The following is a 50,364-nucleotide window of genomic DNA, read 5'->3' as shown; positions in this document are numbered from 1 at the left end:
GCTACGCTCACGGAAGCGGCATAACCGAAACGACACCGTGTCCACGATTCGGGGTCAAGGCCCAAGTTTGCTTCCCGGGCACCGAGCTTCATGGCAGCACCGAGGAAGTATCCCCGATGAACTTCGGGACAGTGCCACGAGGATGGCCATGGGCGCGCGACGGGATCCGGCGACGCCGATCGGCTGGCTGAGTTGGAGAAGGAAGTGCGTGAGCTTCGCCGGGCGAACGCGATCCTGCGATCGGCCGCGGTTTTTTCGCAGCGGAGCTCGACCGCCCACAGAGATGATCGTGACGTTCATCGACCAGCACAAGCACGAGTTCGGCGCCGAACCGGTCTGCCGCACGCTCACCGCAGCGGGCACCCAGATCGCGCCGAGCACCTACCCACGCGTTCACGTCCCGCCCGCCCTCGAAGCGGGCACTGCGCGACGAGGAACTGCTGGTCGATATCCGGCGCGTGCACGCGAAAAATTTTGGGGTCTACGGCGCGAAGAAGCTCCACGCCCAACTGCGCCGGGAAGGGGTCGGGGTGGCGCGTTGCACGGTCGATTCACGCCACACCTGTTACAGCGACGACGGCGTCTCGACCCATCAACGTCGCCGGTCAGTACATCTCGTGAGGCTCGTCCCACGCGCCAGGTGACACGCCCGGGTCTCTGAGGCGCCAGTGGTTGCGTCAGCTCGTCTCACCATGCGACCTCGCCTTTTTGCCACTCACGCATACGCCCTACCGTTCCCTCATGACCACCCCGCCCGATTCCGCCCCGCCTCTCCGCTACAGCCACGGCCACCAGCCAGCGGTCCTCGCCTCCCACGGAACGCGGACGGCCGCGACCAGCTGCGCCTACTTCCTCGACCGCCTGCGCCCCGGAATGCGAATTCTGGACCTGGGGTGCGGCCCCGGTTCAATCACCCTGGACCTGGCGGAGCTCGTGGGCCCCACCGGGCAGGTGGTCGGCGTCGACTTCTCCGAGGACGCCGTCGCCGCGGCACGTGAGAACGCGCGGAGGCGGGCGGACACGACCACCACGTTCCTCGCCTCCGACCTTTTCACCGTGGACGTCGAGACCGGTTCCTTCGACGTGGTCCACGCCCACCAGGTGCTCCAGCACGTTCCCGACCCCGTGGCGGCGCTGCGCGCGATGGCTATGCACTGCGCCGAGGACGGAATCATCGCGTGCCGCGACGCCGACTACGGCGCCATGGTCTGGCACCCCGAGAGCGCGGGTCTCGACCGTTGGCGGGAGACGTACTGCGCGAGCGCCCGGGCTCTGGGCGGCGAACCGGATGCCGGGCGGCGGCTGCGGGCCTGGGCGCACGAGGCCGGGCTCGACGTCGAGACCGCCCAGTCCTCCACATGGACCTACGCGACCCCCGAGTCGACGCGCTGGTGGGGCGATTCCCAGGCCGAGCGCGTCCGCACCTCGGGTTTCGCCGACCGAGCGCGGGAAGAGGGCCTCTCCCCCGACGAGGTCGAGCAGATCGCCTTCGCCTGGCACGACTGGGGCCACTCCCCCGACGCCTGGTTCTGCATGCCCCACGGGGAGGTCATCGCCCGCCCCGACTTCGCAGCACGATGCACAAGGGTCTGACCACCCTCAGCGAGCCGCGGACAGCGGGGTTCTCATGGCTCCAGTCGTGGTGGGCACGTTGCGTGAGCGAAACACACTCTCGCGGCGGGGCCTGTCCAGGCGATTCAGGACCTGTCATTCGAGCTGCCGAACGATGGGCACGAGACAGTCGATCTCGCCCTCACGTCGGTAACTCTCAGTCGAGGGCCGGGTGGGGTCGTGCTCCGCCTGCCCAAAGAGGACGTCGAATGCTTCGCCGATCTGTCCGTAGACCTCTGGCACGTCGCCCCGCAGACGGAGCCTCAGGTAGGCACCACCCGGAATGGTTGTCTCGTCCAGGTCTAGAGGGTTGTCGACGTCACGCTCCACACGGACTGAGCACATTCGGTAGACATGCCGTCCGCCGTAGAGGAGTCCCAGCATGCGCCGCCCCTTGAGGGAGTCGAAACCGTGCTCAAATTCGGGTCATCCAGCCCGGATGTTTGAAAGGTTTAAGGGGACATCCCGACTCAGCGCCGGAAGATCTTCAAGGGTAACCACATCGATCCGGCCCAGGGCATGGCGAGTTGGACAGTTGCTCATGTGAGAGGTCTAGCCGAGATTTTGGCAAGTTTCCAAGCACTCCCGGCAGACGAGTGGCGTCAAGGGCAGTTTTTCCGAGCGGAACTGTCGGGGTGTCCCGCGGCCCGTTTCGATGGTGGCGATGCGAAGGGTGGCCACCGGGGTGTGGAGAGCGCCCCGGAGGCAATGTGATCGGCCAGCCGTTCTTCAACGAACCGCCCGGCATGACACCACTCCGCGCCTCACACAGGCCGGACACGGCGCCGTCGGGAGACGCACACCCCCCGCCAAGGGTGGGCGCCTCGATCACGCACTGCCGGCACAGACCGGCGCGGGTGGTCCTACGACTCGCAGCCGCAGGACTGCTCCTGCTCCCCCGCGCAGCAGTTGCCCTTGGCGGGAGCGGGGACGCCCAGGACCGGCGAGCGGTCGAAGAAGCTCTCGGGGCGCAGCCTGTGCGCGACCGGGTGGCCCAGGCGATTGGTGTGCTCGACGCTGGAGACGACCCAGGTGCGGCCCACGGCCGCGTCGGCGTCCCGCACGGCCTCCCTCTCGGTGGCCAGCACGGTGCACTTGCGCGTGAACGCGTTGCCGCGCGGGCTCACGTCCGAGGACAGGGACACGCGCACGGCGTCTTCCTCCTCTTCCAGGCGGCAGGGGCCGCCGTCGAGCGCGACGTCCAGGCGCGCCGAGAACACGTGCTGGCGGAACGGCCCACCCAACCTCGGTGCGATCTCGCGCGGCTCACCGCGTCCCGTGACCACCACGGGCGAGAGGTGGGTGATCTCGCCGGCAGTCGCAGCCGAGCTCCAGCGAGTTGGCCCACTGGCCCACCAGGTACTCCCCGGTGTCGAAGTAGTTCTGCCAGGAGCGCACCTGGGATGGATCACCGTAGGGCACCATCATCTCCGCGATGGCCGCGCGGTCCAGGATGCGGCGCTTCTGCCCCTTGTCCTCGAACGCGATGCTGTGCAGCACCAGCCCCTCGCGCATGTCGAAGCCCACGTCCAGGCTCCACTTCTCCCACTCCATGTGGTTGCGGCCGGTCACCGTGAAGGACGGGCCCTCCGGCTGGATGATCTCGATGGGCTTCTGGGTGGTGCACGGGGCCCGATCAGCTCCGGGTCCGAGTATTCGCCGTGCTCCTCCGGGACGGGCACCAGCTCGGGGTCCAGCACCTGGTCCACCATGTGGCTGGTGACGTCCACGCGGGCTTGTGATCCTCCTTCTGCAGGAACGGGAGGCCGCGCAGCATGCGCCGCCCCTTCTCCTCCGGGTACTCGAACACGCCCGCGGACAGTGGTGCCACCCGGACCTTCTCCACAGGCAGGCCGCGGCGCTCCAGCGCGGCGAGCCAGCGCTTGTCGGTCGAGTGGGTCTGCTCGACCATCTCGAACTCCTCCTCCAGCACCGGTGGCGGGCCGGTCACGTAGCCTGCTGGGATGCGCTCGCTCCGCCCGCTTCCCGCCCGCCCCGACGACCACGACGACGGGCCACCGCCCGAGAGCCGCTACCAGCACCTAGACGACAAGGCCGTGCGCGCGTCCGCGGCCGCCCTGCAGCGCAGGATCTACTCCCGCTTCCCCCAGCGCAGCCTGTGGGAGGTCTGCGGTGAGCTGATCGCCCTGGTGGACGAGGTCACCGAGGGTGGCGGCATCAGCCGGCACCGGATCCGCACCGCCCGCGCCCTGTCCCGGCTGGGCGTCCTGGCGGTGCTGCTCGTCTTCGGCACCGCCATCACCCTGGCGGCGCTGAGCATCTGGGCGGACCCGGATGCCCTCGGCCCGGTGGACTGGCTACCCCTGCTGGAGACGGTGGTCAACGACCTCGTCTTCGCGGGCATCGCCATCTTCTTCCTGCTCGCGGTGCCGCAACGCCTGGAGCGCGCCCGCGTGCTGCGCGTGGTGCACCGGTTGCGCTCGCTCGCCCACGTGATTGACATGCACCAGCTCGTGAAGGTCCCGGAGCGCCTGCCCGCCGCCAGGGTCTACACCGAGGACGCGCGGGAGGACGAACCGGCACTGACGCGCGCACAGATGACCCAGTACCTGGACTACTGCACGGAGATGCTCTCGCTCGTGGGCAAGACCGCCGCACTGTTCGCAGAGGACACCACGGACGCAGACGTGCTGGACGCCGTGGAGGGCATCGAGGCCCTCACGTCGGACATGGCGCGGAAGGTGTGGCAGAAGATCGCGATCATCCAGGAGCAGGGCGGCTGACCACCCACCGCGCGGGGGTGCCCGCCCCGCCGTGAAGACCCGCAGAGCGGGGAGCACCGCACAGGCCACGAGGCCCGCGACCGAGGAGCGGACCCCGAAGCCCGGGACGCACGCCAGCAGCACCATCAGACCGATGGTGGGTGCCCCCTCTCCGATGCCCGCGGCCTCGAGCACGGGACGCCCGAATCGAGGCAGCGGGCCGCGGGTCAGTGCAAGGCCCAGGGAAAGGACGAGCACGAGGGCTCACCGTGGCCACCGCCGTGAGGCCCAGGTGCCGCCAGCAGGCGGCGAGGAACTGCTCGGGGCGCCGGTACAGAAACTCCTCCACGGGCCTGTCCCCTCTCTGCTCGACACATCCAGACCCGTGGACCAGGGCTCGGACGAGTGGTCAGGTTCGGTTGGCCGCCCGAGGGGCGACGTGGTGATTGCCCATCACAAGGTGGCTGCTTGTTGACGGTGCGTCCACATTTCTACCCGGATGTACTTGCGGCAGTAACTATTTCCCAGGTAATGTGTTGAGTATTCCGGCGGCCTCCCGGGCCGTCCCCCGACAAGGAAGTGGTTCCCGTGTCCCTGCTCATCCAGCGCCCCGATCCCCGCAGCCTGCGCCGCCGTCCGGCGGACGACCTGCTCTCCGACGGCACCACCATGGGTGCCGTGGAGCTGCTCGTGAAGGACCTGGACGGGATGATCGCCTACTACTCCACCGGCGTGACCCTGGACGTCCTGCAGCACTCCGGGGACACCGCCGTACTGGGCCACGACGGCCGCGTGGTCCTGCGCCTGCGCCGCGTCACGGACCTGCCATCCTGGCGCCCGAACCAGGCGGGCCTGTTCCACACCGCCGTGCTCTTCGACGACGACGCCGCCCTGGCCCGCGCGCTCGCCTCGACGGCCCGTTTCGCACCGGGCACCTTCACGGGCTCCGCGGACCACCTCTACAGCCAGGCGTTCTACTTCACGGACCCCGAGGGCAACGGCGTGGAGCTCTACGCGGACCGCCCCCGGGAGACCTGGCAGCGCGAGGCGAACGGCCTGCTCAGCCTGGCCTCCAACTATCTGGACCCGAACGAGTTCCTGCGCACGAATCTGTCCCGGGAGGCGCCACAGCCAACCACGGCACCGGCCTCCACGCTGGGTCACGTCCACCTGCAGGTGGGCGACATTCCCACCGGGCGCGAGTTCTACGTGGACACGCTCGGCTTCGAGGTGATGAGCGACGCCGGGTCCGCCCTGTTCATCTCTGCGGGCGGCTACCACCACCACATCGCTCTGAACACGTGGAACAGCGCGGGCGCCGGTCCGCGCGCCGCGTCCCTGGGCCTGGGCCAGGTCAACATCGACCTCCCCACCGGCGAGGACATCGCCGCACTGGAGGAGCGCCTCACGGACCACCGCGTGGCCACCCGCCACGACGGCGCCGTGCTGCGCTTCGAGGACCCCTGGGGCACGCTCATCCAGGTCGCGCAGGCCCCCGCGCCGGGCGTCGCCTGACACTGCCCGCCCCGTCATGTCGGCTTGCTACAGTCGCCAGGGAAAAGGCCCCGACCGGCCACCACACCACCGCAGGAGGTTCTCATGAGCCAGCACGCACCCACCACCGCACGGATCGCCGGGATCGAGCAGGAGATCTTCCGGCTGAACCTGGGCGGGAACACGTTCGGGTGGACGAGCGACGAGCAGCAGTCCTTCGACGTCCTGGACACCTTCGTGGCCGCGGGCGGAAACTTCGTGGACACCGCCGACATGTACTCCGTGTGGGCCGAGGGCCACGAGGGCGGGGAGTCCGAGACGGTTCTGGGGCGCTGGTTCGCGGCGCGCGGCAACCGTGACTCCGTGGTGCTCGCGACCAAGACCGGTGCGCACCCGCAGTTCCGCGGCCTGGCTCACGACACCGTGGTGGCTTCTCTCGAGGCGTCCCTCGATCGGTTGCAGACCGGCTACGTGGACCTCTACTACGCACACTATGACGACGCGGACACGCCCATCGAGCAGCAAGTGGAAACCTTTCACGAGCTCGTGGACTCCGGGCGCGTGCACGCAGTAGGGCTGTCCAACTACTCGCCGCAGCGCATGCGCGAGTTCTTCACGGTGGCCCGCGAGCGCGGCTTGGCGGTGCCCGCGGCCATCCAGCCGCAGTACAACTTGGTGCACCGCCGCGATTTCGAGCGGGACTACGCCGCGATCGCCCAGGAGTACGACGCTGCCGTGTTCCCCTACTTCTCCCTGGCCTCCGGCTTCCTCACGGGCAAGTACCGCACCACCGAGGACCTCGAAGGAGCGGCCCGCGAGCAGATGGCCCGGGAGTACGTCTCCCCCGAGGGTTTCGCGGTTGTGGAGGAACTGGTCGCCGTGGCGGACAGGCACCGCGCCGAGCCGGCCACCGTGGCCCTCGCTTGGCTGCTCGCCAAGGGCGTCACCGCACCCATTGCTTCCGCATCCTCCGCCGCGCAGCTGTCCTCGCTGGTGGCGGCGCCCGCACTGCACCTGGGCGCGGACGACATCGCCGCGCTGGACCGGGTGTCGCAGCCCTTTGCGTGAGGGGACGCTGGGTGCACGCAGCAGACGCCGCGCGGCGGCGTCATGATCGTGTCGCTGACAGCGGAACCGGCGGGGACACCCTTGCCAGGGAAAGTGCCGCGGTGCCACAGTGGAACCACCAACCGAGAGAAAGGATTCTCGACAATGGCTGAACTATCCGGCAAGAAGATTCTCGTTCTGGTGACCAACCAGGGCGTGGAGCAGGACGAGTTGAAGGTGCCCCTGGAGAAGTTGCGGGCTGACGGGGCGGAGGTTACGGTGGCCGCCCCCGAGACCGGCGAGGTGAAGTCCCTCGTGGGCGACTGGGACCGGGGGGAGACTTTCCCCGTGGACCAGACCATCTCCAGCGTCAACGAGTCCGAGTACGACCTGCTGCTGCTGCCCGGCGGGACCCTCAACGCAGACGCCCTGCGCTTGGACCAGGACGCGCAGAAGACCGCCAAGGCCTTCGCGTCCTCCGGCCGCCCAGTGGCCGCCTTGTGCCACGGCCCGTGGCTGCTCGTGGAGACCGGCCTGGTGGACGGAAAGACCCTGACGTCCTACCCGTCGGTGAAGACGGACATCGTCAACGCCGGCGGCAACTGGGTGGACCAGGAGGTCAAGGTGTGCCCCGCTAAGGAGTGGACCCTGATCACCTCCCGCAACCCCGGTGACCTGGACGCGTTCGTGGGCGCCATCGAGGACCAGCTCACGGCCTGATCCCCACGCTCACACCGCACCACGTCGGCGGGCCCCACCACCCTGGTGGGGCCCGCCGTTCTCGTGTGTCAGCCTGCTGGTTCCTGCCGCCCGGCGTCGCCCAGCGGGGTGGCCGGCCGAGGGGCGCGCGACCGGCGCGGCCGCTCAGCAGCCGTGGGCGGTCAGCGGCCCAGCACGTTCCTCAGCGCGCCGAGAATGAGCGTCACCGACTCGGGGCACGCGTTCGGACCCATGAGTCCGATGCGCCACACGGTGTTCGCGTACTCCTTCACCCCGGGGCCGATCTCGATGTTGTAGGTCTCCAGCAGCTCCCTGCGGACGGCTGCGGAGTCCACTGCCTCGGGAACCTTCACGGTGGTCAGCTCCGGCAGACGGTACCCCTCCCGGGCGAACAGCTCCAGGCCCATCTCCTGCAGACCGTCCTGCAGCGCACGGCCAGCGGCATCGTGACGGGCGCGGACGGCGTCGAGTCCCTCCGCCAGGACGCGGCGCAGACCAGCCTCCAGGGAGGCGACCATCGCCACCGGCGCGGTGTGGTGGTACGTGCGGGTGGCCCCGGAGGCCTCCCCCACGTAGCCGCCGAGCATGCCCAGGTCCAGGTACCACGAGCGGGGCTTCTCCACACGGCGCTCCCAGGCGCGGTCCGACACGGTGAACGGAGCCAGACCGGGAGCCACGCCCAGGCACTTCTGGGTGCCGGCGTAGCCGATGTCGATCCCCCACTCGTCCGCCTTCAGCTCGATGCCGCCGATGGAGGTCACGGCATCCACGAGGAGCAGCGCATCCCCCTTGAGCGCGCCGAGAGCGGCGATGTCCGAGCGCACACCCGTGGAGGTCTCCGCGTGCACGGCGGCGATGATCTTGGGTGAGGGGTGCGCGGCGGCCACCTTCTGGGCGTCCACGGGCTCACCGAAGGGAAAGTCCACGCGGGTGACCTCGGCGCCGCAACGGGCAGCGACATCGCACATGCGCTCCCCGAACAGGCCGTTGACCGCGATCACCACGGGATCCCCCGGGTTCACGAAGTTCACGAACGCCGCCTCCATACCAGCGGAACCGGTGGCCGAGAGCGGGAGCGTGCGGCGGTTCTCGGTGCCCCACACCGTCCGGAGACCGTCGCAGGCGCTGTCCATGACGGCGAGGAACTGGGGGTCCAGGTGACCGAGCAGCGGACGGGCCAGCGCCTCGGTGGCCTCCGGGTACGGGTTGGTGGGGCCTGGGCCGAACAGGTGGCGGACGGTGAGGATGTCGCTCATGGAAGGGTCTCCTGACTGCGCCATCCGAACTCGCGTCCTCGCGGGGCGGTGTCCGCGGGAGCACCGGCGGACGGCGGCGCGCGTTGGTGTGCGGGGCCGCCTCCAGCGTAGAGCCAGATCACACCCGGCGCGATCCGCGCGCGCGCAGATGCAGGCGCTGCACGTCTGCCGTCATTCCAGGCTCACCCGCAGACCGGCAAGATATTGCCTTCTGGACTCCGCGGCGACCTCGAACTCGTCCGAGGTGGCCTATCGGCAGGATGCTGCCGCTCTGGGCAGGAAGGTCAGTGCGAGCACCACGGCCGCCACGATCAACCCCGCGATGCACAGCACCGCCCCGTTCCACCCCGCGGCGGTGAAAGGGACGCCCACCGCGTAGCCGAGCACCGACGATCCCCCGTAGTAGAGCAGGGTGTACAGCGAGGACGCCTGGGCGCGCCCCTCCGTGGCGAGGGCGGGAACCCACCCGTTGGCCACGGAGTGCGCCGCGAAGAACCCGGCCGTGAACACGAGCAGCCCCGCCACAATCACGGGCAGCCACGGCACGGCGGTGAGCAGCAGACCCGTGAGCATGACCAGTGCGGAGCCGAGCAGCACGGGGCGGCGTCCGAACCGCCCCGCGAGGCCGCCGGCCCGTGCAGAGGACCACGTGCCGGAGAGGTACGCCAGGAACAGCACGGACACCACACTCTGGGGCACGCCGAACGGCGCCTCGCCCAGGTGGAAGCCGATGTAGTTGTAGACGGCCACGAACCCGCCCATGAGCAGGAAGCCCTGCAGGTAGAGCGTGAGCAGCCGCCGGTCCCGGAGGTTGAGCCACAGGTGGGAGAGCAGTCCCTGCTCACCCGTGAGCCGCACCGGTTGGGGCGTGAACCCGCGCTGCCGTGGCGCGAGCACGATGAACACCACCGCAGCCGCAGCGGCGAGCAGGGCAACGACGGACGTGCCCACCCGCCAACCGAAGAAGTCCGCGAGGGGTGCGGCGACGATCCGCCCGAACAGTCCGCCCAGGCTGGTCCCGGAGATGTAGGTCCCGGCGGCCACTGCGCCGTAGCGGGGGCTGACCTCCTCCGCGAGATAGGCCATGGCCACCGCCGGGATGCCGCCCAGGGCCATGCCCTCCACAAACCGCAGGGCCACCAACGCCTCGAACGTGGGCATGAACCCCATGAGCACGCCCAGGCACGTGGCCGCCACGACGGCGATCACCATGGCCCGCAGCCGCCCCCACCGGTCCGAGACGAGCGACCACGGGATCACTCCCACCGCGAGCCCCAGCGTGGCCGCAGAGACGGCGAGCGCGGACTGGGCGGCGTCCACGTGCAGGTCCTCGGCCATGATGGGAAGCACGCCCTGCACCGAGTACAGCTGCGCGAACGTGGCCACGCCCGCGCACAGCAGCGCCACAAGGATGCGCCGATAGCCCGAGCTCCCCCTGTCGTAGCCCTCCCACGCCCTGCGTGACGATCCCATACCCGGGTGCACCTCCTGCTGCGACTGTCCTGCCCGGGCAGCTGCGTCTTCCCGGGCCCGGCCGTACCATTCGTGCACGACCTCGGCCAGGGTACGCCCGGTGCGCGCCCGGGCCCGGGCCACTCCCACGCGAGGTTTCCGTGCGGCGCCGTGCAGGAGTCACGCGGAAGCGGCGGCACCGCCCCGGACACGACGACGCCCGCGTCCTCCCTGGGGAGGACGCGGGCGAACGGTCATTCTGGCGCGGGGCACACCGCTCCGCGCAGTGTCAGGAGCCGGCGACGGTGGAGGCAAGCCGCTCGAGGGACTCCTCCAGAACCTTCTCGCCGAAGAGCGGGAAGCTGATCTTCTTCGTCACCTTGGGGTTGGCGTGCTCCCACGAGTAGGTGAGGGTCACGGTGGTGGAGTCCGAGCCCTCGGGCTGCAGCTCGTACACCCATTCCCAGCCGTTGTCCTCCACGGTGGTGCCCTCGGGGCAGGGCTTCCACGCGATGAGCTTGTTGGGGTCAAGACCGGTGACGTGGTTCTCCGTCTTGTAGTCCCCACCCATCATCTCGGCGTGCATGTTCATCACGAAGACGTCGCCGACGTTCTGGATGCGCTGGTCCGTGCCGGAGACGACGGTTCCGGAGGCGTCCAGGCTGGGGTGCTTGGCGGGCAGTGTCAAGACCTCGAAGATCTCCTCCGCCGGGGCGTCGATGACACGGCTGACGGTAATGCTCTTCTCGCTCACGAGGTACCTCCTGTGGTGGTGACGTGTCTCTGTTCCGTTTCAGAGTAGCCAGGACCGGGGCTGGGTGTTCAAGTGTTTTTGCGGTGGGCGAAGAACCTCGCGCCGTTCGGGCGGCCTGCTGGCTCGGGCCGCGGTGGCTGCGCGGGCCCCGGCCGCGGCGCCTTCTCCGGCTGACCGGCCAGCTGTGCGAGGCCCAGCAGGTGGTGGGCGAACCCGAGCTCGGCGCGACCCTCGAACCGCGCGGAGGTGATGGCCCGGATCCGGTCCGTGGCCTCGATACGCGCTCCCGTCCGGTGCAGCGCGGCCACGAGTGCCTCATCCTCGCTGCACTCCAGTGGCGGAAAGCCCCCGGCGCGTTCGTAGCACGCCGCACGAACCCCCATGCTGGCGGCATGGATGTGCGGGTGGCCCTCCGCAAGCGTGTGCTCCCGCTGCCACAGGCGGTACACGGCCACCGGGCACTCCGAGGGGTCCGGTTCCACGGTGCCGAGGACCACGTCCACCCCGTGCGCCGCACGCCCCAGCTGGTGCGTCAGCCAGTGCGCGGGCACGGCGGTGTCCGCGTCCGTGGACGCGATCCACTCCGGCCGACTGTTCGCCAGGGCCCACGACGCCGCGGCCGCCCGGGCCCCGCCCGCGCTGCGCCACGTCCCCGTCACCACCTTTAGCCGCGCTACCTCTGCAGCCAGTCCCGACGCCGCCCACGCGGTCCTCGCGCGTTCCACCGTGCGATCGGTGCACGCGTCCGCGGCGAGCACCACCGTCACGTGGAGCGGCGTGGACACGACGGGTGCGGCGGGAGGCGACGGCTGGGCGCCGGCGAGCGGCGCGGCGGCGGCGTTGCCCGGTCCCGCAGGCTCCGGTGTCGCAGAGCTGGGCAGGGGTGTGGATCGCGACGGCGTCCCCGTCATGCCGGTCACGGCGCAGGCCGACGCGATGGCCGCGGCCACCGACGTGATGCACCGCCCCACGCGCTGCTCCTCGTTGCAGGCCGGGACGACCACGGCCACCCGGTGGATCACGGCTCGTCCCGAGGCACGAGGTCGAAGATCTCCAGTTCGAAGTCCCGCTCGCGATGGCTGACCACGCGCCTCAGCTCCGGGCGGCGGCGGGCCTCACGGTGCACGTCCGCACCGTCCAGCGGCCAGTCCGCGATGGGGTGGCGCCAGTGGCACAGCACCAGGTGCCCGTCCGGTCGCAGAGCGGCCACGCAACGCCCGAGCAGCTCGTGCCACTGCGCGGGAGAGCAGAAGTAGCCCATCTCGCTCACGACCACCAGATCCCGGCCGGTCCAGTCCTCACGCCAGTCCGCGGGCAGCACGGCGTGGACGAGCTCGACGTTCTCGAGGTCCTCCTCCGCGAGCCGGGCGCGGGCCGCGCGCAGGGCGACGTCGCTCGCGTCCACCGCGGTCACGGCACCCGCCCGCTGGGCGAGCTCCGCCGTGAGCGCGCCCGTGGAGCAGCCGATGTCGAGCACGCGGTCGTAGTGCTGCCAGGGCAGGCTCGCGAGCAGCACATCTCGCTTGCGCCGCTCGTACCAGGAGGTGTCCACGCCCCAGGGGTCCGCGGTGGCCGTGTGCACGCGGTCGAAGACCGCGCTCTGGTCCGGGGTCGCCACCACGAAGAACTCGGCCGGGCGCTCGAAGTGCGCCAGCACGTGCTCGCCCAGCAGCACTTCGTCCCCGGGACGGTCCGAGAGGGGGCGCACCTGGGTCACGTGGTGGTCGAGGGCGGCGCGCTTGGCGGCACGGTCGACGTCGCCGAGCGGCACCCGCACGAGGCCGCGCGGCAGACGCGTGGGCGAGCCCCAGTGCCACAGCCACACCGGGAACTGGACGCAGCGCACACCTCGCGCTCCGGCGGCGAGCGCCACGGTGCGGCCCAGGGTGTCGTGGTCCGTGTGGCCGTCCTGCTCCCACGTGGAGAGCACCAGGGGCTTCCGGCCCTGCTCCGCCCACGCGACGTGCTCCGCCACCGGGACGCGCAGCTGCTCCTCCGTGAGCGAGCCGTCCGAGAGGTCCAGGAAGTGGGGGGCGGCGTCCGGGCCCACGAGCGTGCGCAGGGCGGCCACCATCTCCTCGCGCCGGACCTCGGCCAGCTCGTGCGAGGCGTACGTGGTGGAGTCCGGGTGCGAGTTCTCCCCGAGCGTGGCCACCACCACGCGGACGTCCGCCCCGGCCCGCGCCAGCCGGTGGACGGTACCGCCCGCTCCGAGGGTCTCGTCGTCCGGGTGGGCGGCGAAGACGACGACGCGGTCCACCCCGGCCAGGTCCAGTTCCGGGGCGCGGTACAGGGCGCCGCAGCGGGCCCACTGCGCCTCCGGAGTGCCGGGATCCCGGTGGTCGAAGCTCACCACGGGGTGTCCTCCTCCCCCAGCTCGAGCAGTGTACGGCCGAGGGCGGCGGTGTCCCTCTCCGCGTGGTCCTGGCGGATGTAGACCTGCAGGGACTCCACACGCCGAATGTGCGCCGGGTCCCCGGTGAGCGGGCCCGGTCCCGTGGCGCGGGAGACCACGCGGATCACCGTCTCGGCGGCGTCGGCCACGGTGCGGCGCACGCGCAGGGCCCAGGCGGCACCGTTGTCCCCGGCGGCGTCGCCTGCGTCCACGGCCGCCGCGGCCTCCTCCAGGACCGCGCGAGCCGCCCCGAGCGTGAGGTCCAGCTGCCCGAGGGCGGTGTGGGCGGCGGCGTCCACGGGGCGGCGGGGGTGGCGCATCTGGCGCCACAGCAGGTCCGCAACCGACTGCGCGCCCCCCAGCCAGATGGCGGCCACGCCCATGCCACCCCACGCGAAACCGGGGCGCGTGAGGTACCACTCGTCCACCCCGAGGGGCTCGGCGGGGACCTGCTCGAAGGTCACGGGAACGGTCACGACCTCCGCAAGGCCGTGCGAGGTCCACTGCGTCACCCGCGCGGGCCGGAAGCCCGGGTGGTCGGTGGCGACGACGTACGCGCGGCGGTGCCCGGTGGGCTCACCGTGCTCGTCGGTCACGTGGGCCGTGACGACGGCGCGGGTAACGGAGTCCGCGAGCGAGCACCATGGTTTCGAGCCGGTGAGGGTCCAGGTGGTGCCCGGCTCGTCGCTCGCACCGGGTGACGACGTCCGCGCCGTTCCCCCACTCCCGTCGCCCCCCAGGACCGGCGCGCTGCTCTGCCCCGGGGCACTGCCGGAACCGGGCGGCGTCGGCGTGGCCAGCAGGGGTTCCCCCGGACCCTCGGCAGCCCACACGGCCCAGGTGTCGTGGTCGCTGACGAGGTCCACGCGGCCGGCCTGCCGCAGGATCGCAACGGCGTCCAGGTGGGGCTCGATGATGCGCGCGCACGCCAGATCGGTGCGCCCGAGACCGCTCAGTGAGCGCCACAGCTCGGCCGTGCGCCCCTCCCCCGGGGCGGGCAGCCGACACCCGAGCTCGCGGGCCCGGTCCAGGGCGTGGTCGACGAAGGCACGCACGGCCTGCGGATCGGGGACCGCGGCGGGCGGAAATGGGAGTTCTGCATGCACGGACACAAACATCAGCCTACGTGCAGTGATGGGCGTCTCCACCGCACCCCGCCGGGGGTGGGACGGGTCCTACGATGAAGACACACGACGGAAAGGCGCACCCATGTTCACGGTCGACCCCCACACCGCCACCCCGGTGTACGAGCAGCTCGTGGAGTGCGTGCTGCGGGACGTCTCCACCGGCGAGCTCGTGGTGGGCGACCGCCTCCCGCCGGTGCGTGCGCTCGCCTCCGAGCTCGGGCTCTCCGCCGGGACTGTGGCCAAGGCGTACCGGGAAATGGAGACCCGAGGGATCATCGAGACGCGCGGGCGACAGGGAACCTTCATCGCGCAGGGCCGCGACGAGCGGAACGACGCCGCGGCGCGCGCCGTCGTCGACTACCTCGCGGTGGTCGCGGACCGCCTGCACTACTCGCCGCAGGAGTGCGTGGCGCTCGTGGAGCGCGCGCTGGACCGCCGCGCCCAGGGCTGACCGCCCCTGTGGCCGCCCGGAGTACCCGGGGCCCGATGCCCCGAGCTGCCCCTGTGCGGGGCTGACTGCGCCAGGGACTGCACCGCGGCAGGTGCCCCGTGCCGCCCGTGGCCGGAACGACGTCGCCCTGCCATCCACCGGTCACGGTGTCCAGCAGGGCGAGGCGCGGTCTGCAGTCGTGCGGGTGGCTCAGTCCTCCCGGTCCCGCCCGCCGTGGCGCACCACGAGCGAGAGCAGCAGCGCCGCGAGGCAGAACACGGCCAGGAGCATGAGGCCTACGAAGTAGGAGTTGTTCTCCGGGTCGTAGGTGGCGCCCATGACCAGCGGCGGGAAGTAGCCGCCCAGACCACCGGCCGCGGCGATCACGCCGCCCACGGTGCCCACGTTCGCCGCCGGCGTCGCCCGGCCCACCCACGCGAACACGCCGCCGGTGCCGAGGCCCAGGAACAGTGCCATGAGCAGGAACAGCGGACCGTACACGTGCTCGCCGCTGGGCTGGAACGCCACGAGCACCGCGCACACGATGGTCCCGGCCAGGGACAGCAGCGTGATGACCTTGGGCCCGAGCTTGTCCGCGAGGGTGCCGCCCACGGGGCGGGCGATCACGGCCGCGACCGCGAAGCCCGCGGTGCGGGTGCCGGCGGCGGTGGGGTCGTACGAGTAGACGTTGGCGAGGTACGTGGGCAGGTAGTTGGAGAACGCCACGAACGCGCCGAAGACCACGGCGTAGAGGAAGCACAGCTGCCACGTGACCTTGAGCTTGAACGCCGCCTTCAGCTTCGGCACCACCGGCTCCACGGGGACGCCCGCGCGCGCCGGGGAGTCACGCAGCATGAGCCAGCACAGCACCGCGCTGACGGCCACGATCGCGGCGATGATCACGTGCGTCGTGAAGTACCCGGTGGCCGCCACGAGCCGCGGGGTGAAGAACGCGGAGACCGCGGTGCCCACCATGCCGGCACCGAACACGCCCGTGGCGAAGCCCTTGCGGTGGGACTCGTACCACGCGGAGCAGAACGGGATGCCGATCGCGAAGACCGTGCCCGCGATGCCCAGGAAGAACGCGACCACCACCAGCAGCGGGAAGTTGTGCATTCCCCCCACCACGCCGGTGAGCAGCACGAGCGGCGCGGTGACCCCCAGGATCACCGTGAACATCAGCCGCCCGCCGAACTTGTCCGTGAGCGCCCCCACGGGCACGCGGGCGATCGAGCCCACGAAGATGGGCATGGCCACCAGGATAGCCGTCTGCCCCGGGCTCAGGTGCATCTCCGTGGCGTAGCGCTTGGACAGCGGCCCGATCACGGTCCACGCCCAGAACCCCACGGTGGAGGCCAGGGTGGCCAGCACGAGGTTCCTGAGCTGGCCCTGCTTCAGGTTCGGTGTCGCCGCGGCGACGGGGGCGGTGGACATGGTTCTCCTCGGTGGGTGCGGCGGGACAGGGCGGGTGTGGTGCTACTTGGCGCGCGTGGAACCGGAGTGCTCGCGCGGAGGGCGCGTGCGACGTCGTGAGCCCGCGCGGTCCTGGGTGCCGATGGGCTCCCAGCCGCGGCGGATGTCCACCGAGCCCGCGCGGGGCGAGTCCCCCCGGGAGCGGTAGACGATGTACGGGCGGAAGAGGTAGTGCAGGGGCGCGGTGAACGCGTGCACCAGGCGGGTGAAGGGCCACACGGCGAACAGCGCCATGCCCCACAGCACGTGCACGTGGAAGCTCGTGGACGCGGCGGCCATGGCGCCCACGTCCGGCTGCAGGATCCACAGCGAGCGGAACCACGGGGAGACCGTCTCGCGGTAGTCCACGGTGGAGGGGTCGAACACGGAGAGCACCGTGGTGGCGAGCCCTGCCAGCAGGGCGCCCACGAGCATCACGTACATGAACTTGTCGTTGTTGGTGGTGGCCATGAACACGGGACCGGTCAGACGGCGGCGCACGATCAGCAGCACCAGGCCCACCAGGGTGCCCACACCGGCCACCGAGCCGATGGACAGCGCCAGGAAGTGGTACGCGTGCTCGGACATGCCCACGGCCTCGGTCCAGGACTTGGGGATCACCAGGCCCATGATGTGTCCCGCCAGCACGGCCAGGATGCCGAAGTGGAACAGCGGGGACGCGATGCGCAGCAGACGGGACTCGTAGAGCTGCGAGGAGCGGGTGGTCCACCCGAACTGGTCGTACTTGTAGCGCCAGATCAGCCCGCCCACCAGGGTCAGCATGACCACGTACGGCAGGACTCCCCAGAGCAGGATGTCGATCACGTTCACGGGTTTCCTCCGGTCATGGGCAGCAGGCGGGGGTCGTAGGCGTCCAGGCCCACTTCCTCGGTGGGCGGGCCGTAGCCGGCCATCCGGGCCACGGCAGACTCGTCCTCGGGCGAGGGCCCGGGCAGGGTGGAGCAGATCAGCTCCACCGCGCAGGCCTGGGGCAGCTCGTCCCGGACCAGCGCCAGGCGCAGCAGCTCCAGGGACGGGCGGTAGCGCTGCAGCAGCTCGAAGCCGTCCTCCGCGGAGACGCGCGCGGCGAACTCGAGCACCACGGGCAGGTGGTCCGGCAGCTCCTCATCGCCGAACTCGCAGCCGTGGGAGCGGTAGACCTGCTTGAACGCGGACAGCGCCTCGCCGCGGCGTCGGGTGTCCCCGTCCGTCCAGTAGGTCAGGTGCAGGCTGTGGCGGCGGGAGAGGTCGAACTCCTGGACGTACTCGCCCTGGATCTCCCGCAGGTCCGGCCCGCGCAGCCATGCGGTCAGCGGCGCGATCCGCTGCGGGTCCACGCCCACCTCTTCGAGCGCACTCTCCAGCAGCGGCAGCTGCGCCACGAGCTCCGGGCTCGGGTAGCTCAGCAGTAACCCGGCGCACTGGCGCACCACCGCGGAGCGCTGCGGCGTGCGGTCACGGTAGCCGGGGACCTCCACGGTGCCCTTGCCAGGCTTGCCCAGCAGGTTCGCGAGCAGGCCCATCACCGCGCCCCGTCCGCGCCGGCAGTCCCCTGGTCCGGACGGGAGCCGGGGTTCGACGACGTCGCCGCGAGGCTCGCCGCATCCTCCCCGGCCTCCGAACCCTGCCCGATCCGGGCGGGGAACAGGCCGGAGGGTGTGCCGTTGCCGTCCCAGTTCAGCAGGTTCACACGCCCGGCCAGCTGGTCGTTGCCCGTGGGGTCCTCCCCACGCTGGCGGGCCTTGAGCGCCGCGAAGTTCTCCACCGCCACGGGGGCGGGGCGCCCGGAGGCCTCCCCGAACACGCCGGTCTGGCCCATCCCGGGGCCGCCGTCCACGTCCAGGGAGCAGCCGATCTCCTCCAGGTTGTGGGCGTCCTCCACGTGGGCGGCGGGGATCACGTAGCGCTCGTCGTACTTGGCGATCGCCATGAGCCGGTACATCTGCTTGATCTGCGCACCGGTCATGCCCACCGCCTCCGCGATGCTCTCGTCCGGCTCGTCCCCGAGCGTGATGTCCCGCATGTACGCCCGCATGGCCGCGAGCTTGCGCAGCACGTCCGTGATCAGCTCGGTGTCCCCCGCGGTGAACAGCTCCGCGAGGTACTCCACCGGGATCCGCAGGGACTCGATCGCCCCGAAGAGGTTCTCCGGGTCCTCGCCGTCGTGGCCCTGTTCCTTGAGGAGGTCCACGATGGGCGAGAGCGGCGGCACGTACCAGACCATGGGCATGGTGCGGTACTCCGGATGCAGCGGCAGCGCCACCCGCAGGGTCTTGGCGAGCGCGTACACCGGCGACTTGCGGGCGGCGTCCAGCCAGTCCTCGGGGATCCCGTCACGCCGGGCGGCCTCGATGACCTCGGGGTCGTTCGGGTCCAGCATGAGGTCCAGCTGCGCCTCGTACAGGTCCTGCTCGTTCGGGGTCGCGGCCGCCTGGGTGACCTTGTCGGCGTCGTACAGGAAGATGCCGATGTAGCGCATGCGGCCCACGCACGTCTCCGCGCACACGGTGGGGATGCCCACCTCGATGCGGGGGTAGCAGAACGTGCACTTCTCGGCCTTGCCGGACTTGTGGTTGTAGTAGATCTTCTTGTACGGGCAGCCGGTGATGCACTGGCGCCAGCCGCGGCAGCGGTCCTGGTCCACCAGCACGATCCCGTCCTCGGTGCGCTTGTAGATGGCACCGGAGGGGCACGAGGCCATGCAGGAGGGGTTGAGGCAGTGCTCGCACAGCCGCGGCAGGTAGAACATGAACGTCTGCTCGAACTCGAACTTGATGCGGTCGTTCGCGTCCTTGCGCAGCTTCTCCACCACGGGGTCCAGGTGACCCATCTCGGTGGCGCCGCCGAGGTCGTCGTCCCAGTTCGCGGACCACTCGATCTTGGTGTCCTTGCCCGTGATCAGGGACTTGGGGCGCGCCACGGGGAAGTCGTCGCTCGCCGGAGCGTTGACCAGGTTCTCGTAGTCGTACGTCCACGGCTCGTAGTAGTCCTTCAGCTCCGGCTGCACCGGGGACGCGAAGAGCTGGGCCAGCTTCTTGAGCCGCCCGCCGGACTTAAGCTTGAGATTGCCCCGCTTGTTGAGCTCCCAGCCGCCCTTCCATCGGTCCTGGTCCTCGTAGCGGCGCGGGTAGCCCTGCCCGGGGCGGGTCTCCACGTTGTTGAACCACACGTACTCGGTGCCCGCCCGGTTGGTCCACGCCTGCTTGCACGTGACGGAGCACGTGTGGCAGCCGATGCACTTGTCCAGGGTCATCACCATGGCAACTTGCGACATCACACGCATCAGTACTGAACCTCCTGGGAACGTTTGCGGACCACGGAGACGATGTCCCGCTGGTTTCCGGTGGGCCCCATGTAGTTGAAGGCCCAGGACAGGTGGGCGTAGCCACCGATCATGTGGGTGGGTTTCACGAGGATGCGCGTCACGGAGTTGTGGATGCCGCCGCGCTTGCCCGTGGTCTCGGACTTGGGGACGTCGATCGTGCGCTCCTGCGCGTGGTGGACGTAGACGACGCCGGGCGGCATGCGGTGGGAGACCACGGCGCGTCCCACGAACACACCGTTGGTGTTCACGCACTCCACCCACTCGTTGTCCGAGACCTCGATGGCCTGGGCGTCCTGCGGCGCCATCCACACCGTGGTGCCGCCGCGCGAGAGCGAGAGCATGAACAGGTTGTCCTGGTACTCGGAGTGGATGGACCACTTGTTGTGCGGGGTCAGGTACCGCACGGCGATGGACAGCTCCCCCTTGTCGCCGAGCTGCGGCTCGCCGAAGAGCCGGTGCATGTCCAGCGGCGGGCGGTAGACGGGGAGCATCTCTCCCATGTCCTTGAGCCAGTCGTGGTCCAGGAAGAAGTGCATCCGCCCGGTCAGGGTGTGGAACGGCTTGAGGCGCTCGATGTTCACGGTGAACGGCGCGTACCGGCGCCCACCGGTCTCGGAGCCGGACCACTCCGGGGAGGTGATCACGGGCACCGGTGCCTGCTGGGTCTCCTTGAAGGTGATGAGCTTCTCCTCGGAGCCGCGGGCGAGGTCCGCCAGCGGCTTGCCCACCCGCTTCTCGAGGGTCTCGAAGCCCTGCGTGGCCAGCGCGCCGTTGGTGGTGCCGGACAGGCTCAGGATGGCCTCGGCCATGCGGGCGTCCGAGTCCAGGGCGGGCCTGCCCTCCGCCGCACCGGAGTCGAAGACGCCGTGCTGGCGGCCCAGCCGGTCCACCGTGGCGGAGACGTCGAACGTCACGTTCTTGGTGGTCAGCCCGAGCTTGTCCGCGAGCGGGCCGAGGGCCACAAACTTGTCCCCGATCGCCGTGTAGTCCCGCTCCACGATCTTCATGGGCGGCAGGTTCTTGCCCGGCACCGCGGGGATGTCCGTGCCCTTCCAGTCAGGGACGTGACCGCCCGGCTGGGCGATCTCCCCGGGGGTGTCGTGCTGCAGCGCGGTGGCCACCACGTCCTTGCGGGTGTCCAGGTGGCCCACCGAGAGCCGGCTGACCTCGTCCGAGAGCAGCTGGAACAGCTTCCAGTCCGTCTTGGCCTCCCACGGCGGGGTGATCGCCGGGGTGAAGGCGTGCACGTACGGGTGCATGTCCGTGGAGGAGAGGTCGTACTTCTCGTACCACGTGGCCGCGGGGAAGACGACGTCGCTGAGCAGCGTGGAGGACGTCATGCGGAAGTCCGCGGAAACCAAGAGGTCGAGCTTCCCCTCGGGAGCTTCGTCGCGCCAGCGCACGTCGTGCGGCTTGGACTCCGCGTGGTCCTGCCCCTGAACGCTGTTGCTGGTCCCGAGCAGGTGCTTGAGGAAGTACTCCTCGCCCTTCGCGGAGGAGCCGAACAGGTTGGAGCGCCACAGCACGAGCGTGCGCGGCCAGTTCTCCGGGGCGTCCGGGTCCTCGACCGCGAAGTTCAGCTCCCCGCTCTTGAGCTTCTGCGCGATCCACTCGGGTTCCGACGCCGCCTCGCCGCGTTCCACACCCGCGATCGCCGCGTCCGCGACGTCCAGCGAGTTCTCGTGGAACTGCGGGTAGAACGGCATCCACCCCAGGCGGGTGGACTGTGCCACGACGTCCGCCGTGTGCATGTTCTTCAGGTGGCCCTCGGCCAGCGGGGACTGCAGCGAGTCCGACGAGTAGCCGTCCGAGCGCCACTGGTCCGTGTGCATGTACCAGAACGCGGTGCCGATCATGAACCGCGGCGGGCGCACCCAGTCGTTCGCGGAGGCCATGGCGGCCCAGCCCGTGATGGGCCGCGCCTTCTCCTGGCCCACGTAGTGCGCCCAGCCACCGCCGTTGCGGCCCTGGCAGCCGCACAGCATGAGCATCGCGAGGATCGCCCGGTAGGTGGTGTCACCGTGGTACCACTGGCAGATGCCCGCGCCCAGGATGATCATGGACCGGCCGTGGGACTTCTCCGCGTTGGCAGCGAACTCCCGTGCCGTGCGGATCACGGCCTCCGCAGGGACGGAGGTGACCTCCTCCTGCCACGCGGGGGTGTAGGGGGTGGCGGCGTCGTCGAGGCCCGCGGACCACTCACCGGGCAGGCCGTCGCGGCCCACGCCGTACTGCGCGAGCATGATGTCGAAGACCGTGGTGACCGTGCGCCCGGCCACCGTGGTGGTGGGAACGCCGCGGTGGATCACGGAGCCCACACCCGTGGGGTCCGTGAACGCGGGCAGCTCCACGGTGCTGACCCCGCCCTCGTAGCCCGCGGAGTCCGCCACGGACAGCGCCGGCAGGGTGTCCCCCAGGTCCAGGTTCCAGCGGCCCTCGTCCTGCTCGTTGTAGCGGAAGCCCATCGAGCCGTTGGGCACCACCGGGCGGTGGGTGTGCCGGTCCAGCAGCACCGTCTTGAACGCGGGGTCGGCCTGCCCAGCGGCGTCGTCGTCCCCCGCGGCCGCGAGGTCCTCGGCCGTCACGAACTTGTCCGGGACCACCGTGCCGTCCGCCCGCTGGTCCAGCGAGACCAGGAACGGGAGGTCCGTGTACTGCAGGACGTACTCCTCGAAGAACCGCACCCGGCGGTCCACGAAGTTCTCCTTGAGGATCACGTGGCCCATGGCCATCGCGAGCGCGGCGTCCGTGCCGGCCTGCGCGGGCAGCCACTCGTCCGCGAACTTGGTGTTGTCCGCGTAGTCCGGGCTCACCGAGACCACCTTGGTGCCGCGGTAGCGGACCTCCGCGAGCCAGTGGGCGTCCGGGGTGCGGGTCACCGGGATGTTCGAGCCCCACATCATGAGGTAGGTGGCGTCCCACCAGTCCCCGGACTCCGGGACGTCCGTCTGGTCCCCGAAGACCTGCGGGGAGGCCACGGGCAGGTCCGCGTACCAGTCGTAGAAGCTGTTCATGACCCCGCCGATGAGGTTGATGAACCGCGCACCCGCCGCGTGGGAGACCATCGACATGGCGGGGATCGGCGAGAAGCCGGTGCAGCGGTCCGGGCCGTACGCGGCGATCGTGTGCACGTGCGCGGCCGCGGTCATCTCCACGGCCTCCTGCCACGAGGCGCGCACCAACCCGCCCTTGCCGCGGGCCTGCTGGAACTCACGACGCTTGACGGGGTCGTTGACGATCGACTCCCACGCGAGCACCGGATCGTGGTGGAGCTGCTTGGCCTCGCGGTACATCTGCAACAGCACGCCCCGGATGTACGGGTAGCGCACGCGGGTGGGCGAGTAGGTGTACCACGAGAACGCCGCACCGCGCGGGCACCCGCGGGGCTCGTACTCGGGGCGGTCCGGACCCACGGAGGGGTAGTCCGTCTCCTGCGCCTCCCACGTGATGATGCCGTCCTTGACGTACACCTTCCACGAGCACGACCCCGTGCAGTTCACACCGTGGGTGGAGCGCACCACCTTGTCGTGACTCCAGCGGTTGCGGTAGAAGGCGTCACCCGCGCGACCACCCTCACGGAAGACGGCGCGGCCGTCCGGCGTCTCCTCCTACCGGGAGAAGAAACGTCCCATTTTCAAGAGCGCGTCGGATGCCGGTCCGTCGATCCCGGCCGTGGTCTGGGTGGTAGCCATACCCGAATGCTAAGCCCTTTTGGCATCGCGGCTGCGGATTAAATCGGGCGTGGCGATGCTCCCTAATTAGCGCTCTGACCTGCGGAAATACCACACACTTAGGTGACCTAATCGTCCGCCCGAACCGTGTTCGACCTGGTCCGGGCGGCATCTCGGGCCCGGCCGCGCGCCCGCTCAACCCGCGCGGACGCCGTCGGACCGCTCCCGCCGCCGCCCCTAGACTGGTGTCTCATGAAGTCGATCGTCGCGCCCCTCCTGCTCGTGGTCACCGCGGCCGTCCAGGCCATGGGGGTCTACCCGTACGTCCAGGACGGCATCACGCTCGCCGGGCAGCTGCTGTTCCCCATCCTCTTCGCGCTGGGCGCCGCCTACCTCGCGCGCAAGGGCCGCCCCGGCGTCTTCGGCACGGCCCACCTGCTGGTGACGATCCTCGCCGCGGTCCTGCTGGTGCTCTCCCTGGTGGGCATGAGCCAGCGGATCCCCTCGCTGTACCCCACGATGATCCTGTACTACATCGCGTTCGTCCTGCTGGCCGTCGAGTGCGGGCTGCGGATCGCGGGCCTGCCCAAGAAGCCGCGCCCCGCGGACGAGGACCTCGAGCTCGACGACGCCGAGTCCACCCTCTGAGCCGTGGTCACCCCCGGCTCCGGTTCCGTTCCCGGTTCCCTGCCAGACCCCGCGTCAGAACGGGCCTGGCACGACGCCGCTGACGCCGGCACAGGGGACGACGGAGCAGCAGACAGTGCCCCCGGCGTCGAGATCCTCACGCGCTTCGACAGCATCGTGGTGGCCGGCGGCCGCTCCTCCCGGCTGGGCGGGACGCCCAAGGCCGGACTCCCGCTGCGGGGCTCCACGCTGCTGGCGCACACCGTCGAGTCTGTGCGCCCGTTCGGCACCGTGGTGGTCGTGGGGCCGGAGGACCAGCCGCTGCCCGAGGACGTGCTGCGCACCCGTGAGGACCCGCCCTTCTCCGGCCCGGCGGCGGCGATCGCGGCCGGAGCCGCAAGTCTCTCCCCCGTGGCCGCACGCGCTGCCTGGACCGCGGTGCTGGCGTGCGACATGCCCTTCGTGGACCGCGCCCTGCCGGCGCTGCGCGCGGAGGCGGCCAGGGCGGCGTCGTCGACGTCCTCCTCGGACGGAATGATCGCCGTCTCCGCCGAGGGGCGCCGCGAGAACCTGGCCGTACTGGTGCGCACGGAAGCCCTGGACCGCGCGCTCGACGCCGCGCCCACGACCGACGCGCCAGTGCGCTCCGTCTGGCGGCACCTGGACCTGACCGAGACGCCGGTGCCGGAGGACAGCACCGCGGACGTGGACACGTGGGATGATGTTCACAGGCTCGATCTGCACTGAATCAGCACGCTGAGGAGACATGATGCCCGGCCTTCCGCACCCGCACGACCCCGCCGCCCGCGAGGAGCACGAGCAGCACGGGGCCCACCAGGACACCGCCGCCCCCACCGTGAACTGGGCGCAGTGGGACGAGGCCCGGCGCATCGCCTACGGGCTCCCCCAGACGCTGCCCGAGATCCTGCTGCCGCTCGCGCAGTGCCAGGACGAGATCCTCGCCGAGTCCGTGACCGCCGAGATGCCCGTGCCGCACTACGCCTCCGCCGCCGCGGACGGCTGGGCCGTGGCCGGGGACGGCCCGTGGCGCATCCGCACCCCGCAGCCCGCAGAGACCGACGAGCGCCTGCTGCTGACCCTGCCCCCGGAGAAGCGGATGCTGCCCGTGGTGGAGATCGCGGCGGGCGAGGCCACCCACGTGAACACCGGCGACGCCGTCCCCTTCGGCACCACCGCGCTGCTGGAGGCCCACCGGGGGCACGTGGTCCCCGCGGACCCCTCCGCGGAGGTGCCGGCCGGCACCGAGCACGGCCGCAAGGCGGAGGAGGGAGACACCCTCGAGGACGCCACCCCCGCCGCTCCCCTGGTGAAGAACCAGGACGTGCGCGCCGTGGGCGAGGAGATCGAGCAGGGGGACCTGCTGCTGCGCGCCGGGCGCAAGCTCAACCCCGTGCACCTGGGACTCGCCGCGAGCGCCGGGCACGACATGCTCCCGGTACGACGCCGCCCGCGCGTCACCGTGCTGCTCGGCTTCGCCAACGTGGTGGAGGACGGCATCCCCGGCCCGGGCGAGGTGCGCGACTCCCTCGGCCTGCAGCTGCCCGCCGTGCTGCACGAGCTGGGGGCGAACGTGGACCAGGTCCGTCGCGTGGCCGACGGCGCGCAGGGCACGGTCAACGCGCTGACGGAGTCCCCCATGGGAGCGAACTCGCTCCTGGACGCCCGCGCGGAGATCGTGGTCACCACGGGCGGCACCGGCCACGGCGAGGACGACCACGTCCGCCAGGCGCTCGAGGAGCTGGGCGCACACCTCGTCCTCGACGGTGTGGCCCAGGAGCCCGCGCACGGCGTGATCCTCGCCAAGCTGCCCGACGACGGGCCCGTGGTGCTCGCCCTGCCCGGTTCACCGCTGTCCGCGATGACGGGTCTGCTCACCGTGGGCCACGCCCTGATCTGCGGCGCCACCGGGGACGCCCTGCCCGCCACCCGGCGCGTCACCGCCGGTGCGGCGCTCGGACCCACCGGCAGCACCCGCGTGATCCCCGCCTACCTGCAGGACGGGCGGGTCATCCCCGAGCCCGCGGTGGGCCCGGCGATGCTCTCTGGACTCGCCCACGCGGATGTCCTCCTGGTAGTCCCGGAGGACGGCATGCACGCCGGCCAGGACATGGAGGTCATCCCGCTGCCCTGGCGGGTGTGACCGGCGCGGCGACGTCGTCGCCTCGCCCTGCCGCCGCAGCCGCAGCCGCTGCAAAAACTCAGCACGTGCCATTTCAGGCGCCCCGAACGGCACTTGCTGAGTTTTTGCACCTGTGGCGGTTCTCGGTCAGGACGGGGTTGCGCGCTTCGCACAGGCGGCGACCGGCGCGGGAGCACGAGCGAGGCAGGGAACCCGGCGCAGCGGCGTCGTCGCCCCTCTCTGCTGTCGGCGCTGCTGCCGTCACTCGTGCTGCAAAAACTCAGCACGTGCCATTTCAGGCGCCCCGAACGGCACTTGCTGAGTTTTTGCAGGGGTGGTTCTCAGGGGTGGGGGTGCCCGGGGTGGTTGCTCAGCGCCACTTCGGGACGGGCGGCTGCCACCCGCTCAAGCGGGGCAGGACGTCGTCGGGGCCGTCGGCGACCACCAGCATCTCCCGGTCCTCGGGGCGCACGAAGCCCTCGGTGACCATGTGGTCGAGCATGTCCAGCAGCGGCTGCCAGAACCGGCGCCCGCACAGGCCCACCGGCTTCGCATGTACGCCGAGCTGCTGCCAGGTCCACGCCTCGAAGAACTCGTCCAGGGTCCCTCCGCCGCCGGGCAGGGCGATGAACGCGTCCGCCAGGTCCGCCATGCGCTGCTTGCGCTCGTGCATGGTACGCACCACCTCCAGCTCGCTCAGGCCCGGGTGCGCGATCTCCCCGGAGACCAGGTGCTCGGGCATCACGCCCACCACGCGGCCGCCCGCGTCGAGAGCACCGTCCGCCACGGCACCCATGAGCCCCACCTTGCCGCCGCCGTAGACCACGGTGACTCCGGCGTGGGCGAGCGTGGCTCCGAGGGTCCGGGCCAGCCGCGCGTACTCGGGCGAGGCGCCATCCTTCGCTCCGGTGAACACGGCCACGGAACGGATGACGGGTGAGGTTGCAGTCATGCGGGCCACCCTACCGAGGGGCTCGCACCATCACGGAAGCGCACGTCACTGCCCACTCCGTCGAAAGAGCGCCACCCACCGCCGCCCACTCCATCAAAAGTGCAGCTCTTGACGTCTGGGGCCCGCGAAACGTCAAAAGCTGCACGAGAAATGCGCGGGACGGTGGCGCAGCGGCAGGCGGGGAGCGCCGGACTACGCGTGCGTGGCGAAGAAGATGATCGCCCCGACGATGAACGTGAGCGAGGCCAGCAGCGCGCAGGAGAGCTCCACCAGCATGCCCAGCCCCATGGCCTTCGCAGCGATCCACGAGGTCTCCAGCGCGGTGGTCAGGTTCCTGTTGCGCACGGTCTCCGAGAGCAGCAGACCCAGCACGAAGCCGATGAGCAGCCCCACCACGGGGATCACGAACATGCCGACCACCGCACCGACCACCCCGAAGAGCAGCGTGCGGTTGGGGATGGCCCGGCGTTTCAGGGTGCTGCCGGTCATCACGAGGCTCGCGGACATCCCCGCCACGAGCAGGGTGCCGCCCAGTGCGAGCACCACCCACCCCTCCGGGGCACGCACCACGAACGCCCAGATGAGCAGCCCCACCAGGGCGGTGATGGAGCCGGGCAGCACCGGGACCACGATTCCCACGCAGCCCACGACAATCAGGAGGACGGCCACCACGGTGGCGATGATCTCTGCGGTCACGCAGTCATCGTACGGGCCCGCCCCGGTGAGTCCCGGCCACTCTGCCCGACAACACCGTCGGCGCCCACCAGCCGTGGCCGACGACGGGGCTGGTCCTCCTCCCCCCAACGGCGTCGTCGCCGCCGTCACCGCCCCGGCGCCGCGCCCCGGCCTAAAATGGCATGGAAGAAGCCACTTAAAGATCGGATGCACCGTGCCCTCCCCCGCAGCCACTGAGCGCCCCGCCGCCGCGAAGCCCCGTCGCGGGAGGTCCTGGCACCGCACCGCGGGAAAGCCGGTGCGGTGGTGGCTGGTGGCGCTGGTGGTGGTGATCGGGGTGCACCGGTGGATCCCCGAGACCCGCTGGCTCATGGTGCACATGGTCACGCTGGGGCTGATCACCACGTCCATCATGGTGTGGTCCCAGCACTTCACCGAGGCGCTGCTGCACCACAAGCTCCCGGACACGGACCGACCGCGGCAGATCGTGCGCATCTACGGGGTCACGGCGGGCACGGTGCTGCTGATCGCGGGCATGCTGGGCGGCTGGTGGTGGCTGACGGTCGTGGCGGCCACGGTGATCGGTGCGATGCTCACGTGGCACGGTCTCGCCCTGCTGCGTCAGCTGCGCGAGGCCCTGCCCGCGCGCTTCGGAATCACGGTGCGGTGGTACGCCACGGCGTCCTTCTTCCTCCCCGTGGGTGCCGTCTTCGGCGCGATCCTGGCCCGTGACCTGCCCGCCGAGTGGCACGCGCGGCTGCTGCTGGCCCACCAGGCCGTCAACGTCCTGGGCTTCGTGGGCCTCGCGGTCTCCGCCACGCTCCTCACGCTGTGGCCCACCATCCTGCGCACCCGCATGCGCGACGACGCCGTGCGGCTCTCCCGGATCGCCCTGCCCCTGATGGCCGCGGGCAGCCTGCTCAGCGCCCTCTTCGCGCTGACCGGCCACCCCGCGCTGACCGCCGCCGGGCTCGCCCTCTACACCGTGGGTGCCGCGCTGATCGGTGTCCTCATGCTGCGCACCGCCCAACGACGCCGCCCCGAGGGATACATGGGCTGGTCCCTGGCCTCGGGCGTCGCGTGGCTCGTCGTCACCTCCGCCCTCGCAGCCTGGCTCGTGGCGACCCGCGGCCTGGAGACCTCGGTCGCGCAGACCCTGACCGTCCCGTTCGTGGCCGGGTTCCTGGTGCAGACGCTGTTCGGGGCCATGAGCTACATCCTGCCGTCCACCATGGGCGGCGGACCCGCCGCCGTGCGCGCCTCGCTGGCGGCGATGAACCGGGCGGGCGTCTACCGCGCCACGGTCGCCAACCTCTGCATCGCCCTGTTCGCACTGCCCGCGGGCGTCCTGCCTTCGTGGGTCCGCGCGCTGGTCTCCATCGTGGGCGCGGTGGTGCTCGCGGCCTTCATCCCCCTGATGATCTCCTCCGCCAAGGTCTCGGTGGCCGCACGACGCCGCATGGTCGCCGAACGCGCCGCTCGGGCCTCCTCGGCCGAGGAGGACGCCGCACCGCACGCGGCTGCCTCACCGTCCCGTCCCGGGCGGGCCGGGTCAGTACCGACGCCCAGCTCCTCGGGCGAGGCGGAGCCAGCGAACGCGGGGCACGGCGGGAGCTCGTCCCGGGGCGCCCCGACCCAGCGGGAGGGTGACGGCTCCGCGAGACGACAGAGCGCCGCGTCGTCGTCGGCGGGCGGGGCCTCCCCCCTCACGCAGCTGCTGGCCGGCGTGCTCACCGTGGTGCTCGCCGTGGCGGCGGGGATCGCGATTGCTCCGCAGTCCGCAGGGTTCTCGCTCTCGGGCGGCGGCGGGTCCGCCGCGGAGGGCACCGGGGAGACCACCGAGGTGACGATGCATGCCCGCGAGGACATGCGTTTCGACCCCTCCGAGATCCGTGTGCCCCGGGGCAACCGGCTGGTCATCACCCTGGTCAACGAGGACCCCTCGATGGTGCACGACCTCGTCTTCGCCAACGGCGCGACCTCCGGACGGCTCGATCCCGGAGCCACCGCCACGGTGGACGTGGGAGTCGTGACCGATCCCCTGGACGGGTGGTGCTCGGTGATCGGGCACCGCTCCATGGGCATGACCGTGAACGTGGTCCCCGTGGACGAGAACGGCCAGGCGGTGTCCGGCGACGGAACGCACGACCACTCGTCGGCTGCGGGCGGCGCGGCAGACTCGGGCACCGCTGCCGGTTCGGAGGCGGATCCCGCGCAGTCGGCAGACCTGAATGCCGCCCCGGGGAAGGGTTTCACCACCCGCTCCCCGGTGCTGGAACCGGCTTCCGAGGAGACCGTGCACCGCGTGACGCTGGACGTCCAGGAGGTGGCCCGCGAGGTGGCGCCCGGCGTCACGATGGACGCGTGGACCTACAACGGCCAGTACATGGGACCCACGCTGCGGGGAAAGGTGGGTGACACGTTCGAGGTCACCCTGGAGAACCACGGATCCATGGGCCACTCGGTGGACTTCCACGCCGGGGACGTCTCCCCGGACGAGCCCATGCGCACGATCGCCCCGGGCGAGTCGCTGGTCTACCGCTTCAAGGCCCAGCGCTCCGGGATCTGGCTCTACCACTGCTCGTCCATGCCCATGAGCACGCATGTCGCCGCGGGCATGTTCGGTGCGGTGGTCATCGACCCGCCGGACCTGCCGGCCGTGGACCGCGAGTACCTGCTCGTGCAGAACGAGACCTACCTCTCCGCCCCGGACGAGAACCAGCCGGACGTGCCGGAGGGCGCGGGCGCCGTCGTCGACCCAGAGAAGATCAAGACCGGGCAGCCCACGTTCACGATGTTCAACGGCCACGCCACCCAGTACATGCACGCGCCGTTGACCGCCCGCCCGGACGAACGCGTGCGGATCTGGGTGCTCGCGGCCGGGCCGTCCAAGGGGCTGAGCTTCCACGTGGTGGGCGGCCAGTTCGACACCGTCTACAAGGAGGGCGCCTACCAGCTCACCCCGTCCGCCACGAACAACCCCGGTGGAACGGGCGGCGCCCAGGCCCTGGACCTCGCCTCGGCGCAGGGCGGGTTCGTGGAGCTGAGCTTCCCCGAGGCGGGCACCTACACGTTCGTGAACCACTCCTTCGCGGAAGCGGAACGGGGTGCGAAGGGCCTCATCCGCGTGGCGGACTGAGCGACGGCGCGGCACACGGCCCCGCGGCCCCGCACCACTCGGTGCAGACGCCGCGGGGCCGCTGATTCCTGTCAGGCGGTCACACCTGCGGGATGGTGATGACCTGTCCCGCGCGGATGGTGTGCAGCGAGATCCGGTCCCGGTTCGCCTGGTACAGCTGCGCCACGGTCACGCCAGAGCGCTGCGCGATGGAGCCGAGGGTGTCCCCGGGCTGCACGGTGTACTGCCCCGCACCGATCGTCCCGGTGCCGTTGTCGACGGGCGCGAAGCCGGATCCTCCCGCACCGTTGGCTGCACCGGAGCCGCCCGCACCAGCCGCGTCGGAACCACCGGCCGCGCTACCGCCCGTACCGTTCGTTCCGCCGGACGCACCAGAGCCGCCCGCAGCCCCGCTCGATCCGTCGGACCCCGCGGCACCGCCAGCAGCACCGCCCGCGGCGGCACCTCCCTGACCGGATCCGTCACCGGAGGCACCCGAGCCGTCCTGCGAACCGCTGCCCGCGGCTCCGTCGGCCTGGCCGGAGCCGTCGGAGGATGCCCCACCGGCTGCGCCGTCGCCCGCCGCGCCCGAGGCCCCGTCAGAGGCGCCGTCCGACGCCCCGTCGGACGCCCCCGCCGAGGCACCGTCGGAAGCGCCGCCCGATGCCCCGTCCGAAGCCCCCGTCGATGCCTGTCCGCTCGCCGCCCCGGAGGCCGCGGAAGACGAGGCGGACGCCGAGCCCGAGGCGGCGTCGTCGGCGTCCCCGCCCTGGCTGCACCCGGTGAGCACGAGCGCACCCGCCACGGCGAGCGGTGCAAGTCCCTTGAGGATCCTCTGGTTCATGTTCTCTCCCAACGCCGAGGGCAACCCGAGCGGCCACCCGGTATGATACCCGTCACGCTACCGCACGGGCGTGAAGAAGCCCGGGCGGCGGCTCCATGAACCACCACCCGGGCTTCCACCGGTACGCGCCCCGCGACGTCACGCCACGACGACGTCACGCGCGGGTCACACCGCCGCGATCAGTCCGTCAGCGCACCGCGCAGGGTCCGCAGCGCCACGGACAGTGCCGCGAGCTCGGAGCCGAAGTCGTCAGTGTCGGACATGGACTCGATCTCGTCGAGCACCTCGCGCAGCCGCTCGAGCCGGTCCGCGTTCTCGTGCTCCCACGCACGGACCTTCTCGGAGGCGTCCGCGCCCGGCGTCTCGAGCACCTGCGCGGCGATCGAGACGAGGGTCGCGTAGAGGTCCTCGCGCATCGCGATCCGCGCCATGTTCTCCCACCGCGTGGTCTGCGGCAGCGCGCTGATGCGGTTGAGCAGGTTCTCGAGCCCGTAGCGGTCGTAGAGCGTGAAGTACACGCGCGCGACCATCTGCACGCTCACGCCGTCCTCGTTCGTGGCGGCGAGCGCCTCCCGGGACGACGACGCCGCGCCGTCGGGCCCCACGCCCACCTCGCCCTCGGGGCCGGTGAGGCCCTGGGACTCCGCGAGCCGGGCGACGTCGAGCAGGGCGTAGGCGTCGAGCAGCTCGGCCCACTCCACGGCGAGGTCCCGGGGCACGCCCTGCCGCTCGGCCAGCTCGGCCTCCGCGCGGGTGCGCTCCTGCGACTCGGTGCTCATCAGCTGCTCGGTCCCGAAGCGCATGCGCACCACGGGCCGGTAGGTGTTCACGAGCTCCTGGATGTCCGAGTCCGCGATCTGACGGTGCAGGAACCACCGGACCACGCGGTCCAGCAGACGGCGCATCCTCAGGGACATCCGGTTCCACAGTTCCAGGGGCACGTCCGCGCCCAGGTGGGCGTGCTGGTGCGCGTAGTCCCGCAGCTCGAAGATCTCCATGGCCGCCACGAACGCGCGCGCCATGTCCGCGAGGTCCGCGCCGGAGTCGTCCACCACGCGGTACGCGAAGGCGATGCCGCCGTAGTTGACGATCTGGTTGGCCACGACCGTGGAGATGATCTCCTTGCGCAGCGGGTGGGTCTCCAGCTCGTCTCCGAAGCGCTCCCGGATCTGCGCCGGGAAGTACTGCGAGAGCGTGCCGTGGAACCACGGGTCCTCGGCGAGGTCGCTGTCCACGAGCGCCTTGGTGAGCTGGATCTTCGAGTACGCCGTCAGCACGGAGAGCTCCGGGCCCGTGAGGGGCTCGTTCTGCGTGGCGCGCTCCCGCAGCTGCTCGTCCGAGGGCAGGAACTCCAGCTCTCGGTTGAGGTCCGCGGTCTCCTCGAGCCAGTGCATGAGGCGGATGAACGTCTCGGTGAACTCGACGCCGCGGGCGCGCTCGGTGGTCAGCAGCACGTTCTGCGCCACGTTGGTGCGCAGCACGAGCTCGGCCACCTCATCCGTCATGGACTCGATGAACTCGGCGCGCTCCTCCGGGGAGAGCAGCCCGGCCTGGACCATGCCGTCCACGAGGATCTTGATGTTCACCTCGCGGTCGGAGGACTCCACGCCGCCGGAGTTGTCGATCGCGTCCGTGTTGACCAGCACCCCGTTCAGCGCGGCCTCGATGCGGCCCAGCTGGGTGAGCCCCAGGTTGCCGCCCTCGCCCACGACCTTCACGCGCAGGTCCTCGCCGTTGACGCGGATGGCGTCGTTGGCCTTGTCACCGACCTCCTGGTTGGTCTCCGAGGAGGCCTTCACGTAGGTGCCGATGCCGCCGTTGTAGAGCAGGTCAGCCGGGGCCAGCAGCACGCGGCGCACGAGCTCCTGCGGGCTCAGGGACTCCACGCCGTCCTCGATGCCCAGCGCCTCGCGCACCTGCGGGGTGATGGGCACGGACTTGTCCCGGCGCGAGTACACGCCGCCGCCCTCGGAGATCACGTCCCGGTCGAAGTCCTGCCACGAGGTGCGCCCGGCGGTGAACAGCCGTTCGCGCTCCTGGTAGGAGGCCGCGGCGTCCGGGGTGGGGTCCAGGAACACGTCCCGGTGGTCGAAGGCGGCAATCAGGTGGATGTGCTCGGAGAGCAGCATGCCGTTGCCGAACACGTCCCCGGACATGTCGCCCACGCCCACCACGGTGAACGCCTCGGACTGGGTATCCACGCCCAGCTCGAAGAAGTGGCGCTTGACGGACTCCCACGCGCCGCGGGCGGTGATGCCCATGGCCTTGTGGTCGTAGCCCACGGACCCACCGGACGCGAACGCGTCACCGAGCCAGAAGCCGCGCTCCAGGGAGATCGCGTTGGCGGTGTCGGAGAACGCGGCCGTGCCCTTGTCCGCGGCGACCACCAGGTAGGAGTCGTCTCCGTCGCGGCGCACCACGTTCTCGGGGTGCACCACGGCGTCCCCGGCCACACCGGAGGTCTCGGCCGACCCGCTCGCACCACCCCCGGAGCCCGGGGTGGCATCCCCGCGGGACGACGACGCCGTGTCCTGCGCGGCGCCGGTCTCAGCCTCGCGCTCGATGTTGTCGGTGACGTCCAACAGGGAGGCGATGAACAGCTTGTAGGACTCCCGACCCTCGGTCAGCCAGCCCGCGCGGTCGGTCGCGGGGTCCGGCAGCTGCTTGGGGAAGAAGCCGCCCTTGGCCCCCGTGGGCACGATGACGGCGTTCTTGACCATCTGCGCCTTCACGAGCCCGAGCACCTCCGTGCGGAAGTCCTCGCGGCGGTCGGACCACCGCAGCCCGCCGCGGGCCACCTGGCCGAAGCGCAGGTGCGTTCCCTCCACGCGCGGGGACCAGACCCAGATCTCGTAGGCCGGGCGGGGCTGGGGTGCGGCCGGGATGGCCCCGGGGTCCAGCTTGAACGCCATGGTGGGCCGCTGCTGGAACACGTTCGTGCGCAGGGTCGCGGAGACCACGTCCGCGAGCGCACGGAACAGGCGGTCCGCGTCCAGGCTCGGGACGCCGTCCAGCACGGCGCCCAGTCGCTCGAGTGCCGCGTCCCGGGCGGCCTCGCGAGCAGCGTCGTCGTCCCCGAAGCGCTGCGGGTCGAAGCTCGCCGAGAACAGCTCGGAGATCTCCGCGGTGGCCTCCGGGTAGGCCACGAGGGTGTCCGCGATGTACTCGAAGGAGTTGGAGTAGCCGAGCTGCAGCAGGTAGCGCACGTATGCGCGCAGCACCGCCACGGAGCGCCAGTCCATGCGCTCCGTGAGCACCAGACGGTCCAGGCTGTCCGACTCCGAGCGCCCGGAGAGCACCGCGCACAGCGTGTCCTCGATCAGATCCTCGGTCTTCGCGTCCTCGGGACCCGCCGGGTCCACGCCCGCAGGCAGCTCCACGCCGAAGTCGTAGAGCTGGAACTCGCGCCCGTCCGCCGGGGTCACCGTGTAGGGGCGCTGGTCCAGCACCCGCAGGCCCAGGTTGTGCAGCAGTGGCAGCAGCTCCGTCAGGGACAGGGCCTGCGTGAGATAGATGTTCAGCCGCACCTGGCCGCCGGTCTCGGCCACCCGGACCTCCGCGGGCAGGTCACTGTCACGGCCCCACAGTTCCTCGCAGCGGCGCAGGTCCTGGATGGCCTCCTCGATCTCGTAGTCCTCGCGGTAGGAGCCGGGGAACGCCTCCGCCCACATGGTGCTCAGGGAGAGCGCGTGCTCGGCGTCGAACTCCAGGCCGATGGCCCGGTCCAGGGACTCCGGCCAGGAGCGCACCGCCGCGCGCAGCCGGGACTCGAGCTCCTCGTGGTCGAACTCGCGCACCTCGCCCGTGTAGGGCAGGCGGATCCGGAAGAACACGCGGGCCAGAGAGGAGGACGTCAGGCGCACCTCGAAGTCGATGGCCTCGGCGTCGAAGGCCTCGAAGAGCTGGGCCTCGATGCGCTGGCGTACGGACGTGTTGTACCGGTCACGGGGCAGGTAGACCACCGCGGACATGAAGCGCCCGAAAGTGTCCTGGCGCAGGAACAGCCGGGTCTGGCGGCGCTCGTTGAGCCCGAGCACCCCGCTGGCCGTCTCACAGAGCTCCTCCGCGGACATGTGGAAGAGCTCGTCCCGCGGGTAGTCCTCGATGATGCCCATGAGGTCACGGGCGGAGTGCGAGTCCGGCAGGAAACCGAAGTCCCGGACCACCCGCTCCACCTTCTCCTTCACCAGCGGCGTGAGCTGGGCGGGCACCGAGTACGCGTGGCGGGAGAACAGCCCCAGGATCAGGTACTCGCCGTTCACTTCACCGTCCTGGCCGAACGTGCGTACCCCGATGTAGTCCAGGTACTCCCGGCGGTGGATCGAGGAACGCCGGTTCGCCTTGGTCACGAAGACCACCTGGTGGTCCCGCGCGTGGAGGCTGCCCAGGCCCGTGAGCCGCTGGGCGTGGCCCTCCTGGCCGCGCTCGCGCAGCAGGCCGAGGCCGGTGTCCGGGCGGGAGTGCAGCACGGCGTCGTCGCCGTCCGACTCGAGGTCGTAGCGCTTGATGCCCATGAAGACGAAATTGCCGTCCCGCAGCCACTCGAGGAAGTCCTTGGCGGCCTGGACGTCCGGCAGCTGCGAGCCGTCCGGGAAAGTGAGCTCCTCGAGGGGGTCCAGCGACGCCGCAATCACCCCGGCCTCTTGCAGCATGGCCACCTGGTCCTCGGACACCCGAGTCACGTCCGCCACGAGCTTCTCGATGTGGCGCTGCAGCTCTCCACGCGCGGACTCGTCCAGCGAGCGGTGCAGCTCCATGCGGATCCAGGACTCCACGGCAATCTGGGTGTCCCCGCTCGCCGCGGCTTCCCCCACCAGGTCCCGGGTCAACGGGATGGCCGTGGTGTCGCCGGAGGAGACTGCGGAGATGTTGGGCACGCGCTCCAGTGCGGTGAGCTCGTGCGAGGCGGCGTCCCGCGAGGCCAGCAGCAAGGGGTGCAGCACGAGCTCCGCGCCGCCCCAGTTCGCCGCGATCTCCGTGGTCAGCGTGGAGACCAGGAACGGCATGTCCGTGGTGACCATGTACAGCACCGTCTGGCCGTGGTCCTCCCGGACCTGGATGCACAGGCGGTCCGAACCACGGACCCGCCCCACCTCGCGGTGGGTCTCCGCTCGCTCGGTGAGCACCTGCACGTTCGCGCCCGCCACGTCCGCGTCCGGCACGGAGCGGTAGTACTCGTTGATCCACGACTGCGCGCCTCTCCACTGCGGTCGCGTCCACACTGTGGGGATGACCTGTGAGGTGTCTGGAGGAGGGGTCACTGCTGCATCACGCCTTTTGACTCGTCGAGTTGGTGGTAACTCCACGGCGTGGCACGTGACGCCCGGTCGGGCACCACGGACGGCGCACACGGGACCGCTGCCGGGCCCCGTCCGTCCGTCTCGCTCACGGCCACACTGCCGCATACGCCCCTAACCCTAGGGCCCCGGGAGCACGCGGGCCAGGAAGCGGGTCCGGCGGGCACCTGCATTGCAGAGACCTACACTCTTCCGGGCGCCGATTTGCGCCTTCCCCTCTTGCGGATCCCCGGCACACCGGTTCCACCGCGCACCAGCCGTGCCCGTGGCCGCGAGAGAGCTGAGCACCCATGAGCAACGAGACACCCGCGGAGGTGGTGACGGCGGCCGTCGCCTCCGGCACGGCCAAGGCCACCGAACCCTCCGCAGCTCTCGTGCTGTTCCCGGCCGGGATCACCATCGTGATCCTCATGGTCATTGGGCTGCTCACCGGCGGTTTCGCCCTGACGCCCCTGGCCGCAATGCGCGGTCGCGTGCCCTGGTCCGCTGTGGGCCGCCGCATTCTCCTGGTCGCCATCGGCAAGATCGCCGCCATCTGGCTGCCCGTCATGGCGTTCTACGGCCTGGGCTTCAAGCGCGCCGTGGTCGACTTCTTCGTGGTTCCCGTGGGCATACTCCACCGGGAATCACCGCGGTGCGATGGTTCAGCCGCGGGACTCCTCGGCGCTGGCCGCGGCCACCTCGGCGGAGGTGACGTCCAGGACCTCACCGTTGGCCAGGCTGTGCAGCTGGGTGCCGCGGATCCGGTCCACCGTGAGACGGATGATCGTCCCATGCGCCACCACCATCACGTTCTTGCCCGGGTGGTCCCGGATGATCTGCTGCAGCACCGCGATGCCACGCCGGATCACGTCCTCGGCGGTCTCGCCGTGGTGCTCCATGAAGGCGTGGCGCTCGTCATCGGACATGCCCGTGCAGTCGTAGCCCTCGGCGTCCCCGAAGGCACGCTCCACGAGGTCCTCGTACGTGCCGGACAGCGTCAGCCCGAGCTGCTCGCCGATCAGCTGCGCGGTCTCCCGTGCCCGTGCCAGCGGGGACGAGACGAGCACGTCCCAGTGCCGTCCGGAGGCGGCGAGTTCACGGCCGACCTCGCGCGCCTGCTCCCGGCCGGTCTCGTTGAGGGGGATGTCGGAACGGCCCTGCAGCCGCCCCTGCAGGTTCCAGTCGGTCTGGCCGTGGCGGATCAGTGTCAGGGTCGTTTCAGTCACCCGCCCAACCTACCCCCGTGCGCAGACAGGCCCGGCGGCGTCGTCGTGCCGTACCGACGTAATGCATCGTCAGGCCGTGCAGCGACGCCGCCTCAAGCACCGGCACCGCCCCCGAACCGGCGACCCGCCCTCAGACGCGCGGGTCCTCCTGCGTCTCGATGTCCACGCGCTCCTTGCGCAGAGTGTCCTCCACGACCTCCGTGTGCTCCACGCGCCGGGCGACGAGCCGCACCCGCTGGTAGGGCACCCGCACGGTCTGCACCACGGGCTCGGTGCGGTAGAGGATGACCTCGTCCTCCCCGACCGCCAGCTCCCGTCCGTCCAGGAACGCCTGGCGCTCCTCGGCCGTGACGGCGGTGCGCACCACGTCCGGCTCCTCGGTGGCCACGGTGACCTCCTGGCGCACGGGCTCGCTCACCACGTACTTGCGCAGCCGGGCGCGGCCCGTCTGCTCCTGCTCGCGGTGGATCACGAGCCGCTCCTCGTGGCGGACCACCGAGGCGGCGTCGCGCTCCGTGGCGTCCGAGTGGTGCGGCCCATGCGGGGTCTGTCCCGGCGTGGTGTTCTGTGCTGCCATCGTGTCCTCCAGAGGGCCAGAGTGAGTGTACGACCGAGATTATCAGCAGGGTTCCTGCGGGCCCCGCGCATGTAGCATTCTTAGACCCTGACGGGCCACGGGAGGATGCTGGGATGAGTTACTCGGACGACGGCAACGGATACTTCACACGAGCCCTGGACGCGGAGGACCGCGGTGACCACGCCCTCGCGGAGACCGCGTATCGCCAGGCCATCGAGCTGTTCCGCGAGGGTGAGGGCACCGAGCGGGAGCTCGCCGCGTGCCACTACAACCTGGGCCACGTCTACGTGGTCACGGAGCAGACCAGCAGGGCGGTCGTGGAGTACGGCAAGGCACTGGAGCACTTCGCCGGGCTGGAGGACAGCGGCAGGCACAAGGCGCGCGCCCACCTGATTCTGGGCTCACTGCTCGTGGAGACCGGGGACCTGCGCGCCGCGGAGGACCATCTCCTGGACACCCTCGGCCAGTACCTGGACGCGCCCCACGACCCGAGGGACCAGGCGGACTGCTACGTCAACCTGGCCCGCGTCTACCGCGCGACCCGCCGCCCCACCCAGGCCGTCACCGCCTACAACCGGGCCGTGGACTTCTACCAGGAGGACCCGGAGACCTTCAGGGACCGCTCTGACTGCTTCACCGAGCTCGGCTCCCTCTACGAGAGCACCGGCAAGCTGGACGAGTCCGCGGCGGCCTTCGCGGAGGCCGCCCGGCTGCGGCGCGCCGCCGAGCAGCAGGGGGGCCGCGCGTGAGCTCCCCGCTGGTCTACGGCTGCATGAATCTGGGCGGTTCGTGGGGCCAGGCGGAAATTCCTGCGACCCAGTACGACGTCGCCCGCGACGCCGTCCACGCCGCCCACCGCGCCGGGATCACCCTGTTCGACCACGCGGACATCTACGTGGGCGGGGACTCCGAGACCGTGTTCGGGCGGATCCTCGCGGAGGACGAGTCCCTGCGGCGCTCGGTGCGGATCCAGACCAAGTGCGGGATCAAGCTCCCCGGGAACACCGGCCCGGCGGGTTCGCCGGTGCACTACCGGCTGGACCGGGACTCGATCCGCTCCTCCCTGGAGGGATCCCTGCGGCGGCTGGGCGCAGACCGCGTGGAGCGACTGTTCCTGCACCGCCCGGACCCCCTCACCCCGCTGGGCGAGACCGCCCGTGCGCTGGACGAGCTGCACCGGGAGGGGCTGATCGGCTCGGTGGGGCTCTCCAACATGACGTCCCACCACGTCGCCGCTCTGCAGCAGCTGATGTGCGTACCGCTGAGCGCGGTGCAGATCCAGATGAGCCTCGAGCACCGGGACTTCGTGGAGTCCCAGGTGCTCGCCAACCACCCGGACGGTGCAACGGTCTCCTTCCCCCAGGGGCTGCTCGCGCAGTGCGTTGCGGACGGCATCGAGATCCAGGCGTGGGGTGCCCTGGCCGGTGGGGCGTACTCCGGTGCGCCCGCGCCGTCGTCCGGGGACGGGTCCGCGACGTCGACGGTGGACCGTGACGCCGCGCGTGACGTGGTCGACAGCGCTGGCTGCACGACGGCGACGTCACCGGGGGAGCGCACGAGCGCGCTCGTCGCCGACCTCGCCGCGCGCATGGACCTCTCCCCCGAGGCCGTGGTGGTGGGGTGGTTGCTGCGCCACCCGTACGGCATCCGGCCCGTGGTCGGAACGCTGAATCCGCAACGGATCGCGGCGTGCGCGCAGGCGCCCCGAGCCGCTGAGCTGATGAGCCACGAGGACTGGTACGCGCTGTGGACCGCCGCGCGCGGCCGCCCGCTGCCCTGAGGGGCTCCCCACGTCTGCGCCCTGCGTCGGTCGGCGACGGCGCTGCGCCCGTCTCCGGTGCGCACCCGGCGGTGTGACTTCGTCCGCAATATGGCGGGGTTCTTCAGATGCTCCGTGGCGGCACATTGCCGCGAGTGACGGAACCGGATGAGCTTCGCAGGACCACAAGGGGATCGGCGACTGGGGCAGTCTGAGAGACTGGGCGTATGGAGGTCATGAGTATGTTGCCGGTCAGGCGGCTCGAAGAGCACGCAGCGGCTCCCATGGATCGGCACCGTTGGCCAGCTACGCTCGCGCCGATACGCCAGATCCTGGACTCCGGTTTGGATCTCGGCCCCATGACCGTTCTCGTCGGGGACAACGGGGTGGGGAAATCAACGGTGGTTGAAGCACTGGCCGCTGCCTTCGGCCTCAACCCTGAGGGCGGAACCCACAACGCCATGCATGCTGCCCGTCCTACGGAATCCGACCTCGCTGATCACCTTCAGCTGGTACGCGGCCCGGGCTCCTCCAAGCGGGGGGTCTTCCTGCGGGCGGAGACCATGCACGGCCACTTCAGCTACCTAGAAACAATCGGCCCCAGCAGCCTGCATGAACACAGTCACGGCGAGGCGTTCCTCGACTTCCTGAGTACACGGTCGGGCATTCGCGGGCTATGGATTCTGGACGAGCCCGAATCGGCGCTGTCCTTTTCGGGATGCCTCACTCGCCCTGCTGTGCCAGCTCCAAGCAGAAGGCTCCCAGATTGTCCTCTCAACACACTCCCCGATCCTGGCGGCACTTCCCGAGGCTCACCTGTTCGAGGTAGGGCCCTGGGGCATCCGAGAGTCTTCCTACGATGACCTCGACCTCGTCGAAAACTGGCGCTTGTTTCTCCAGGCACCCGAACGCTATCTCCGCCACCTCGACTGACATCAACGCAGGAATATCCACACCCGACTTCGCCCGTAAGGGGATCCGGTTTCGGGACGGCTCTCACTCCTGGTCTGGACGCGGCTGCTCTTCGAGGACACGACGGACGAAGTCTGCCTTCCCCTCCGTGTACGCTTCACGGTCGGCGGTGTGTTGCGTGGCCAATGTCCGCTTCAGGTCCGCGTAACGATGCATGAGCGGCGGGTCAGCGCACAACGCATCGCGGAATGCCACCTGCTCTTCCCAGCGCGGGCTGCCGGCAGGCAGCAAGTGCAGGTGCGCTGCGCGATGCTCGTCGACCACTTGAACCAGGAAGCGACGCCACGGCCTGGCGTCGAGGTCGGCAGGGACGAGGTGCCAGCCGGCAGCGGACAAGACCTGTGCTACGGAGTCCGCACAGTCAAGATCAACGACGGCGGCTTGCACGTCGATGATCGGCTTGGCCGCCAAGCCTGGCACAGCAGTCGATCCAACGTGCTCGGTTGGGGCAACCAACCAGCGGGCGAGCACTGCATTCAGCTCCCGGCACAGTTGCGCCCCGCGACGCTGCCACTTCTCGTCGGGCGGTTGAACATGCACCTGCTCTGTCGCCCACGCCGGCCACTGGCTCATGAGCACATTGTCCCATTCACCGATCCCCAACCGGGACATCGTGAGGTCATCGCGGTGCAATTGAAGCCCACTGCCGTGAGCACCGCCTGACGGGGCGCAGCGCCCGGGCGTTGGCCCGAGTGAGCGACTGATCATCAGAATCGAAGACCGCGCACGGCGGTGGCCAGGGTAACCTCGAGCAGCTCGCGCTTGCGTGGCTGCGGCACGTCCCGCAGCGCGCCGGAGGTGCACAGCACCGAGATCCCGTGCACCGCGGACCACAGGGCGACGGCCGCGTCGAACCGTGCAGCATGGTCGTCGACGACTGCGGAAGCTTCCCGTTTGAGACCGCCGACGAGTTCCAGCAGCCGGGCGAACGGGCTGTCTCGGGAGTCTTCCTCGGGCAGCTCGAAGCCGCTGGCGAGGCACCGGAACAGCATCTGCCGGTTCAACGCGAACTCGAAGTACCCGCGGCCTGCGGCGATCACCTGCTCCGTCGCCGGGGCATCGGCAGCCACTTCCGATACCGCGTGCTGCATCGATTGTCCGAGGGCGTCCGCTGCGGTGTGGCGGACTGCCTCCAGCAGAGAGTCCTGGCCCGGGAAATGCCGGTAGGCAGCCGAGGGCGAGACGCCGGCGCGGCGTGCGGTCTCCCTCAGTCCGACCGCCTCGGGCCCGCCTTCTGCGGCGAGCTCCACGCCGATGCGCACCATCTCCTCGCGCAGGTTGCCGTGATGGTAAGGCTTGGTGTTGACAGTGTTCACACACTCACGATACCGTCACCACGATGTGGACACCGTTCACATAGTTGTTGTGCGTCCCGTTCCCTGCCCTCATTCGATCGAGGAGATCCCGTGGATCTGCTGCTCCTGTCCCTACTGCTCGTCACCGGCTTCGTGGGCTGCGCGGAATTCGCATCGGTCGCCCTCGTCCACCCCGTGATCCGTCGCCTGCCCGTCGAGGACCAAGTGGTGATGGAGAAAGGGCTGCTGCGCACCTTCGGCCGGGTGATGCCCGTGGGGATGACGGCGGCGGCGATCCTTGCCGGCCTCGGCGTCGCGCGCTACGGCACCGTCTGGTTGGCGATCGCGGCCGGCGTGCTCACCATCGCCCTGGTGGTGACGATCCTCGGCAACGTCCCGCTCAACCTGTGGACGGGTCGCATCCCGGGCGGCGAGGTGCCCCTGGACTTCCAGGCCAAGCGCCGCCGGTGGGACGTGTTCCAGGCCGTGCGCGGCTCATTGCAGCTGATCGGCTTCGTCCTGGTGAGCATCAGCACCGCCGCGTCCTGAGAACGCGGGCGGTTTCACCACCATCACCGGCCCGTACCCCCTGTCCTCCCACTCGACACCTGGAGCCATTCATGTTCACGCTGACCCGCCCCTCCCGCATCGCCGCCGGTTCCCTCCTCCTCGCCATGCTCGGCATCGAGGTCGGGGGCAACTACATCCTTCAGCTCGTCCAGGGCAGTGCACCCGCCACCGAGTTCCAACTGACCTTCTCTCGCGCCGGGCACGGCCACGCGGGGTCGCTGGCCACGCTCGGGCTGGCGACGATTGTGCTGACCGATGCCGCCGGGCTGTCCGGGATCCGCGGGCAGGTGGCGCGCTGGGCAGTCCCGGCCTCGGCGCTGCTCATGCCAGCAGGGTTCTTCCTCTCCTCGGCCGGGGAAGGGGCCACCGAACCGAACACACTGTATCCGCTGATCTACGTGGGGGCGGGCACCCTCGCCGCCGGGCTCGTGACCCTCGGAGGCAGCCTGCTGTCCCAGGGCATCCGGCCCGCCGGCTCGGCGGCCGAAACGCCGTGAGAGCCGTGGCGGGCGAGGACCTCAAGCGCCCCGATGCGGTCACGAGCAGTTCCGCACCTGCCGGGGCCACCCGAGGCCGGCCACGCTCGACGAGCTCCCATGCCCCCATCTGGATGCTCGGGCGGACGATGACCCGTAGTCCCGTAAGCCGAACCCTCACCGGACACCACCGCTGCTCATCGAGAGGAACGACTGTGGCTTCGTTCGCTTGGTGGCGGGGTTTTTGCAGCGCTCCGTGGCGGTCTTGTTGCCGCGATCACGCAGGACTGGCTGCAGGTAGGTGTCGCGGTCTGAACCGAGAGGGGTGCGCCCGGTCGGGGCCGTTTGGATCGCTGCCGCTACGTCAGAGTCCGAAGGCTCCGCCGCTGACGAGGATCACGATGCCGAGGCCGATGAGAACGATGGGGAAGAGGATGTGCTCCCAGCGTTCGAGCACTTCGGCGATCGGGGGGCGGGTGGCGACGAACTTTGCCAGGGCCACCAGGACCGCGACGAGCGCGAGGAAGACGATGCAGTAGGCGACTACTGCGAGAGGTTCCACGCTGAAGAAGACAGGGGTGTAGACGCCGATGTTGTCGCCGCCGTTGGCAAGGGTGACGCCTGCGACTGTCCACACGCCGACCTTCTTGCCGGCAACCTTGGCCTCGTCGTCATCGTCGTCATCGTCTCCGCGCCAGGCCTGCCATGCGGCCCAGAGGCCGAGGCCCAGAGGGATGAGACCGAAGTACGGGATGGCTGCCGAGGGCAGGAATGCTCCGGCGCCGATGGTCACCAGGACCGCGGCACCGAGGATGCCGGCGAAGCCGAGGTACTGGCCGGCCAGAATGCGGGCGGTAGTGTCGCGCTGGCCTACCCCTCGCGCGAAGAAGAGGGAGAGCACGATGATGTCGTCGATGTTGGTCGCTGCGAACAGGCCCATCGCCTGCAAGACCGAGGTGAGGATCATGCGCCCTCCCCAGCTGCGTCGCATCCGGGAAGCGAGCAGGCGGGATCGATGCACGGGGCGTCTTCGTCCACTGCCAGGGTGGCATCGACCAGTGCCGTCAGCGCCTGCGCCAGGTGCGAATCGGCGATCTCATATCGTGTCCGACGACCCTCGGGCTCGGAGACGACGATCCCGCAATCGCGCAGGCATGCCAGGTGGTTGGACACGTTCGGGCGTGTCAGGTCCAGATCTCGGGCCAGTTCCGCCGGGTAAGCGGGATGGTCGAGCAGGGTCAAGATGATCCGGGATCGAGTGGGGTCGGCCAGTGCACGACCCAGGCGGTTCATCACGTCGAGACGCGAAGCAACAGTCAGCATGCACTGAACTATACAGCGCACACTGAACACTCGGTCACAGGCGTCAGCCCAGATCGCATGCCCGTAAGGGGATCCGTCACCGTACGTCGAGCGAGCTCAGTCCTCGACGACTTCTTGCTGTGACTGTCGACGGTAAATGGCGGTGTTCTGGCAGAGGTAATTGGCGGCTGTGGTACTCCTGTGGCCTCAGATGTAGCTGCAGATCTGGGTGGCATCGCACTGGGTGGGGTCGCCTTGGGAGGCGGCCTGGTAGTGCTCGGCCACGGAGGCCCTTAGAGCGGTGAGTTCAGCGATTTGCTGGTCGAGGTCGGTGAGTTGCTGGTCCAGCTGGGCGGCTACGTGGGCGCAGGGGGCCTGCCCGGCGTCGCGTACCTGCAGGATCTTCCGGATCTCGGTCAGGGTGAGTCCGGCGAGTTTGCTGCGGCGGATGAACTGCAGGCGGGCGACGGTCTCTGGTGGGTAGTCGCGGTACCCGTTGGGACCGCGGTGCACCGGGGCGAGAAGTCCTTGCTGTTCGTAGAACCGTAGGGCTTTGGTGGTCATCTCGGCCGCTGCGGCGGCTTCACCGATCCGCACGGTGTACCTCGATCCTGGACTGTCTTGTGGCCTTCCACGGTAGAGGAAGGTTTCGGCGCAGAGTTCTGCCTGACCCGGAGGGGGTCGGTGGTCATCCGGGTTCGGTGCGGGAGCGGTCGGTTTCGACGGCCTGCCAGGTCTTGCGGGCGGCGATGAGCACCGGGTCCCACGCCGGGGAGAAGGGTGGGGCGTAGGAGAGGTCGATGTTGAGCAGCTCCTCCACCGGGGTCTCGTGCCACAGCGCCACGGAGAGCACGTCGATGCGTTTGGCCGCGCCTTCTTCCCCGACGATCTGGGCGCCGAGCAGTCGTCCGGTGCCGCGTTCGGCGATGAGCTTGGTGCGGATGGGTTTGGCCCCGGGGTAGTAGCCGGCCCGGGTGGTGGAGTCGACCACCGCGGTGATGGGGTCGAACCCGGCTGCCTGCGCTTCGAGTTCCCCGAGGCCGGTGCGTCCGACTTCGACGTCGCAGATCTTGGTCACGGCGGTGCCGAGCACTCCGGGGAAGGTGGCGTAGCCGCCGCCGATGTTGATTCCGGCGGTGCGGCCTTCCTTGTTGGCGTGGGTGCCCAGCGGGAGGGCCACGTGGCGGCGGGAGACGCGGTGGAACTTCTCCACGCAGTCCCCGGCTGCCCACACCCCCTCGATGCCGGTGCGCAGCCGGCGGTCCACCGTGATCGCACCCGTCGCCCCCAGGGGGATCCCGGCGCGGGCGGCCAGGGCGGTGTTCGGGGTCACACCCAGGCCCAGGATCACCAGATCGGTGGGGATGGTGGCCTGGTCGGTGACCACGGCGGTGACCTGCCCGTTGTGGGTGTCGAAGCCGGTGACGGTCTCCTCCATCCGCACCTCCATCCCGAAGCCTTCCATCGCGGAGGCGATGAGCGCGCCCATGTCGGGGTCCAGGCCCGGCAGCGGGGCCGGGGGGCGTCCGATCACGGTGATGTCCACGCCCCAGGCGCACAGGGCCTCGGCCAGCTCCAGGCCGATGTAGCCGGCCCCGACGACCACCGCCCGGCCCGGCCGGTCCTGCTCCAGCACTGCGCGCAGGGCGAGGCCGTCGTCGAGGGTCTGGACCCCGTGGATGCCGTGTGCCCCGATCCCGGGCAGGGGCGGGCGTGCCGGGGTGGCGCCGGTGGCGACCATGAGCTGGTCGAAGCCCTCCCACCTCTCCCGGCCGGCGGCCAGGTCGCGGACCAGTACGGCGCGGCGGTGGAGGTCGATCTCCAGGACCTCATGGCCGGTGCGGGCGTCGATGGCGTGGTGGTCGCGGAACTGCTGCGGGGTGCGGGCGATCAGCTCCGTGGTGTCGGCGACGTCCTTGCCGATGAAGTAGGGAATGCCGCAGGCCGAATACGAGGTGTAGTGACCGCGTTCGAAGGCCACGATCTCCAACTGCTCCCGGGGTAGCTGGCGGCGGGCGGCGGAGGCCGCGCTCATCCCCGCGGCATCCCCGCCGATGACGACCAATCGCTGGACCATGACTACCCCTTTCGTGCAGTGGCTCGTGAAGCGTGGGCCTGAGGCCGTGCTCGATGTTCAAGACCTCTGGCTCCACCCGTGGGTGGAGGGCCGGCCCGCTCGAGGCCGGTCCTCAGGCGGCGCAGCAGGAGAGTTTGGAGACGTCGGTGCGGAAGGACTGGGCGGCGATCTTGAGTCCTTCGGCCATCGTCAGATACGGGCACCACAGGGTGGCGACCTGATCCACCGTCATCGAGGCGGAGAGCATGTAGACGCCCGCCGCGGCAAGCTCCCCGGCGTCCTTGGCCACCGCGGTGATGCCCACGACGCGTCCGGTCTCTGCCTCGGCGACGATCTTGACGAACCCGCGGGTGTCACGGTTGACCAGCGCCCTCGGCACGTACTCCAGGGGCAGCACCCGGCATTCGCAGGCCAGACCGGCCTGCCGGGCCTGCTGGTCGGTCATGCCCACCGCCGCGATGGCCGGGGTGGTGAAAGTGACCCGCGGCAGGTGGGTGTAGTCGATCTCCTGGCCGGTGTGGTGAAAGGCGTTCTCCACTGCGGTGACCCCGTGGGCCGAGGCCACGTAGACGTACTGGGGGTGCCCGGTCACGTCCCCGGCCGCCCACACCCTGGGGTGGGAGGTGGCCATCCGGGCGTCGACCACGATCTCGCCGTGCTCACCGGTGTCCACCCCGACCGAGCCGAGGTCCAGGTTCTCGGTGACCGGACGGCGCCCGACCGCGACCATGAGCCGGGTCGCCCGCAGGGTTTCCTGCCCGCCCGGGCCCGTGACGGTGGCCACCACCTCCCCGGTATCCCGGTCGGGAGCCACGGAGGAGACGGTGGCCCGGCGGAGCACCCGGATGCCCTCCTCGGCGAACACGCCCATCAAGGTGCGGGAGACCTCCGGTTCCTCATGGGAGGCCAGCCGGGACCGCACGACCATGGTGACCTTCGAGCCCAGGCGGGCGAAGAGCTGAGCCTGCTCCATGCCCACGTACCCGCCGCCGATGATCAGCAACGACTCCGGCACCTCGTCCAGGTCCATGGCCGTGGTGGACGTCAGGTAGTCCACCTCCGCCAAGCCCTCGACGTCCGGGACGATCGGGGTGGAGCCGGTGGCCACCAGATAATGGGCCGCCCGCACCTGCTGACGGGTACCGTCGGCTCCGGTGACCTCCAGCGCCGGGTCCTCGGCGGTTCCGGTGAACACGGCTTCGCCGGTGGCCAGTTCCCAGCCGTAGTCGGCGATCAGATCGAGGTACTTGTCCGAGCGCATCCCCTCCACCAGCGCGTCCTTACCGGTGATCAGCCCGGGCATGTCCACTCCGGCGGCCGACGTGCTCAGGCCGGGGAACCGTCCTGTGGCGTCCAGCGCCATGTGGCGGGCCTCGGCGGCGGCCAGCAGCGCCTTCGACGGCACGCACCCGGTGTTCACACAGGTACCCCCGACCATGGCACGCTCGACCATCACCACTGATTTGCCGAGATTGGTGGCCCGGATCGCGGCGGCGAAAGCACCACCGCCGGAACCGATGATCGCCAGGTCCACTTCGTGCGTTCCAGTCTCAGGCATGGCCGGCCTCCGTAAATCCGTGATGAAGGCCCCGAGTGGCCTTCTGTGTGCTGCGCTCTGCGCCCAGCCTGCACCTTCCCCTAGAGAGGAAGGTCAAGACGTCGTCGCGGCAACGTCGTGTGCACGACCGTATTCGCCGCAGACCCGGCGGCCTTCTCGAGGAGTCGCTGCCAAAGGCCACTGTCTGGCTGGTGGATCTCAGGAGCCGGTGGCCGGCCTGTGTGGTCAGTGACCGATGAGGAGTGCGTCGCGGGCGGCTTCGACGACTTCGGGGGTGACGGTGGCCAGGTGATTGATCTCCAGGATGCGTCTGATCTGGGTGAGGAGGCGGTCGACGAGGCGGAAGTTGCCGCCGGTGATCCGGGCGATGGTGGCGACTGCGACCGTCTGGGTGAACTCGTCGTCACCGGCCAGTCCGTCGGTGTGCCAGCGGCGGACCAGGACGGCGGTGAGCTCTTCAGGGGTGAGCTGGCGGTATTCGTGGGCGAAACCGACCCGGCTGTAGAGCTGGGGGTAGCGCCCCAGGCGCTTGTCGATGCCGGGCATCCCGATGAGGATCATCCCGATGGTGTGGCGGTCGTAGTAGTCGCGAACCTGTTCCAGTCCGGTCGTCTTGAGCCGGTCGGCCTCGTCGATGATGAGCAGCTCGGTGAGCCCGGAGGACCGCGATTCGGGGTGCACGAACGGGTCGACCCGGCCGTGGCGGTGGTAGTCGATGGCGTAGGAGATCTGCTGGCAGGACCGCGGCAGGGCTTGGTCGACCTGGCGGGGGCTGGCGTTGACGGTCGGGGTCCACAGCGCGGTGCGGGCCTGCAGGACCCGCTCGGGAATGGGGCCGGGCCCGCGGTCCTCGCCCAGGTCTCGTTGCCACTGCTCCCATTCCGGGGCCCCGGCGTAGTGCCGGGCCGAGAGCGTCTTGCCGACCCCGGGTGGGCCCCAGCAAACGCCGATGTAGCGGTGGGCGCGGACGGTGTCGGCGAACTCGGTGAAGCGGCGGTGCTCCCGCGTGGGCAAGAACGCCGGTGCGCCCGGATACGGGGGTGAGGTGAGCCCGTTGATCTCTCCGAACGTGCCGGAGAGGAACCGCCGGCCGTCGTCGTCCTTGCCCAGCAAGCTCCGCGTGGAGTCGGGCTCAGTCGGTGGCATAGGTCCGCAACCGGTGTCGGGGCGCCCGATCCGCCGGCATGTGCTCCGCTGGGTCCAGCGCCGGGGCGGGTGGTGGTGCCCAGCGGTCGTCGGTGGGCAGGGCGTCGGCGAGACTGCGCCGGGCGCGCAGCTGCTGCTTGAGCGCGGCGCGCCGGGCGCCCCGGGCCTGCTGCAGCTGCTGGAGGGTGACCGTCTCGGCGGCCAGTTCGGGGGCGATCGCCCGACACAGGTAGGTGTCCTGGTGGTAGACGCGCACCTCGCCGGCGTCGCGGGGGTCGTAGCGGATGGTCACGGTCTCAGAGACATAGGCGGCC

At 70.4% G+C, this 50,364-nt stretch carries 41 protein-coding genes, 2 pseudogenes and 1 other annotated feature (1 of these 44 running past the window's edge); of the genes and pseudogenes, 15 read left to right on the top strand and 28 right to left on the bottom strand.

Annotated elements, in window-relative coordinates; translation table 11 throughout:
* Window positions 1–245 precede the first annotated feature (245 nt).
* Window positions 246–376: a sequence feature (AL1L pseudoknot), on the top strand.
* 46 nt (window positions 377–422) lie between these two features.
* Both FS770_RS14310 and FS770_RS08625 read left to right on the top strand, forming a co-directional pair.
* A complete protein-coding gene (locus FS770_RS14310; RefSeq protein ID WP_144943299.1) occupies window positions 423–644 on the top strand; it encodes an IS3 family transposase in 222 nt (73 codons plus the stop codon).
* Between the two features lie 97 nt (window positions 645–741).
* Window positions 742–1,593 (top strand): methyltransferase domain-containing protein, encoded by an 852-nt coding sequence (locus FS770_RS08625; RefSeq protein WP_145011165.1) that lies wholly within the window; start codon window positions 742–744, stop codon window positions 1,591–1,593.
* Between the two features lie 114 nt (window positions 1,594–1,707).
* On the opposite strand, the gene FS770_RS14090 is transcribed toward FS770_RS08625, so the two are convergent.
* Both FS770_RS14090 and FS770_RS08615 read right to left on the bottom strand, forming a co-directional pair.
* Window positions 1,708–1,995, bottom strand: a complete 288-nt coding sequence (locus FS770_RS14090; protein ID WP_244944836.1) for a hypothetical protein — start codon at window positions 1,993–1,995, stop codon at window positions 1,708–1,710.
* Window positions 1,996–2,474: 479 nt separating this feature from the next.
* Window positions 2,475–3,562 (bottom strand): annotated as a pseudogene (locus FS770_RS08615) (copper amine oxidase); the annotation flags it as partial.
* 13 nt (window positions 3,563–3,575) lie between these two features.
* Between FS770_RS08615 and FS770_RS08610 the strand changes: the two are divergent.
* The 4 genes from FS770_RS08610 to FS770_RS08595 all read left to right on the top strand — a co-directional run bounded on the left by FS770_RS08610 (window position 3,576) and on the right by FS770_RS08595 (window position 7,595).
* Complete coding sequence (locus tag FS770_RS08610) at window positions 3,576–4,355, top strand: hypothetical protein (protein ID WP_144943262.1); 780 nt, start codon at window positions 3,576–3,578, stop codon at window positions 4,353–4,355.
* A gap of 558 nt (window positions 4,356–4,913) precedes the next feature.
* On the top strand, window positions 4,914–5,849 hold the full coding sequence (locus FS770_RS08605; protein WP_145011162.1) for a VOC family protein: 936 nt from the start codon (window positions 4,914–4,916) through the stop codon (window positions 5,847–5,849).
* Between the two features lie 84 nt (window positions 5,850–5,933).
* The gene (locus tag FS770_RS08600; protein WP_145011159.1) at window positions 5,934–6,896 is read left to right on the top strand and encodes an aldo/keto reductase; all 963 of its coding nucleotides are present in this window, start codon (window positions 5,934–5,936) and stop codon (window positions 6,894–6,896) included.
* Window positions 6,897–7,040: 144 nt separating this feature from the next.
* Window positions 7,041–7,595 carry a type 1 glutamine amidotransferase domain-containing protein gene (locus FS770_RS08595; protein WP_012399062.1) on the top strand — a complete coding sequence of 185 codons (555 nt, stop codon included), beginning with the start codon at window positions 7,041–7,043 and terminating at the stop codon, window positions 7,593–7,595.
* Between the two features lie 161 nt (window positions 7,596–7,756).
* Here the strand turns inward: FS770_RS08595 and FS770_RS08590 are convergent, their stop codons facing one another.
* From FS770_RS08590 to FS770_RS08565, 6 genes are all read right to left on the bottom strand, one after another.
* Window positions 7,757–8,851 carry a pyridoxal-phosphate-dependent aminotransferase family protein gene (locus FS770_RS08590; RefSeq protein WP_144943264.1) on the bottom strand — a complete coding sequence of 365 codons (1,095 nt, stop codon included), beginning with the start codon at window positions 8,849–8,851 and terminating at the stop codon, window positions 7,757–7,759.
* Between the two features lie 249 nt (window positions 8,852–9,100).
* The gene (locus FS770_RS08585) at window positions 9,101–10,402 is read right to left on the bottom strand and encodes an MFS transporter (RefSeq protein WP_144943265.1); all 1,302 of its coding nucleotides are present in this window, start codon (window positions 10,400–10,402) and stop codon (window positions 9,101–9,103) included.
* Window positions 10,403–10,592: 190 nt separating this feature from the next.
* Window positions 10,593–11,057, bottom strand: a complete 465-nt coding sequence (locus FS770_RS08580; RefSeq protein WP_144943266.1) for an SRPBCC domain-containing protein — start codon at window positions 11,055–11,057, stop codon at window positions 10,593–10,595.
* A gap of 68 nt (window positions 11,058–11,125) precedes the next feature.
* Window positions 11,126–12,079: a glycosyltransferase family 2 protein gene (locus tag FS770_RS08575; protein WP_144943267.1), complete on the bottom strand. Its 954-nt coding sequence runs from the start codon at window positions 12,077–12,079 to the stop codon at window positions 11,126–11,128.
* Window positions 12,076–13,413: a PIG-L family deacetylase gene (locus FS770_RS08570; RefSeq protein ID WP_186366735.1), complete on the bottom strand. Its 1,338-nt coding sequence runs from the start codon at window positions 13,411–13,413 to the stop codon at window positions 12,076–12,078. Before FS770_RS08570 ends, FS770_RS08575 begins: the two co-directional genes overlap by 4 nt.
* Window positions 13,407–14,558, bottom strand: coding sequence for an acyl-CoA dehydrogenase family protein (locus FS770_RS08565; protein ID WP_186366734.1), 1,152 nt, complete (start codon window positions 14,556–14,558; stop codon window positions 13,407–13,409). Before FS770_RS08565 ends, FS770_RS08570 begins: the two co-directional genes overlap by 7 nt.
* Before the next feature lie 103 nt (window positions 14,559–14,661).
* On the opposite strand from FS770_RS08565, the gene FS770_RS08560 reads away from it, so the two are divergent.
* Window positions 14,662–15,030 carry a GntR family transcriptional regulator gene (locus tag FS770_RS08560; protein WP_145011154.1) on the top strand — a complete coding sequence of 123 codons (369 nt, stop codon included), beginning with the start codon at window positions 14,662–14,664 and terminating at the stop codon, window positions 15,028–15,030.
* 189 nt (window positions 15,031–15,219) lie between these two features.
* Here the strand turns inward: FS770_RS08560 and FS770_RS08555 are convergent, their stop codons facing one another.
* The 5 genes and pseudogenes from FS770_RS08555 to FS770_RS08535 all read right to left on the bottom strand — a co-directional run bounded on the left by FS770_RS08555 (window position 15,220) and on the right by FS770_RS08535 (window position 23,478).
* Window positions 15,220–16,443 carry an MFS transporter gene (locus FS770_RS08555; protein WP_055083596.1) on the bottom strand — a complete coding sequence of 408 codons (1,224 nt, stop codon included), beginning with the start codon at window positions 16,441–16,443 and terminating at the stop codon, window positions 15,220–15,222.
* A gap of 42 nt (window positions 16,444–16,485) precedes the next feature.
* On the bottom strand, window positions 16,486–17,292 hold the full coding sequence (gene narI, locus FS770_RS08550) for a respiratory nitrate reductase subunit gamma (protein ID WP_055083594.1): 807 nt from the start codon (window positions 17,290–17,292) through the stop codon (window positions 16,486–16,488).
* Window positions 17,289–17,984 (bottom strand): nitrate reductase molybdenum cofactor assembly chaperone, encoded by a 696-nt coding sequence (narJ, locus tag FS770_RS08545; RefSeq protein WP_144943270.1) that lies wholly within the window; start codon window positions 17,982–17,984, stop codon window positions 17,289–17,291. Before narJ ends, narI begins: the two co-directional genes overlap by 4 nt.
* Window positions 17,984–19,744, bottom strand: coding sequence for a nitrate reductase subunit beta (gene narH, locus FS770_RS08540; RefSeq protein ID WP_145011151.1), 1,761 nt, complete (start codon window positions 19,742–19,744; stop codon window positions 17,984–17,986). Before narH ends, narJ begins: the two co-directional genes overlap by 1 nt.
* A pseudogene (locus FS770_RS08535) lies at window positions 19,744–23,478 on the bottom strand (nitrate reductase subunit alpha). The gene narH and the pseudogene FS770_RS08535 overlap by 1 nt, the downstream one beginning before the upstream one ends.
* Window positions 23,479–23,709: 231 nt before the next feature.
* On the opposite strand from FS770_RS08535, the gene FS770_RS08530 reads away from it, so the two are divergent.
* From FS770_RS08530 to FS770_RS08520, 3 genes are read left to right on the top strand one after another with little or no spacing between them, the layout of a single operon-like run.
* On the top strand, window positions 23,710–24,105 hold the full coding sequence (locus tag FS770_RS08530; RefSeq protein ID WP_094393455.1) for a hypothetical protein: 396 nt from the start codon (window positions 23,710–23,712) through the stop codon (window positions 24,103–24,105).
* A gap of 3 nt (window positions 24,106–24,108) precedes the next feature.
* Window positions 24,109–24,831 (top strand): molybdenum cofactor guanylyltransferase, encoded by a 723-nt coding sequence (gene mobA / locus FS770_RS08525; RefSeq protein ID WP_244944835.1) that lies wholly within the window; start codon window positions 24,109–24,111, stop codon window positions 24,829–24,831.
* A 19-nt stretch (window positions 24,832–24,850) separates the two neighbouring features.
* A complete protein-coding gene (locus FS770_RS08520) occupies window positions 24,851–26,245 on the top strand; it encodes a molybdopterin molybdotransferase MoeA (protein ID WP_244944834.1) in 1,395 nt (464 codons plus the stop codon).
* A gap of 349 nt (window positions 26,246–26,594) precedes the next feature.
* Here FS770_RS08520 and FS770_RS08515 read toward each other — a convergent pair whose 3' ends face one another.
* Window positions 26,595–27,176 (bottom strand): LOG family protein, encoded by a 582-nt coding sequence (locus tag FS770_RS08515; protein WP_145011148.1) that lies wholly within the window; start codon window positions 27,174–27,176, stop codon window positions 26,595–26,597.
* 192 nt (window positions 27,177–27,368) lie between these two features.
* Entirely contained in the window at window positions 27,369–27,872 is a 504-nt protein-coding gene (locus FS770_RS08510; RefSeq protein WP_145011145.1) for a DUF456 domain-containing protein, read from the bottom strand.
* 193 nt (window positions 27,873–28,065) lie between these two features.
* Between FS770_RS08510 and FS770_RS08505 the strand changes: the two genes are divergently transcribed.
* A complete protein-coding gene (locus FS770_RS08505) occupies window positions 28,066–30,990 on the top strand; it encodes a multicopper oxidase domain-containing protein (protein ID WP_244944833.1) in 2,925 nt (974 codons plus the stop codon).
* A gap of 79 nt (window positions 30,991–31,069) precedes the next feature.
* Here the strand turns inward: FS770_RS08505 and FS770_RS08500 are convergent, their stop codons facing one another.
* The 4 genes from FS770_RS08500 to FS770_RS08480 form a co-directional block, all read right to left on the bottom strand.
* Window positions 31,070–31,813: a LysM peptidoglycan-binding domain-containing protein gene (locus FS770_RS08500; protein ID WP_145011142.1), complete on the bottom strand. Its 744-nt coding sequence runs from the start codon at window positions 31,811–31,813 to the stop codon at window positions 31,070–31,072.
* Window positions 31,814–31,992: 179 nt separating this feature from the next.
* The gene (locus tag FS770_RS08495) at window positions 31,993–37,074 is read right to left on the bottom strand and encodes an NAD-glutamate dehydrogenase (protein ID WP_145011139.1); all 5,082 of its coding nucleotides are present in this window, start codon (window positions 37,072–37,074) and stop codon (window positions 31,993–31,995) included.
* Window positions 37,075–37,754: 680 nt separating this feature from the next.
* The gene (locus tag FS770_RS08485; protein ID WP_055084075.1) at window positions 37,755–38,318 is read right to left on the bottom strand and encodes a histidine phosphatase family protein; all 564 of its coding nucleotides are present in this window, start codon (window positions 38,316–38,318) and stop codon (window positions 37,755–37,757) included.
* A gap of 130 nt (window positions 38,319–38,448) precedes the next feature.
* Window positions 38,449–38,895, bottom strand: coding sequence for a YsnF/AvaK domain-containing protein (locus tag FS770_RS08480; protein ID WP_145011136.1), 447 nt, complete (start codon window positions 38,893–38,895; stop codon window positions 38,449–38,451).
* A gap of 113 nt (window positions 38,896–39,008) precedes the next feature.
* On the opposite strand from FS770_RS08480, the gene FS770_RS08475 reads away from it, so the two are divergent.
* Window positions 39,009–39,644, top strand: a complete 636-nt coding sequence (locus tag FS770_RS08475) for a tetratricopeptide repeat protein (RefSeq protein ID WP_145011133.1) — start codon at window positions 39,009–39,011, stop codon at window positions 39,642–39,644.
* A complete protein-coding gene (locus FS770_RS08470) occupies window positions 39,641–40,675 on the top strand; it encodes an aldo/keto reductase (protein WP_144943280.1) in 1,035 nt (344 codons plus the stop codon). The genes FS770_RS08475 and FS770_RS08470 overlap by 4 nt, the downstream gene beginning before the upstream one ends.
* Before the next feature lie 975 nt (window positions 40,676–41,650).
* Here the strand turns inward: FS770_RS08470 and FS770_RS08460 are convergent.
* Window positions 41,651–42,199, bottom strand: coding sequence for a GrpB family protein (locus FS770_RS08460; RefSeq protein WP_144943282.1), 549 nt, complete (start codon window positions 42,197–42,199; stop codon window positions 41,651–41,653).
* A 134-nt stretch (window positions 42,200–42,333) separates the two neighbouring features.
* Complete coding sequence (locus FS770_RS08455; protein WP_144943283.1) at window positions 42,334–42,942, bottom strand: TetR/AcrR family transcriptional regulator; 609 nt, start codon at window positions 42,940–42,942, stop codon at window positions 42,334–42,336.
* A gap of 90 nt (window positions 42,943–43,032) precedes the next feature.
* Here FS770_RS08455 and FS770_RS08450 point away from each other — a divergent pair, with 90 nt between their 5' ends.
* Both FS770_RS08450 and FS770_RS08445 read left to right on the top strand, forming a co-directional pair.
* Window positions 43,033–43,470, top strand: coding sequence for an anthrone oxygenase family protein (locus FS770_RS08450; RefSeq protein WP_144943284.1), 438 nt, complete (start codon window positions 43,033–43,035; stop codon window positions 43,468–43,470).
* A 71-nt stretch (window positions 43,471–43,541) separates the two neighbouring features.
* Window positions 43,542–43,988, top strand: coding sequence for a hypothetical protein (locus FS770_RS08445; protein ID WP_144943285.1), 447 nt, complete (start codon window positions 43,542–43,544; stop codon window positions 43,986–43,988).
* A gap of 343 nt (window positions 43,989–44,331) precedes the next feature.
* On the opposite strand, the gene FS770_RS08440 is transcribed toward FS770_RS08445, so the two are convergent.
* The 7 genes from FS770_RS08440 to FS770_RS08410 form a co-directional block, all read right to left on the bottom strand.
* Entirely contained in the window at window positions 44,332–44,934 is a 603-nt protein-coding gene (locus FS770_RS08440; protein ID WP_144943286.1) for a cadmium resistance transporter, read from the bottom strand.
* Window positions 44,931–45,290, bottom strand: coding sequence for a Cd(II)/Pb(II)-sensing metalloregulatory transcriptional regulator CmtR (gene cmtR, locus FS770_RS08435; RefSeq protein WP_144943287.1), 360 nt, complete (start codon window positions 45,288–45,290; stop codon window positions 44,931–44,933). The genes FS770_RS08440 and cmtR overlap by 4 nt, the downstream gene beginning before the upstream one ends.
* A 186-nt stretch (window positions 45,291–45,476) precedes the next feature.
* The gene (locus tag FS770_RS08430) at window positions 45,477–45,866 is read right to left on the bottom strand and encodes a heavy metal-responsive transcriptional regulator (RefSeq protein ID WP_083529209.1); all 390 of its coding nucleotides are present in this window, start codon (window positions 45,864–45,866) and stop codon (window positions 45,477–45,479) included.
* Window positions 45,867–45,957: 91 nt separating this feature from the next.
* A complete protein-coding gene (locus FS770_RS08425; RefSeq protein ID WP_058857607.1) occupies window positions 45,958–47,346 on the bottom strand; it encodes an FAD-dependent oxidoreductase in 1,389 nt (462 codons plus the stop codon).
* A gap of 112 nt (window positions 47,347–47,458) precedes the next feature.
* Window positions 47,459–48,904 (bottom strand): mercury(II) reductase, encoded by a 1,446-nt coding sequence (gene merA, locus FS770_RS08420; RefSeq protein WP_058857606.1) that lies wholly within the window; start codon window positions 48,902–48,904, stop codon window positions 47,459–47,461.
* A 225-nt stretch (window positions 48,905–49,129) separates the two neighbouring features.
* Entirely contained in the window at window positions 49,130–50,050 is a 921-nt protein-coding gene (locus tag FS770_RS08415) for an AAA family ATPase (RefSeq protein ID WP_083529208.1), read from the bottom strand.
* Window positions 50,037–50,364: the final stretch of a Mu transposase C-terminal domain-containing protein gene (locus tag FS770_RS08410; protein ID WP_058857605.1), read on the bottom strand. Its footprint extends 1,130 nt past the window's final position; 328 of the gene's 1,458 nt are visible here — the last part of the coding sequence; its start codon lies beyond the right edge, outside the window — the gene reads right to left on this strand; the stop codon is at window positions 50,037–50,039. Before FS770_RS08410 ends, FS770_RS08415 begins: the two co-directional genes overlap by 14 nt.

It is taken from the genome of Kocuria salsicia (genome assembly GCF_007681555.1).
Lineage (GTDB): Bacteria > Actinomycetota > Actinomycetes > Actinomycetales > Micrococcaceae > Kocuria > Kocuria salsicia.
This window is presented reverse-complemented; position numbering and strand designations above follow the sequence as displayed.

Coding starts and splice junctions, on each gene's coding strand:
- FS770_RS08625 (WP_145011165.1), top strand. CDS start 742: ATGACCACCCCGCCCGATTCCGCCCCGCCTCTCCGCTACAGCCACGGC.
- FS770_RS14090 (WP_244944836.1), bottom strand. CDS start 1,995: ATGCTGGGACTCCTCTACGGCGGACGGCATGTCTACCGAATGTGCTCA.
- FS770_RS08610 (WP_144943262.1), top strand. CDS start 3,576: ATGCGCTCGCTCCGCCCGCTTCCCGCCCGCCCCGACGACCACGACGAC.
- FS770_RS08600 (WP_145011159.1), top strand. CDS start 5,934: ATGAGCCAGCACGCACCCACCACCGCACGGATCGCCGGGATCGAGCAG.
- FS770_RS08595 (WP_012399062.1), top strand. CDS start 7,041: ATGGCTGAACTATCCGGCAAGAAGATTCTCGTTCTGGTGACCAACCAG.
- FS770_RS08590 (WP_144943264.1), bottom strand. CDS start 8,851: ATGAGCGACATCCTCACCGTCCGCCACCTGTTCGGCCCAGGCCCCACC.
- FS770_RS08560 (WP_145011154.1), top strand. CDS start 14,662: ATGTTCACGGTCGACCCCCACACCGCCACCCCGGTGTACGAGCAGCTC.
- FS770_RS08555 (WP_055083596.1), bottom strand. CDS start 16,443: ATGTCCACCGCCCCCGTCGCCGCGGCGACACCGAACCTGAAGCAGGGC.
- narJ (WP_144943270.1), bottom strand. CDS start 17,984: ATGGGCCTGCTCGCGAACCTGCTGGGCAAGCCTGGCAAGGGCACCGTG.
- narH (WP_145011151.1), bottom strand. CDS start 19,744: ATGCGTGTGATGTCGCAAGTTGCCATGGTGATGACCCTGGACAAGTGC.
- FS770_RS08530 (WP_094393455.1), top strand. CDS start 23,710: ATGAAGTCGATCGTCGCGCCCCTCCTGCTCGTGGTCACCGCGGCCGTC.
- FS770_RS08520 (WP_244944834.1), top strand. CDS start 24,851: ATGATGCCCGGCCTTCCGCACCCGCACGACCCCGCCGCCCGCGAGGAG.
- FS770_RS08515 (WP_145011148.1), bottom strand. CDS start 27,176: ATGACTGCAACCTCACCCGTCATCCGTTCCGTGGCCGTGTTCACCGGA.
- FS770_RS08500 (WP_145011142.1), bottom strand. CDS start 31,813: ATGAACCAGAGGATCCTCAAGGGACTTGCACCGCTCGCCGTGGCGGGT.
- FS770_RS08480 (WP_145011136.1), bottom strand. CDS start 38,895: ATGGCAGCACAGAACACCACGCCGGGACAGACCCCGCATGGGCCGCAC.
- FS770_RS08475 (WP_145011133.1), top strand. CDS start 39,009: ATGAGTTACTCGGACGACGGCAACGGATACTTCACACGAGCCCTGGAC.
- FS770_RS08460 (WP_144943282.1), bottom strand. CDS start 42,199: ATGAGCCAGTGGCCGGCGTGGGCGACAGAGCAGGTGCATGTTCAACCG.
- FS770_RS08445 (WP_144943285.1), top strand. CDS start 43,542: ATGTTCACGCTGACCCGCCCCTCCCGCATCGCCGCCGGTTCCCTCCTC.
- FS770_RS08440 (WP_144943286.1), bottom strand. CDS start 44,934: ATGATCCTCACCTCGGTCTTGCAGGCGATGGGCCTGTTCGCAGCGACC.
- cmtR (WP_144943287.1), bottom strand. CDS start 45,290: ATGCTGACTGTTGCTTCGCGTCTCGACGTGATGAACCGCCTGGGTCGT.
- FS770_RS08425 (WP_058857607.1), bottom strand. CDS start 47,346: ATGGTCCAGCGATTGGTCGTCATCGGCGGGGATGCCGCGGGGATGAGC.
- merA (WP_058857606.1), bottom strand. CDS start 48,904: ATGCCTGAGACTGGAACGCACGAAGTGGACCTGGCGATCATCGGTTCC.
- FS770_RS08415 (WP_083529208.1), bottom strand. CDS start 50,050: ATGCCACCGACTGAGCCCGACTCCACGCGGAGCTTGCTGGGCAAGGAC.